The organism is Methylomonas albis (assembly GCF_014850955.1).
Lineage (GTDB): Bacteria > Pseudomonadota > Gammaproteobacteria > Methylococcales > Methylomonadaceae > Methylomonas > Methylomonas albis.
The window spans coordinates 4,376,538-4,434,208 of record NZ_JACXSS010000001.1 but is presented as its reverse complement, the minus strand read 5'-3'; the positions used below and the strand labels follow the sequence as shown (position 1 = coordinate 4,434,208).

Annotated in this window: 44 protein-coding genes and 3 tRNA genes (1 of these 47 only partly in view); 19 read left to right on the top strand and 28 right to left on the bottom strand. The window is 53.4% G+C overall.

Annotated features, from left to right (window positions below):
• The first annotated feature begins 4 nt into the window (after positions 1-4).
• Both EBA_RS19855 and hypD read left to right on the top strand, forming a co-directional pair.
• Positions 5-232 (top strand): HypC/HybG/HupF family hydrogenase formation chaperone, encoded by a 228-nt coding sequence (locus tag EBA_RS19855; protein ID WP_192376321.1) that lies wholly within the window; start codon positions 5-7, stop codon positions 230-232.
• A complete protein-coding gene (hypD, locus tag EBA_RS19850; RefSeq protein ID WP_192376320.1) occupies positions 229-1,338 on the top strand; it encodes a hydrogenase formation protein HypD in 1,110 nt (369 codons plus the stop codon). The genes EBA_RS19855 and hypD overlap by 4 nt, the downstream gene beginning before the upstream one ends.
• A 64-nt stretch (positions 1,339-1,402) precedes the next feature.
• Here hypD and EBA_RS19845 read toward each other — a convergent pair whose 3' ends face one another.
• The 5 genes from EBA_RS19845 to EBA_RS19825 all read right to left on the bottom strand — a co-directional run bounded on the left by EBA_RS19845 (position 1,403) and on the right by EBA_RS19825 (position 3,154).
• Positions 1,403-1,660: a hypothetical protein gene (locus tag EBA_RS19845; protein WP_192376319.1), complete on the bottom strand. Its 258-nt coding sequence runs from the start codon at positions 1,658-1,660 to the stop codon at positions 1,403-1,405.
• 240 nt (positions 1,661-1,900) lie between these two features.
• Entirely contained in the window at positions 1,901-2,176 is a 276-nt protein-coding gene (locus EBA_RS19840) for a type II toxin-antitoxin system RelE/ParE family toxin (protein ID WP_192376318.1), read from the bottom strand.
• On the bottom strand, positions 2,176-2,430 hold the full coding sequence (locus EBA_RS19835) for a type II toxin-antitoxin system Phd/YefM family antitoxin (protein ID WP_192376317.1): 255 nt from the start codon (positions 2,428-2,430) through the stop codon (positions 2,176-2,178). Before EBA_RS19835 ends, EBA_RS19840 begins: the two co-directional genes overlap by 1 nt.
• Before the next feature lie 78 nt (positions 2,431-2,508).
• Positions 2,509-2,934, bottom strand: a complete 426-nt coding sequence (locus tag EBA_RS19830; protein WP_192376316.1) for a PIN domain-containing protein — start codon at positions 2,932-2,934, stop codon at positions 2,509-2,511.
• The gene (locus EBA_RS19825; protein WP_192376315.1) at positions 2,921-3,154 is read right to left on the bottom strand and encodes an AbrB/MazE/SpoVT family DNA-binding domain-containing protein; all 234 of its coding nucleotides are present in this window, start codon (positions 3,152-3,154) and stop codon (positions 2,921-2,923) included. Before EBA_RS19825 ends, EBA_RS19830 begins: the two co-directional genes overlap by 14 nt.
• Positions 3,155-3,285: 131 nt before the next feature.
• On the opposite strand from EBA_RS19825, the gene EBA_RS19820 reads away from it, so the two are divergent.
• The 5 genes from EBA_RS19820 to hypF all read left to right on the top strand — a co-directional run bounded on the left by EBA_RS19820 (position 3,286) and on the right by hypF (position 8,405).
• Positions 3,286-3,579, top strand: a complete 294-nt coding sequence (locus EBA_RS19820; RefSeq protein ID WP_192376314.1) for a type II toxin-antitoxin system RelE/ParE family toxin — start codon at positions 3,286-3,288, stop codon at positions 3,577-3,579.
• Between the two features lie 3 nt (positions 3,580-3,582).
• The gene (locus EBA_RS19815; protein ID WP_192376313.1) at positions 3,583-3,867 is read left to right on the top strand and encodes an addiction module antidote protein; all 285 of its coding nucleotides are present in this window, start codon (positions 3,583-3,585) and stop codon (positions 3,865-3,867) included.
• A gap of 135 nt (positions 3,868-4,002) precedes the next feature.
• On the top strand, positions 4,003-4,854 hold the full coding sequence (locus EBA_RS19810) for a hypothetical protein (RefSeq protein ID WP_192376312.1): 852 nt from the start codon (positions 4,003-4,005) through the stop codon (positions 4,852-4,854).
• Positions 4,855-4,962: 108 nt separating this feature from the next.
• On the top strand, positions 4,963-6,000 hold the full coding sequence (gene hypE / locus EBA_RS19805) for a hydrogenase expression/formation protein HypE (protein WP_192376311.1): 1,038 nt from the start codon (positions 4,963-4,965) through the stop codon (positions 5,998-6,000).
• Positions 6,000-8,405 (top strand): carbamoyltransferase HypF, encoded by a 2,406-nt coding sequence (gene hypF, locus EBA_RS19800; RefSeq protein ID WP_192377346.1) that lies wholly within the window; start codon positions 6,000-6,002, stop codon positions 8,403-8,405. Before hypE ends, hypF begins: the two co-directional genes overlap by 1 nt.
• A gap of 32 nt (positions 8,406-8,437) precedes the next feature.
• Here the strand turns inward: hypF and EBA_RS19795 are convergent, their stop codons facing one another.
• Positions 8,438-11,536, bottom strand: coding sequence for an efflux RND transporter permease subunit (locus tag EBA_RS19795; RefSeq protein ID WP_192376310.1), 3,099 nt, complete (start codon positions 11,534-11,536; stop codon positions 8,438-8,440).
• A 219-nt stretch (positions 11,537-11,755) separates the two neighbouring features.
• On the opposite strand from EBA_RS19795, the gene EBA_RS19790 reads away from it, so the two are divergent.
• From EBA_RS19790 to EBA_RS19780, 3 genes are all read left to right on the top strand, one after another.
• Entirely contained in the window at positions 11,756-12,742 is a 987-nt protein-coding gene (locus EBA_RS19790; protein WP_192376309.1) for a phosphate/phosphite/phosphonate ABC transporter substrate-binding protein, read from the top strand.
• Positions 12,739-15,747, top strand: a complete 3,009-nt coding sequence (locus EBA_RS19785; RefSeq protein WP_192376308.1) for an EAL domain-containing protein — start codon at positions 12,739-12,741, stop codon at positions 15,745-15,747. Before EBA_RS19790 ends, EBA_RS19785 begins: the two co-directional genes overlap by 4 nt.
• A 220-nt stretch (positions 15,748-15,967) precedes the next feature.
• The gene (locus tag EBA_RS19780) at positions 15,968-17,206 is read left to right on the top strand and encodes an HD-GYP domain-containing protein (protein ID WP_192376307.1); all 1,239 of its coding nucleotides are present in this window, start codon (positions 15,968-15,970) and stop codon (positions 17,204-17,206) included.
• A gap of 160 nt (positions 17,207-17,366) precedes the next feature.
• Here the strand turns inward: EBA_RS19780 and EBA_RS19775 are convergent, their stop codons facing one another.
• The 3 genes from EBA_RS19775 to EBA_RS19765 form a co-directional block, all read right to left on the bottom strand.
• Positions 17,367-18,041: a hypothetical protein gene (locus tag EBA_RS19775; protein WP_192376306.1), complete on the bottom strand. Its 675-nt coding sequence runs from the start codon at positions 18,039-18,041 to the stop codon at positions 17,367-17,369.
• 461 nt (positions 18,042-18,502) lie between these two features.
• Positions 18,503-19,069 (bottom strand): hypothetical protein, encoded by a 567-nt coding sequence (locus EBA_RS19770; RefSeq protein WP_192376305.1) that lies wholly within the window; start codon positions 19,067-19,069, stop codon positions 18,503-18,505.
• Positions 19,070-19,091: 22 nt separating this feature from the next.
• Positions 19,092-20,213, bottom strand: coding sequence for a LamG domain-containing protein (locus EBA_RS19765; protein WP_192376304.1), 1,122 nt, complete (start codon positions 20,211-20,213; stop codon positions 19,092-19,094).
• Positions 20,214-20,557: 344 nt separating this feature from the next.
• On the opposite strand from EBA_RS19765, the gene dnaB reads away from it, so the two are divergent.
• Positions 20,558-21,952 carry a replicative DNA helicase gene (gene dnaB / locus EBA_RS19760; protein WP_192376303.1) on the top strand — a complete coding sequence of 465 codons (1,395 nt, stop codon included), beginning with the start codon at positions 20,558-20,560 and terminating at the stop codon, positions 21,950-21,952.
• The gene (gene alr / locus EBA_RS19755; protein WP_192376302.1) at positions 21,949-23,061 is read left to right on the top strand and encodes an alanine racemase; all 1,113 of its coding nucleotides are present in this window, start codon (positions 21,949-21,951) and stop codon (positions 23,059-23,061) included. Before dnaB ends, alr begins: the two co-directional genes overlap by 4 nt.
• A gap of 721 nt (positions 23,062-23,782) precedes the next feature.
• On the opposite strand, the gene EBA_RS19750 is transcribed toward alr, so the two are convergent.
• The 6 genes from EBA_RS19750 to EBA_RS19725 all read right to left on the bottom strand — a co-directional run bounded on the left by EBA_RS19750 (position 23,783) and on the right by EBA_RS19725 (position 28,249).
• A complete protein-coding gene (locus tag EBA_RS19750; protein ID WP_192376301.1) occupies positions 23,783-24,247 on the bottom strand; it encodes a hypothetical protein in 465 nt (154 codons plus the stop codon).
• On the bottom strand, positions 24,244-24,564 hold the full coding sequence (locus tag EBA_RS19745) for a hypothetical protein (RefSeq protein WP_192376300.1): 321 nt from the start codon (positions 24,562-24,564) through the stop codon (positions 24,244-24,246). Before EBA_RS19745 ends, EBA_RS19750 begins: the two co-directional genes overlap by 4 nt.
• Positions 24,565-24,580: 16 nt before the next feature.
• Complete coding sequence (locus EBA_RS19740) at positions 24,581-25,576, bottom strand: M35 family metallo-endopeptidase (RefSeq protein WP_192376299.1); 996 nt, start codon at positions 25,574-25,576, stop codon at positions 24,581-24,583.
• A gap of 118 nt (positions 25,577-25,694) precedes the next feature.
• The gene (locus EBA_RS19735) at positions 25,695-25,901 is read right to left on the bottom strand and encodes a hypothetical protein (RefSeq protein WP_192376298.1); all 207 of its coding nucleotides are present in this window, start codon (positions 25,899-25,901) and stop codon (positions 25,695-25,697) included.
• Between the two features lie 1,077 nt (positions 25,902-26,978).
• Complete coding sequence (locus EBA_RS19730; protein ID WP_192376297.1) at positions 26,979-27,278, bottom strand: hypothetical protein; 300 nt, start codon at positions 27,276-27,278, stop codon at positions 26,979-26,981.
• A gap of 155 nt (positions 27,279-27,433) precedes the next feature.
• On the bottom strand, positions 27,434-28,249 hold the full coding sequence (locus EBA_RS19725) for a DUF2797 domain-containing protein (protein ID WP_192376296.1): 816 nt from the start codon (positions 28,247-28,249) through the stop codon (positions 27,434-27,436).
• A 72-nt stretch (positions 28,250-28,321) separates the two neighbouring features.
• Here EBA_RS19725 and ppa point away from each other — a divergent pair, with 72 nt between their 5' ends.
• The gene (ppa, locus tag EBA_RS19720) at positions 28,322-28,867 is read left to right on the top strand and encodes an inorganic diphosphatase (protein ID WP_192376295.1); all 546 of its coding nucleotides are present in this window, start codon (positions 28,322-28,324) and stop codon (positions 28,865-28,867) included.
• A gap of 15 nt (positions 28,868-28,882) precedes the next feature.
• Here the strand turns inward: ppa and EBA_RS19715 are convergent, their stop codons facing one another.
• The 7 genes from EBA_RS19715 to EBA_RS19685 form a co-directional block, all read right to left on the bottom strand.
• Positions 28,883-29,626 carry a GGDEF domain-containing protein gene (locus tag EBA_RS19715; RefSeq protein WP_192376294.1) on the bottom strand — a complete coding sequence of 248 codons (744 nt, stop codon included), beginning with the start codon at positions 29,624-29,626 and terminating at the stop codon, positions 28,883-28,885.
• Between the two features lie 362 nt (positions 29,627-29,988).
• Positions 29,989-30,849 (bottom strand): lytic transglycosylase domain-containing protein, encoded by an 861-nt coding sequence (locus EBA_RS19710; protein ID WP_225616376.1) that lies wholly within the window; start codon positions 30,847-30,849, stop codon positions 29,989-29,991.
• A 462-nt stretch (positions 30,850-31,311) separates the two neighbouring features.
• Positions 31,312-32,289: an SPX domain-containing protein gene (locus tag EBA_RS19705; protein WP_192376293.1), complete on the bottom strand. Its 978-nt coding sequence runs from the start codon at positions 32,287-32,289 to the stop codon at positions 31,312-31,314.
• Positions 32,290-32,359: 70 nt separating this feature from the next.
• On the bottom strand, positions 32,360-32,575 hold the full coding sequence (locus EBA_RS19700) for a hypothetical protein (protein ID WP_192376292.1): 216 nt from the start codon (positions 32,573-32,575) through the stop codon (positions 32,360-32,362).
• Between the two features lie 140 nt (positions 32,576-32,715).
• On the bottom strand, positions 32,716-34,071 hold the full coding sequence (locus EBA_RS19695; protein WP_192376291.1) for a Dyp-type peroxidase: 1,356 nt from the start codon (positions 34,069-34,071) through the stop codon (positions 32,716-32,718).
• 13 nt (positions 34,072-34,084) lie between these two features.
• Positions 34,085-35,389, bottom strand: a complete 1,305-nt coding sequence (locus EBA_RS19690; protein ID WP_192376290.1) for a hypothetical protein — start codon at positions 35,387-35,389, stop codon at positions 34,085-34,087.
• Between the two features lie 41 nt (positions 35,390-35,430).
• Positions 35,431-37,467: a cytochrome P450 gene (locus EBA_RS19685; RefSeq protein ID WP_192376289.1), complete on the bottom strand. Its 2,037-nt coding sequence runs from the start codon at positions 37,465-37,467 to the stop codon at positions 35,431-35,433.
• A gap of 462 nt (positions 37,468-37,929) precedes the next feature.
• Here EBA_RS19685 and EBA_RS19680 point away from each other — a divergent pair, with 462 nt between their 5' ends.
• Positions 37,930-39,534 carry an alkaline phosphatase D family protein gene (locus EBA_RS19680; protein WP_192376288.1) on the top strand — a complete coding sequence of 535 codons (1,605 nt, stop codon included), beginning with the start codon at positions 37,930-37,932 and terminating at the stop codon, positions 39,532-39,534.
• A 96-nt stretch (positions 39,535-39,630) separates the two neighbouring features.
• A complete protein-coding gene (locus EBA_RS19675; protein WP_192376287.1) occupies positions 39,631-40,887 on the top strand; it encodes a glycerophosphodiester phosphodiesterase in 1,257 nt (418 codons plus the stop codon).
• A 402-nt stretch (positions 40,888-41,289) separates the two neighbouring features.
• On the opposite strand, the gene fnr is transcribed toward EBA_RS19675, so the two are convergent.
• Positions 41,290-42,039: a fumarate/nitrate reduction transcriptional regulator Fnr gene (gene fnr / locus EBA_RS19670; protein ID WP_192376286.1), complete on the bottom strand. Its 750-nt coding sequence runs from the start codon at positions 42,037-42,039 to the stop codon at positions 41,290-41,292.
• Positions 42,040-42,268: 229 nt separating this feature from the next.
• Between fnr and parC the strand changes: the two genes are divergently transcribed.
• The 4 genes from parC to EBA_RS19650 all read left to right on the top strand — a co-directional run bounded on the left by parC (position 42,269) and on the right by EBA_RS19650 (position 44,957).
• Positions 42,269-44,506 (top strand): DNA topoisomerase IV subunit A, encoded by a 2,238-nt coding sequence (gene parC, locus EBA_RS19665; RefSeq protein ID WP_192376285.1) that lies wholly within the window; start codon positions 42,269-42,271, stop codon positions 44,504-44,506.
• Between the two features lie 193 nt (positions 44,507-44,699).
• A tRNA-Pro gene (locus tag EBA_RS19660) sits at positions 44,700-44,776 on the top strand.
• A 6-nt stretch (positions 44,777-44,782) separates the two neighbouring features.
• A tRNA-Arg gene (locus EBA_RS19655) sits at positions 44,783-44,859 on the top strand.
• Positions 44,860-44,881: 22 nt separating this feature from the next.
• Positions 44,882-44,957 (top strand) — tRNA-His (locus tag EBA_RS19650).
• Between the two features lie 113 nt (positions 44,958-45,070).
• On the opposite strand, the gene EBA_RS19645 is transcribed toward EBA_RS19650, so the two are convergent.
• The 5 genes from EBA_RS19645 to EBA_RS19625 form a co-directional block, all read right to left on the bottom strand.
• Positions 45,071-45,307, bottom strand: a complete 237-nt coding sequence (locus tag EBA_RS19645; RefSeq protein ID WP_192376284.1) for a hypothetical protein — start codon at positions 45,305-45,307, stop codon at positions 45,071-45,073.
• Between the two features lie 90 nt (positions 45,308-45,397).
• Positions 45,398-45,682, bottom strand: coding sequence for a hypothetical protein (locus tag EBA_RS19640; protein WP_192376283.1), 285 nt, complete (start codon positions 45,680-45,682; stop codon positions 45,398-45,400).
• 6 nt (positions 45,683-45,688) lie between these two features.
• A complete protein-coding gene (locus tag EBA_RS19635; protein WP_192376282.1) occupies positions 45,689-45,919 on the bottom strand; it encodes a hypothetical protein in 231 nt (76 codons plus the stop codon).
• Positions 45,916-46,152, bottom strand: a complete 237-nt coding sequence (locus EBA_RS19630) for an MbtH family protein (protein WP_192376281.1) — start codon at positions 46,150-46,152, stop codon at positions 45,916-45,918. The genes EBA_RS19635 and EBA_RS19630 overlap by 4 nt, the downstream gene beginning before the upstream one ends.
• A gap of 68 nt (positions 46,153-46,220) precedes the next feature.
• On the bottom strand, positions 46,221-57,671 hold the 3' end of the coding sequence (locus EBA_RS19625; protein ID WP_192376280.1) for a non-ribosomal peptide synthase/polyketide synthase. 17,319 nt of this gene lie beyond the right edge of the window; only the last 11,451 of its 28,770 coding nucleotides appear in the window; its start codon lies beyond the right edge, outside the window — the gene reads right to left on this strand; its stop codon occupies positions 46,221-46,223.

The following is a 57,671-nucleotide window of genomic DNA, read 5'->3' as shown; positions in this document are numbered from 1 at the left end:
TTTTATGTGCCTAGCCCTACCTGCCCAAATTACCGATATTGATTTCTCCTCGCAAATGGCGACCGCCGCTGTGGACGGGGTTAAAGTCGAAGTCTCGCTGGCGCTGGTTGATGACGTGAAAGTGGGTGACTATGTGCTGGTGCACGTCGGTTATGCGCTGAACAAGATCGACGAAGAAGAGGCCTTAAAAACCTTGGCGCTGTTCGCCGAAGCGGGTCTGACGGCGTCATGAAATACATAGACGAATTTCGGCAGCACGACCTGGCCAAGCAACTGGCTAACAGCATTGCGCAAACCGTTAATCCGGACCGCCATTACCGGTTGATGGAGTTCTGCGGCGGCCATACCCACGCGATTTTCCGTTACGGCGTGCAAGATTTAATGCCGAGCAATGTCGAATTCATCCACGGCCCCGGTTGTCCGGTGTGCGTGTTGCCGACCGGGCGCATCGATAATGCGATTCAATTGGTCGAGCAGCATGAGGTGATACTTTGCACTTATGCCGACCTGATGCGGGTGCCGGCCTCGCAGCGGAACAGTTTGTTGAAAGCTAAAGCGGCTGGCGGCGATATTCGCATGGTGTATTCCACGCAAGATGCCTTGAAAATCGCCCGCGATAATCCAGACACACAGGTAGTGTTCTTCGCCATCGGTTTCGAAACCACCACGCCGCCGACGGCGGTGGCTATCAAACAAGCTCAAGCCGGAGGCTTGGGCAATTTCAGCGTGTTCTGCAACCACGTACTAACCCCAGCGGCGATGCAAGCCATTCTGGATGCGCCGGAGCCGGTGCAAATCGACGCGTTTCTCGGCCCCTCGCACGTCAGCAGCGTGATCGGCAGCAAACCCTACGAAACCTTTGCCGAACACTACGCCAAGCCCATCGTCATCGCCGGTTTCGAGCCGCTGGACGTGATGCAATCGGCCTTGATGTTGATCCGCCAACTCAATGCCGGCCAGCATACAGTGGAAAATGAATACAGCCGCGCGGTGACCCGCGACGGCAATCTTAAAGCCCAAGCTTTGGTGGCCGAGATATTCGAGTTAAGGCCGCACTTCGAGTGGCGCGGTTTGGGTTTGATTCCGCACAGTGCATTGAAGTTAAAAGCTGATTACGCCGAGTTCGACGCCGAACAGCGCTTCGATATTCCAGCCATCCAAGCCAGCGATGTCAAAGGCTGCGAGTGTCCAGCCATACTGCGCGGCGCAAAAAAGCCGCAGGATTGCAAACTGCTAGGCACCGTCTGCACCCCGGAAAACCCGATGGGCTCGTGTATGGTGTCGTCGGAAGGGGCTTGCGCGGCCTACTGGAGTTACGGGCGGCTGCGGCACAGTTAGAAAAAGCGGACGTCTTTTAACGCCCGCTTGGGTGGCCCGTGTTTAGCGGGCTAGGCGATGTGGCTTATTTATAGATTTCTGCCGCCGCCGCTTTCAGTTTCGCTTCGTCGCCTTGCATCGGTTTCATCATGGGGTTTGTCGACGCTTTGGCGCCGGCGACCAAATCGTCGGCGGTTTTGAATTTAGCTTTCAAGGCATCGACGGCCGGCGCGACCGAACCGTTATGGCAACCTTTGCAAGTAGCCGCCGCATCGGCGCTGGCCAGTGAAGGCGTGATGGCAACAGCTGCCAGTGCCAATAAAGCGAGTAGATTTGTTTTCATGAACGTTACCTCGTGTTAATTATTATTTTTAGACTACGGCCCGGACAAGCGCCCAAACCGCTGGTGCGGATGATTTTAGGCATCAGCATGGGTTTTCTACCATAGCCGGAAATTCCAGGCAATCGCTTAAGGGTTTGGGCGAGGCGATAACCGGTGTCGCGGGGTATGGCGAGTATGGTCATGCCGTATATTGACGGGTATTGAATAACTGTTTTAGGAGGTGACGGGCTGCGCTTGGGTTCAGTAAACCGCGTCGTGATCGCCAATATTGATGGGAATAATCCGGCCGTCCTCGATCAATAATTCCAGGGTAATGCGGTAAGACAAATTGATGGAAACCGAATGCAGCCCAGCCCACTTGCCTTGTAACGGATGCAAACGGAGCGACGGGTGAAACGGATTGGCTTCCAGTAACTGCAAGGTCTTTAAATACGGTTGCCGTAGTGCCGGATGGCGTTTGATAAAGCGTGCGGCTTTTTTGTTGTATTGCTCGGTAAAAACCAAGGCATACGCCATTACAGGGTATCCAGTCGCGCCAAATGTGCTTCCGGCGACTCCTGCGTGAAGCGGCCGGCCGCCAAATCCGTGCGGGTTTGCGCCAACGCTGCATCCAGTTCGCATTCGCGCAAATAGTGGTAATGGGCGATGTCCATCACCACAAAACGCTCCTTGCCGCGCACCGACACCACCGCTTCCGGTGCCTCGGCCAGCGCCGCCTCGATAGCAGCGACACCTTTGGTTTTTAAATCGTTGGCGCTAATTTGCGACATGGTTATTCCCGGCAGTTAATTTAGGATGTCAATGGTGTGCTTAATAGTGTGATTAAGCAAGCGGTGTTTCGTATCCAACTATGGAGCCCAAACGGCGAGATCGATAAACGGATTGACGATGCGCAATTGATTGTCGACGACTTGGCCGCGCTGCAGGTCTTCCGAATACAAACAGTCGCATTCGGCGGCCAGCGCCGCACCGACGATCAGGCTGTCGTACCAGGAAAAACCGTAACGTTCGGCGATATCCAGACCCCGTTCGTGAATATCGACGCTAAGCGGGTGGATTTGGCAGACCGATTTGACGATTTGTAGGGCTTCCCTCACTTCGGGATAAGACATTTTGAACGTGCGGGTGGCTACCGAAGTAAATTCGTTCAGCACTTGCACGCTGATCGCGCCGCAGCCGGCAAGCAAGGTTTCGGCTTGGTCTGCCTTGGCATTGTCGGCAGACAGCAAATACAACAGCACGTTGCTGTCGAAAAATGCTTTAGCGGTCTTCATTCGCTTCCAAGCGATCAAACTTGAAATCCGCCGGCATGCGGCCACGGAATTTGCGTAACCGGCCCAGCAGTTCCAGATTACTGGCTTTTTTGTCGATTTCGAACAGCCGTTCGCCGGCAATCTGAATCTCCACGTCGTCGCCTTCCTTCAGTTGCAAGGCTTCGACTACGGCGGCTGGCAAACGAACCGCTAAACTATTACCCCATTTGGCTACTTGCATGGTGTAGCCCTCAATGAAAATATACGGCTTTGAATTGTATATCATCGAACATAGGCGGACCATTTTTGATGTACGCCAAATAAGCTTGAATGACGGTTGAGGGTTAGTATCTAAACGGATACAATTGGCCCGTGAATTATTTTGTGCAGCAAACGGAATCGTTTGCAAAATGGCTGGCGTCATTAAAAGACCTGCGCGCCAAAACTGCAATCTACCGCCGCATTGACCGGGCGCAGGCCGGCAATCTTGGCGACACCAAAGCGGTGGGCGAAGGTGTTTGCGAGATGCGCATCGATCTCGGTGCGGGTTACCGCGTTTATTACACAATACGTAACGGCATGATGATTATTTTGTTGGCCGGCGACGATAAGTCCACCCAACAGTCTGATATTCAACGCGCAATTAAACTGGCTAAAGAGGTTTGAAACATGAGTGAACAACTACTGCTCTTCGACATGACCACGCTGTTGGATAGCGACGAAGCCGTCAGCGAATACCTTAACCAAGTGTTGGAAGACGGCGATAGCGACGAACTGATTAGAGCACTAGGATATATCGCCAAGGCCAAGGGCATGGCCATGATCGCCAAGGAATCCGGCCTGGGCCGCGAAAGTTTGTACAAAGCGTTGGCGCCCGGTGCCAAACCGCGCTTTGACACGGTGTTGAAAGTCATCCGGGCATTGGGGGTTAAATTACATGCCGAACCGGTTTGATGCTGTCTGTCCGCGAACTTGGCAGGCAAAGGCTTGATGCAAGGGTTAGCCAAATTGTAGGATTTGCCGAACAACGTGAGGCGCATCGTTCGCGATTGATTCGCTTGCGCTCAGCGCGTCTATGGCCCTATTTAAATGACTGACAGCACAAAAGACAAACGTAACCCTTATATAAACTCAGCGGGTCAACGTGAGCTACGTAAATCAATAATAGCCTTCATTGATGTCCTTGGATTTAAAGAACTTGTTCGGAAGGCAAAAGATGAAGACAAATCGCAAGAAGTATTTTTAAATTTCCATCAAGCACTATCTTCTTGGCATAAACGCGAAGAAGAATATTACGAAACAAAATTTAAGATGCCTTTTATTGGGGGCAAAAAGGACAGATATAAAATTCGCATTTTTACAGACTGCATTCTGATCGGTTGCCCAATTAGCAAGAGTGGGCGAAGCTACAATTTTATAGAAGGATGCGATGAGTTCTTTGACATATTGTCAACGATTTATCTTCTTCAAGCGGAAATGGTAAATCAAGGTTATTTTGTTCGAGGTGCTATTGCGGTTGACGAACTCTATATGGATGAAGTGATTATTTATGGAAATGGGGCCATAGAAGCTTACGAAGCAGAAGCAAGTAAAGCCAAATATCCGCGCATAATTCTGACAAAATCTGCATCATCTGTTCTCGCAGAAATCTGCAAAGGATTTGAAGATCAGCAGCTTGAAAACTATATTAATAAATTCTTTTTCAAGGACAGTGATGGACAGCTTTTTATCAGTTACCTTGAATCCATTAAGATTGGAGAGGACGATTTTCAATTTGTATCTGAACTGGAAAAACACAAAAATATAATAGAGTTGAAACTCGCCGAATATAAAGATAAACCACGTTATTTAGAAAAATATCTATGGACGGCGAATTACCACAATAATTTCTGTAATCAACCTCCCTACTACGATGACTATAAAATCGATTTAACCAAGTAGGGTATGCATCGCATACCTTTTTTTGCGCTTCAATTGTCGTGGCCTCCTAGGTACGCGGTGCGTACCCTACATCCAATCTATTCGCCCGAACTTCAATAACTTAAACTCATGCCCTACTCCCACTCCCTCAACCTAAAATCCGGCCAAGTCGATCTCACCCACGGCGGTGGTGGCCGGGCGATGGCGCAATTGATTGCAGAACTGTTCGTCAAGCATTTCGACAACGACTTGCTGCGCCGGCAGAACGATCAGGCCTTGTTCGATGTGCCGGCCGGGCGCTTGGCGATCAGCACCGACGGCCATGTGATTTCGCCGCTGTTTTTTCCGGGCGGCGACATCGGCTCGCTGGCGGTGCATGGCACGGTCAACGACGTGGCAATGTCCGGCGCCAAACCGCTTTACCTGAGCGCCGGCTTCATATTGGAAGAGGGCTTGCCGCTGGCCGACCTGGAACGCATCGTCATCAGCATGGCCGCCGCCGCCAAGGTCGCCGGCACGCCGATTGTCACCGGCGATACCAAGGTGGTGGAGCGCGGCAAGGGCGACGGGGTGTTCATCACCACCACCGGCGTCGGCATCGTGCCGGACGGGGTGAATATTTCCAGCGACCGCGCAGAACCCGGTTGCGCGATTTTGCTCAGCGGCAGCATCGGCGACCACGGCGTGGCGATTATGGCCAGCCGCGAGAATCTGCAATTTGAAACCAGCATCATCTCCGATTCGGCGGCGCTGCACGGTTTGGTGGCCGACATGGTGGCCGCGGCGCCGGCAGCGATCCGCTGTTTGCGCGATCCAACCCGCGGCGGCTTGGCGACGGCCTTGAACGAACTGGCTGGTCAGTCCGGTGTAGGCATGGTCATCGACGAGGCGGCGATTCCGGTCAAAGCTCAGGTCAAGGCGGCTTGCGAAATCCTCGGTCTCGATCCTCTGTATGTCGCCAACGAAGGCAAGCTGGTGTGTATCTGCGACGCCGCTGCCGCCGAGACCTTGTTGGCGGCGATGCGCAAGCATCCTTTGGGTCGCGACGCGGCCATCATCGGCCAAGTCATCGCCGACCCGCATCATTTCGTGCAAATGACCACGGCTTTCGGCGGCCGGCGTATCGTCGATTGGCCGGTCGGCGAACAACTACCGCGCATCTGCTGATGCCCGGCAAGGCCATCCGCGCGCGCGGCGTGGTGCAGGGCGTCGGTTTTCGGCCGGCGATCTGGCATCTGGCGCGCGAGTTTGGTTTGACGGGATCGGTGTGGAACGACGCCGAAGGCGTGATGATTCATGTGCATGGCGACGCTGCCGCTCTGGAAGGCTTCGCCGCTGCCATTCCCAAACAGCTACCGCCGTTGGCGCGTTTGGATGCCTTGGAAATCAGTGATTTAGTGGAGGAGGCGGCGGACAGCGAATTTCGTATTCTCGCTAGCCAATCCGGCCGCGCCGAAACGGCAATCGCCGCCGACGCCGCCACCTGCCCGGATTGTTTGGCGGACATAGCCGATCCCGGCAACCGCCGCTACCGTTACCCGTTCACCAACTGCACCCACTGCGGGCCGCGTTTGTCCATCGTTAAGCGTGTGCCTTACGACCGCTGCCATACCAGCATGGCGGCATTTGCGATGTGTCCTGCATGCCAACGCGAATACGACGACCCGGCCGATAGACGCTTTCATGCCCAGGCCAACTGCTGTCCGGTGTGCGGGCCGAAGCTGTGGTTGGAGGCTGCTAGCATTCACACGCTGGGCGAGGGAATGCAGCTGGAGCCGCTAGGCGGTTCGGGACGCTGGAGCGTCCAAGACGGGGTTCCCACGCAGAGCGTGGGAACCATGAGCGGCATGAACGAATTCATCCGCCAAACCGCCGACCTGATCCGTCAAGGCTACATTGTCGCCATCAAAGGTTTGGGCGGTTTTCATCTGGCTTGTGACGCCGGTAACGCCATTGCAGTGGACGAACTACGCCGCCGCAAGCGCCGTTACGCTAAGCCGTTTGCCTTGATGGCGCGGGACGTCGACACCATACGCCGCTATGCGGCAATCAACGACCTCGAGCTGATCGCGCTGCAGTCGACAGCCGCGCCGATTGTGTTGCTGCCAGCGACCGGGGAACAATTGGCGGAAGCTATCGCGCCGGGCGACGATAAACTCGGTTTTATGCTGCCGTACACGCCGCTGCACGCGTTATTGTTGGCCGAATTGCACGCCCCTATCGTGCTGACCTCCGGCAATGTCTCAGACGAACCGCAGTGCATCAGTAACGACGAAGCCCGGGAAAAACTGGTCGGCATCGCCGATTTTTTGTTGCTGCACGACCGCGCTATCGTCAACCGTCTGGACGATTCGGTGGCGCGGTTGATGGCCGGCGAGATCCGCCTATTACGCCGGGCGCGCGGCTACGCGCCGGAAGCGCTGACATTGCCCAAGGGCTTCGAATCCAGCATGCCGGTTCTGGCAATGGGTGCGGAATTGAAGAACAGCTTTTGCTTGCTGAAAAACGGCCAAGCCATTGTCAGCCAACACATCGGCGATTTGGAAAACGCCGCCGTGCAACAAGATTATCGCCATGCCATTGCGCTTTATCGGCAACTGCACGCTTTTACGCCTACTTGCCTTGCCATCGACAGTCATGACGGTTATCTATCAAACCAGTACGGCCGGCAACTGGCCGCCGAAACCGGTTTGCAAGTCGTCAGCGTCCAACATCATCATGCCCATTTGGCCGCTAGTCTGGCGGAACACGGGGTTGAACTGGACGCACCGCCGGTATTGGCGGCGATCTTCGATGGCTTGGGTTTAGGCGAACACGGTGAGTTATGGGGCGGCGAATTTTTGCTGGGCGATTACCGTCACTATACCCGGCTTGGCCATTTTCAACCGATTGCCTTACCCGGCGGCTCGCAGGCCATGCGTGAACCCTGGCGCAACGCCTATGCGCAATTGCGGCATTATTTCGACTGGCAAACCTTACAAAGTAAGTATGCGGATTTGGAGATCATGCGCTTGTTAGCCGGCAAGCCGTTGGCGACGCTGGATACGATGATCGATAAGACACTCAACTCGCCGCTCAGCAGTTCTTGTGGGCGCTGGTTCGACGCCTTCGCCGCCGCCTTGGGCTTGCATCCGGAGCAAGTCCATTTCGAAGGCCAAGCCGCGATTGCGATGGAAGTTTTGGCGACGCCGGTATTTAGTTACGAACAGGCTTACCCGGCGACCTGGTCTATGGACCGGAGCGGCGACTTTTTAGTATTGAGTTGGCAAGGTCTCTGGCAAGCGGTATTGGACGATTTGGCATGCGGCACCGACAAGGCTCGCATCGCCGCCCGTATCCATCACACCCTGGCTGCCGCGACGGTCGGAGTGCTGAATCGATTGAGTGGTCAAACCGGCGCGGATAGCATTGTCTTAAGCGGCGGCGTGTTTCAAAACCGCTTGTTGCTGGAAGCGGTCAGCGAGCAACTGCGGCAACAGGGTAAAACCCTGCTATCGCCGCAACGCTATCCGATGAACGATGGTGGGCTGGCTTTGGGACAGGCGATGATTGCAGCGGCGAGGCATCATTAAATACTTAGATTGCCCATAAGTTATGGTGGACGCTAAATCTGCTTCTCAAACGCCACCTCAAACCGGCCATAACGCTGCAAAATCGCCGGTAACAGCAGCAAGTTCAGCATGGTCGACGAGGCTAAGCCGCCGATAATGATGGCCGCCATCGGCCCCATGATTTCTCTACCAGGATTATCACTGCCTATCGCAATCGGCAGCATGGCCAGGGCTGTGACCAACGCAGTCATCAGAATGGCCGGCAGGCGTTCCTGGGCGCCGCGGATCAAGGTCTCTGTCGACCAAATCTGACCTTCCAGTTCAACCAGATGCCGGTAATGCGAAATCAGCATGATGCAGTTGCGCACGGTGATGCCGAACAAGGTGATAAAGCCAACGAAGGAGCCCACCGACAGCGTGGCATCGGTGATCACGACCGCCGCCACCCCGCCCAATAAGGCAAACGGCAGGTTTAGCAAAGTCAGCAGCATGTGCCGCAGGCTACCCAAGGCGATGAACACGAAAATCAGCACGCCGGCGCCGGCCAGCAGGGCGTGGATGATCAGCGTCTCGCGGGCTTTGGCTTGTTCCAGCGCCGCGCCGATGAACTCAGGGTAACTGCCGTCGCGCCAACTAAGCTCGTTTTGTACCCGCTGTTTCAGCTCGGCCATGAAGGCATCCATATCGCGGTCTGTCACCTTGCAGGTTACGGTCTGGATGCGCTGTGCGCCTTGATGCAGGATGTTATAGCGGCCTTCGCCGTGGCGGATTTCGGCGACCTCGCCGAGCAGCACGCGCTGGCCTTCAGTGTTTTTCAAGGGTAGTTGAGCAAGGTAATCCGGCTGACTGCGCCATTCTGGGGCTAAGGCCACCGCGACATTGAAAATCCGGTTGCCTTGCAGATTTTTGCCGACGATGCGGCCCTCGTAAGCGGTTTGCAGGGCGGTCATCACTTGCGCCGGGCTGATGCCGCGAAACTTTAATTGCTCCAGATTCAGTTCCACTTGCAGCAGGGCAGTGGCCGGCGGCGAGCGCAGTTGCACGTCTGCCGCGCCGGGAATCGTATTGATCAGCGCGGCCAGTTGTTGGGCCTTGCGGTCCAATTCGGCCAAATCGTTACCGTAGATATTCACCACCACCGGTGCGGTGTAGCCGGAAATGGTTTCGTCGACCCGTTCGGTTAAAAAGGTGTTGGCTTCGAAATTGATGCCGGGGAATTGCGCCAATATCTCGCGCAAACTGTCCAACACTTGCTGCTGATCCTGGCCGGACAAGGGCTTTAGCCGTACTTCGTATTCGCTGTAATGGCTGCCGTAGGTGTCGGCACCGCGTTCGGCGCGGCCGGCCCATTGCGATACCGATTCCACACCGTCGATTGCCATGATTTGCTCGGTGAGTAAACTGCCGACGCGAATCGATTCCTGTAACGAAGTACCCGGTACGCTGGCGGTGTGGACGATGAAATGGCCCTCGCGCAGTTCGGGCAGAAATTTATGGTCCAGTTGCAGAAAGGCGGCTATGCCGATTAGGCAGGCTATCGCGCCTATCACCACCACGGTTTTGAAGTGCTTTATAGCCCAGAGTAATTGCTTGGCATACAGCGGTTTAAGCCGGCGTAATACGGGCGGATCGCTGTCGTCCGGTAGTTTGTTACGAAACAGCAAATGGCATAGCGCCGGGGTGAGTGTTAGCGCCACCAGCAAGGACATCAAAATCGCCAGAATATAAGACACGCCCAACGGGGCGAACAGCCGACCACTGACGCCATCCAGGGTCAGCAGCGGCACAAACACCAATGCGACGATGAAGCTGGCGTAAACCACCGAACTGCGCACTTCCAGCGAGGCGTGGTAAATCACTGTTTCGGCGCTGTCAGGGAAGATTTTTAAGCGGTTTTCGCGCAGGCGTCTAAAGATGTTTTCGGTGTCGATGATGGCGTCGTCCACCACTTCGCCCAGCGCAATCGCCAGTCCGCCCAACACCATGATATTCAGATTGACGCCGGATTCCAGCAGCACCAGGGCGGCGGTCAACAGCGACAACGGTATTGCGGTAGCGGCGATAAAGGCACTGCGCAGATTGAATAAAAACACATACAGCACCGCCAGCACGAACAGGCCGCCAGCCAGTAAATGCCCGGACAGATTATGTACGGAGGTTTCGATGTAATCGGCCGGTCGGAATAAATGTGAGTAGAAATCCACGGCCTGCTGCTTGAAGATGGGTTGAAACTCTTCCAACACTGCCTCCACTTGCCGCGACACCGACAAGGTGTTGGCACCGTACTGACCGATAACCATCATCACGATGCCGGGTTTGCCCATGATTTGCGCGGCACCGATGGGTGGCTCGGCACCATAGCTGATCTGCGCTACATCGCCCAAAGTCACGTTCATGCCATCCTGGCGTTTGACGATCAGTTGCTTGAATTGCTCGGGATTGGCCGGCTGGCCGCTAATTTGTAAGGTAAAGCGCTGATTGGCGTTTTCGATGAAGCCGGCGCCGTTCATTTCCGCTGCGCCGGCCGCTGCGTTGACGATGTCGTCTATCGACAGATTGAAGCGCTGTAAGGCTGCCGGTTGTAACTGTACTTGTAGTTGCTGAATATCGCCGCCGAAGACATTGACGTCGGCTACGCCCGGCACGGCTAAAAGACGCGGCACCAGCGTCCAGTCCACCAAGCTGCGCAATTCCATCAAAGTTTTACTATCCGAACTGACACCTATCGTCAGTACCGTGGCCGATGACGACGACAGTGGGACGGCGACCGGGGTGCCTACACTGGTCGGCAAGCGCTGGCCCAGGCTGTTCATGCGTTCGCTGACCAATTGCCGGTTGCGGTACACATCGCTGTTTTCGTTAAAGGTAGCGGTAACGATGGACAAGCCCTGGATAGATTGGGAACGCAAGGTCTGCAAACCGATCAAGCCGCTGATGGTATTTTCGATTTGCTGGGTGACTAACACTTCCACTTGTTCGGCGGCCAGGCCGGGCGCTTCTGTTTGGATGATGACCTGCTTGGGGGCGAATTCCGGAAAAATATCCAAACCGGCGTTAGCCAGGCGGTAGATCCCGTAAACGAATAGCAGCATGGCCAAGGCCACGACGATGCCGGAATAACGGATGGAAAAACGGACCAGAAGTGCGAGCATGAGTGACAGGGCGGTTTATTTAGCCGGGTATTGTGCCTGTTTGCCGGACATTGGTCTATTGTGGGCCTCTCGCCACTCAGGCAGTATTTAGCACCTGGAAAAATCTAAGGCGTGTTTCCAGTGTGCTGGATTATCCGCACGTTACGGTGTTTATCGACTATTGTTTTAAACGATTAATGGCTTGCAGTAGTTCTCGGGGCTTTGGCTAAGAGGTAGATCATGTCGATCTCGAATGTGTGTAAATATTTTTTGTTGTTGTGGGTATTGGTTTGCCAGCCAGCGGGAGCGGAGGACGTGGGCGCGGAACATAGCGCGACTCTTGTGGATTGGTTGAGTTGGCAATGGCAACGATTTAGCAAGCTCACCACCAGCGACAGCTATAGCCCCAGTGTTAGCGATCGGAGCCAGCAGGCGCGCAAAGAATATATCGTTGGAGTTCATCCTTTGCATAACCCCAAGCGGCTGTTTGCCGTATACGGGCCTATCGTCGACCGTATAAACAGTGATTTACCGGATGTGACAGTAAGGTTGGAAGCATCGCGTAATTACGAAGAATTCGATAAAAAGCTCTATAGCGGCCACTTTGACTTTGCGATGCCCAATCCCTACCAAACCGTGCGCTCGCTGGCCCATGGTTACCGTGTATTCGGCAAGATGGCCGATGACGAGGATTTTCGCGGCATCATACTGGTACGCAAGGACAGTGGTATACAGCAGGTTAGCGATCTAAAGGGCAAAGCGGTCGCCTATCCCGCCGCCACGGCTCTGGCTGCGACAATGATTCCGCAACAATATCTGCATAGCCACGGTATCGACATTAATACCGACATTGAAAACCGTTATGTGGGGTCTCAGGAATCCTCGATCATGAATGTGCTGCTTGGTGACGTTGCCGCCGCCGCCACTTGGCCGGTGCCTTGGAAAATCTTTATGGCCGAGCATCCGGAGCAGGCGGCGCAGCTGGATGTCAAATGGCAGACCGAAGCGATGGTCAATAATGGTTGGGTGGCTCGCGCCGATGTGCCGGCCGAATTGGTTGAGCGCTTTGCCCGGCAGCTATTCAGTCTGCAAGACGACGAAGCCGGCCGCAAGTTGCTGCAAGCGGTGCCTGTTTCGCGATTCGAGCCGGCCACCGAGCAAACCTATCAGCCGGTGCGGATATTTTTGGAAAATTTTAACCGTACGATTCGGCCGATCGAACAATGATTAAATGTCCGCAATCAGGCTTTAGACTTTGGATAAGAGCGTCGTTAAAACGACAACTGGCTATTGCGTTTGGCAGCGTGGCTTTGGTTGCGATGTTGGCACTGGCCGGACTGTTGCTGAGGCAACAATGGCACTTTCTTGACGAGGCCAACATGCGTCGGGCCATGGCCCTGGCAAACGGTTTGGCCCGCAGTAGCGAATCCTGGGTGTTGGCCAACGATCTGGTCGGGCTGGATGAAATTGTGCAAGGCTATATTGATACACCCAGCTTGGAGCACATTTTTATATTGGACCCGGGCGGCAAAGTGTTGGCATCAACCCAGTCGGGCGAAGTGGGACGATACCTGAACGATAGCGTCAGCCTGGCGTTGTTAAAACAAACGCCCGAGTCGCGGATATTGATCGTCAGCAAAAATCTGATCGATGTCGCGGCGCCTGTCATGGTTGAGCAGCGGCACGTGGGTTGGGCAAGAGTGGAATTGAATCAGGACGACACTAAAGCCAGTTTACGCGCGCTGGCTGTCAACCATTTTGAGTTTATCGCCATTACCTCCTTGGTGCTGATTGCCGCTTCCATCTGGCTGGGGCAGCGTATGAGCGATCGCTTGCGACAATTGGGCAGCGTTGCTCAGCGCATCGCCGACGGTGACCGCTCGGTGCGGGCGGTTAGCGGTGCGGGCGACGAAATCAGCAATTTGGCCGTCAATGTTAATCACATGCTGGATACCATCACGCGTTCCGAGCAAGATCTTGGCAAATTGAATCGGGTTTATGCTGCTTGGACGGAATGCGTCAATACCATTGCCCGTGAACCCAGGGAGTCTGTATTACTCGATCGGTTGTGCCAAATTTTGGCGGAAACCATCGGTTTACGCTTGGTATTCATCGGTTTTACCGATGCCATGGCGGACTGGGTGGACATTGCCGCGGCCAGCGATTGGGAGTTGTCATTTCTGAAAGCCTTAAAGTTGTCTGCGCGCGCGGATAGGCCGGAAGGTCAAGGGGCTTGGGGGCGAGCACTGCGCAGCCAACACCCGGAAATTGTGAATGACTTTCAATCTTCGCCTACTACCGGACTTTGGCACGCAATAGCCGCCGCCGAGTCGATACGCTCGGTCGCCACGTTTCCGTTATCGCGCGGCGGCAAAATCGTGGGCGGGATTGCGGTCTATTCGATTGAACTCGATTTTTTCAATGCCGATTTGATCGCCTTGCTGAACGGTTTGAGTATAGATATTTCTTTTGCCTTGGATAATATTGACCGCGAAACTCAACGCCGACAAAGTGAAACCGAGCTACGCCTAGCGGCATCGGTGTTCGACAACAGTCAGGAAGGCATCATTATTACTGACGCCCAGGAAGTGATTATCCGCGTCAATTCTACTTTTTCTAAATTGAGCGGATACTCTCCGAACGAAGTGCTAGGGCAAACGCCTAGAATTATGGCATCGGGCAGTCACGACCGACTGTTTTACCAGGCTATGTGGGAGCGCATTGGCACGCAGGGTTATTGGCAAGGGGAAGTTATTAATCGGCGTAAAAGCGGCGAACTGTTTCCGGAATGGTTATGCATTACCCGCGTACTGGATGCGGACGGCTGCGTTACGCACTATGTCGGCACATTTGTCGATATTACCGACCGAAAACTCGATGAAGAACGTATTCATAAACTGGCGTTTTACGACCCGCTGACTCAGTTACCCAATCGTCGCCTGTTAATCGAGCGCCTGCGTCAGGCCTTGGTCGAAAGCCAGCGCAGCCAGTTGTATGGGGCGCTGATGTTCATGGACCTGGATCGGTTTAAGATACTCAACGATACCCAGGGGCACGATATGGGTGATCAGTTATTGATCGAGGCCGGTAAACGCATCAGTGAATGCGTACGGGAACAGGATACGGTTGCCCGACTCGGCGGTGATGAGTTTGTGGTTATGCTCGAAGCCCTGGCTGACGATCAGAGCAGCGCGATTGTGATTGCGCAACGCATTGGTGACAAATTACTCACCAGTCTAAGGCAGCCCTATCAATTGTCTCGACTCGACAGGGAAGGATTGCCGGCGTCGGTGATGCATCATTCCAGCGCCAGTATCGGCATGACGCTGTTTCAGGGAGCGGCGATTCATGGCGAGGATTTACTTAAGCAAGCCGATGTGGCGATGTATCAGGCCAAACAAGCCGGTCGCAATAAATTATGCGCCTACAATATTCAGATGCAGGCGCATATCAATGCCCGTGCAGTGCTTGAAACTGAGCTGCGTCAGGCTCTGCAAGACAAGCAATTTACGCTTTATTACCAGGTTCAGGTGGATGTCAGCGGCAACGTCTTGGGTGCCGAGGTTTTATTGCGTTGGCTGCATCCGTTGCGCGGTTGGGTGGCGCCGGCTGACTTTATTCCGCTTGCCGAGGAGACCGGACTGATCAATGAATTGGGCGAATGGATTTTGGCCGAGAGTTGCAAAACGCTGGCGGTTTGGGCACAAAGTCCTGTAAGCAGCGATTTGACGCTGGCTATTAATGTCAGCGCCAAACAATTCAATCAACATCATTTTGTGGAGCAATTGGCGGTGTTGATTGGCCACTATGGCTGTAATCCGCAGCAGTTGAAGCTGGAAATTACCGAAAGTCTGGTGCTGGGTGACATTGAGGAAGCCATTGCAAAGATTGGCAAACTGCAGGGTTTGGGGGTGAGGGTTTCGATGGACGATTTCGGCACCGGCTATTCTTCTTTGGCTTATTTGCAACGATTGCCGTTGTCGCAATTAAAGATTGATCGTTCATTTGTCGGCAATGTACTCACAAACAGTCACGATGCTGCCATCATTCGTACTATTTTGCTATTGGGTGACAGTCTTGGCATAGACGTCATTGCCGAAGGCGTGGAAACCGAACAACAGCGCCTCTATTTACTGGCCAACGGTTGCCGATATTTTCAAGGTTTTCTGTTTGGTCAGCCCGAGCCGCTGCCTGATTTCGAACGGCGGATCGACGCAATAGCGTTATCATAGAAGAATGCCCTTGGATTGGCGTTGTCTGTCAAAGCCATTAATCTAAGCTGGTATGGGTTCTCGAAATGCTCTAGCGGGTGCCGGTATTCGGGGACGAAGGCCAACAGAAGCCAGGGCCACACTGTGAGTGTCAGGCTTCGCGTTACAGGGTCCGTCCTTTACCGGGCGGCTAAAAGTGCGTTAGCATCGCGATTCACACCTCATCATGGAGTCCAGCCCAATGGATAGTCAGCATATCGATTTGCACCGCTCAATTATTTCTTTGAGTTGCGCGTTGGATTTGGTCGGTATCGACGAAGTGAAACATGGCAAGCGAGTGGCGATGATGGCTTGGCATATTGCCGGCAAACTCGAGTGGCCGGCGGTTGACCGCTTGAGCATTCTGTATGCTGGTATGCTGCATGATTGTGGGGTGGCCAAAATTCGTGAGCATCGGCAATTGACCGAGTCACTGGAATGGGATGGTGCGGAAGCGCATTGTATCCGCGGTGCCGAGTATTTAGACGTCTGCCCACCCCTGGCTTATTTGGCCGAGGAGATTCGCTACCATCACACCCGCTGGGAGCATTTACTCGAGTTGCCGTTGTCACCCAGGGTGCGCTTACGAGCCAATTTGCTGTTTCTGGCGGATCGTATCGATGTGTTGCAAGCACCCTATCTAGCTAGCGAGCAAATCCTGGTGGCTGCGCCAAACATTGTTGAGCGATTGCTGAGCTATTCCGGATCGTTGTTTGCGCCGGAATTGTTGGCAGCTTTTGCCGAACTGGCCAAAAGTCAGGCGTTTTGGCTGGCGATGGACCCGGATTATCTGGACGAGGATTTACGCGAACTAGGACGGGATTTACCGGCTGTGGATTTAGCTTATCCGTCATTGCGAGAAATGGCGCGTTTGTTCTCGCGGGTGGTGGATGCGAAAAGCCCCTATACCGAGCAGCATTCGGAGCGGGTTGCGCAAATCGCTCGGCACTTGGCGATGGAATTGGGGGTTACCGGCTGCGAACTGGAGCAAGTAGAGATTGCGGGGCTGCTACACGACATCGGTAAGCTAAGAGTGTCCGAGGATATTATTGATAAGCCCAGCAGCCTGACCGTCGAGGAAAGAGCCTGTATGCAGCGGCATAGTTACGATACTTATCGGATTTTGCAGCGGGTATTTACCGAGTCCAAGATTCCGCAATGGGCCGGTTTGCACCATGAAAACCTGCGCGGCGAAGGTTATCCATTCAAGACTGTAGGCAAATCCCTGGAGCTGGAATGCCGGATTATCAGCGTCGCCGATATCTTTCAGGCTTTGGCGCAGTCGCGACCGTATCGTGAGGGTATGCAACTGGCCGACATTATCGAGCATTTACAGCATCGCGTCGCTGAAGGCGTATTGGACAGCGTTGTGGTCGCCAAGTTGGTCGAAAATGCGGATGCGTATTATGAATTGGCGCAGGGCTATTGCCCGATGGATTAACCCAATAGCCGGAGTCTTTGCTCATTGCCGATGCTGCATCGGTTGTCCTGAGATTTATATGAAATAGCCTTGGGTAGTGTTTGTCACCTGCACTTAATATAAAGCCGTAGACCTTGAATAAGGTCTACGGCTTTTTAGTGACCCGATACTGCGTTGTAGATTATGCGTTGCGTGGCTTTCTGGAATTAAATCCCATCATGCCTAGCAGGCCGGAACCCATCAACCAGGCAGCCGCAGGAACAGGCACAGCGGCAACCGGATCGGTCCCACCCGTGCTGGGATTCAAACAATATTTAATATACAGTTCTGCTGCTTTGAAATAATAGTCTTTACTGCCGCTGTCTTTTACATCCAGCAGTGCAGTTAATGTCGAGAATCCGGATGTGGACAAGAAACTGCTGACATCTAAATTGATATATTGCTTATAGCCGTCGACTTCAGTCCAATCGGCAGCTATAGCCGAACCGTCAATGGATGTGATGCTGGCATATTCATTTTTATCCTTTACAGAGCCATTGGATGTTGCGTCGTCCGCCGACGTTGAATCGTCACGCAACCATACTTTTAGGAAGGCGCTGCTAATAAAATTGGCATTCAGCTGGTAGTCGAAATTAAGGGTGTAGTTATTGTTAGTGCTATCGTTATCGGCTTTGGAAATTAGCGTGCCATTGCCGGCGGATGATAGCGTCAGGCTCAGCTCTTGTAAGTTGCAAGCGGTTTGGTTGCCGCAATTACTTTGTTTAGTCTCGTGCTCGTCCTCAAAAGCATTCGAGGCAAATGTTGGCGATGTAAACGCCGCAGATAAGATAATTGAAGCAGCATATAGAGTTTTCATGGCAAGCACCCGGAAGAAGTCAATGTAAATATATTGATGATGATTGGAAGTAGCGGCAAGTGCGTACCAAGCATCATCTGGGGTTCAGTGTATCCGGGCTGGCGGTGCTAGATAATTGTCCGTTCGTCTCATGTCAAATTTGGCATGACTGTCATAGAGGGTTTGGGACTGAGGTATAAATTCCAAAGACAGCTGGAAGCTACTGGCTTGGCGATGTGGTTCACCCGGCATGGCTAGGTGTTTGGCATGCGGGCAAAGGGGCTGGTTTGCGAAACGGAGAGTCTAAAAATTCTAGAAGCTGTTGAGTTTTTTCACCATCAGACCGTGAAATATGCTGCTTAAAACTCATAGGGCCGGATCAATAATACGGCCAGTTTCCTTATCTCCTCAGGGCCACACGTTTCTCCGCTAAAAGTCCGCCCCGTGTATTGGGGCGGATCTTGCCTAGCAGTAAATAATTGTCAGACGCGGCATCGTTGCCCATTCCACCCCAATCCGGCTATTGCGACCGCGAACAGCCAGAACGCTGTAGGTAGCGGTACGGCGTTGATCTTGATCGAGGCATTTGCCGTTAATAAATTGCCGTTGGACAGCGTGTCGGTGTCCGGATCGAACAAGGAATTAAACGGGCTGCGGGTGAATAGATCGTAAGTCAGTACGATTTGGCCGAAGACAGTGCCCTGCGCAGCGTTGTCGGCAATTCTAAAACTACCGACGCCGGTTTGGCTGGCGACATCGAACGTTTGTCCCCAGGCGGTGCTGGCGCCAAAGCCCGGTCCTACGACGAAGAAGTTGTCGGGTGCGCTGATAAAGTCCGTGAATATACCGGAGGGGGTCGAGGACTGAAATTCCGCACCGGTCACGACGAGGTAGTTTTGGGAATTGGTGAGCAGGAAGCCCCAGCCCACGGTATCGCCAGCATCGCCTTCGATTAAGCCGTTTGTCGGCTCTAATTGTAATGAGGGCGCGGCTTGGGAAGTGGGAAGAATAAGCAACAAACTGGCTAACAGGATAAGGTGTTTCATCATGAGAATATCTCCTTAGAAAGGGCTAGCGAAATTGATTGGTTAGGGTTTTCGATCCGGTTACTTCGCCGCTGTTGCTACTAAACGTAACGGTCGCTTTAAATCTGGCGGTGTTGGGGCAGCCGTTAAAATTGATGGTCGCTGTGCCGCTTACCTTAGTTCCCGCCGCTATATTGCCCACACCCAAGGGGAAACTGGCCGGACTGGTGGTCGTTGGTGTGCATGTGCTGCCGCTTAGCTGCGTCAAACGCAAATCGTCGATCTGGGTATTTTCCGCCGGACACCGGCTGTTGTTGGTTAGCGTGATGGTCCAGATGCGGCCGCTCTGGGTCCCGGTTTTACTACTGATACCTGCTGATAGTTCCGGTAGTCCACCCACTTCGCAATCCACCGGATTTTCGATGAATCTGTCGGAAAAGTCGGTTTTGGCGTAGTCGTAAGCCACGACGTTGTCAACGATGTATTTGTCATAGGAGTTACCGTCAGATTCCGCTTCCGATCCCAACACAAAGCCCGAGGCGGGAATAGTGGCTGGATTCCATTGTGCGGAACTCGCGCTTATCAATTGTCCGTCTCGATAAACTCTTAATGTATCGCTACCACCGTCTATGCCGTTCACGTTCCAGGCGATGGCGGCATGGAATGCTACACCAATTTGTGCGACAAATTGCCGAGGTTCCAATGGCGTCATGATATTGGTAGAAGAGATGCCGCCGAAGAAGCCCTGGCCAGTTACCCCATCGCCCCAGGCTAGGAAAAAGCTATCTTGTTGCCCTGAATACGGGTGGCCGACCAAGCCGAAAATACCGTAATTGTAGGGCTGAGGTTGCGTTACTTTGGGGACCACCCACATTGATATAGTCCCTTTTTGCGCCAAGCTCGTCATAATTTGGCCGGGAAACTCAACCCAATTCCAAAGGGCCTTTCGGACGTAGCCGTTGCCGAATTTGGCCGGCTCGTATGCATAGTTGTTGCCCTGAATGCTGCCACTGGGGCCGACTTCGCTATTGACGACTTCGATGTTGCTGCCCAATTTGTTCCATAACACCACATTACCGGTTTCAGCTTGGGCTGTAGACTTGAACAAGCCGACCAAAGCCAGCAGGCATGCGGCGGTAGATAGGGTTTTGCGTTTAATTCCGTTCATAGAAACCTCCTTTAGGGAGTCAAGAAATACAATTTGCCGCAACCCGTTTACGTTGTCGGTTAGCCGGGTAGGGCAGGCGAATAGTTAGAATTGTTGTAGGAAATGAGGATGGAGCGAAGCGCCATGGTCGGCAACAAGCCGATAAAAGCCAAGATAGACGCCAAAATTTATGGTACGAAATATAAGGTAATTAGGCAATCGATAACTAGTGAGTTAATTCTGTGGCTTGATGACATTTAGGGTTGATCTGTTTAATTTCTCGGCATTCGGCAAGAAGCTCGGCGCTGCTGCTATGGGCATAGCCGGGTATAATCCGCTGCTATTGTTGACAACCCTTCTCCGCCATGTCCGAAGACTACTATTTCACCCCCGATCAAGCTGTCGAATCCTTAAAAGTGCCGCCGCATTCCATTCAGGCCGAGCAATCGGTGCTGGGTGGTTTGATGCTGGACAACCAGACCTGGGATTCAGTGGCCGACAAAGTTATCGAGACTGACTTTTACCGTCGCGACCATCGCTTGATTTTTCGTTCTATCGCGCAGTTGGCGGAGAAGCAAGACCCGTTTGATGTGGTGACGCTTTCTGAAGTTTTAGAAACCACCGGTGAATTGCAGGATGTCGGCGGCTTGGCTTACTTAAGTATGCTGGCGCGGGATACGCCCAGCGCCGCGAACATCGTCGCCTATGCCAACATCGTTCGGGATCGTTCGGTATTGCGGCAACTTATCCATGTTGGTACTGAAATTTCCGATTCCGCATTTACCACGGAAGGCCGGGAGACCGCGGATTTATTGGAAAATGCCGAGCGCCGGGTATTCGAAATTGCCGAACAACGCCAGCGCGGCCAAGGCGGTTTCCATTCCATCAAGTCCTTGTTGGCCAAAGCGGTCGACAAAATCGAGACGCTTTACGAGCTGGATGGCGACATCACCGGCGCCAGCACTGGCTTCACCGATCTGGATGAGAAAACCTCGGGTCTGCAGCCTGCCGATTTAATTATCGTCGCCGGGCGGCCGTCGATGGGCAAAACCACGATTGCGATGAATATGGCCGAAAACGTGGCGTTAAAAACGGGCATGCCGGTGGCAGTGTTCAGTATGGAGATGCCAGGCGAATCCTTGGCGATGCGGATGATGTCTTCGCTGGGCCGCATCGATCAGCATAAAGTGCGTACCGGCAAACTGGATGACGACGATTGGCCGCGTTTGACCTCGGCAATTAATTTGCTCGCCGAGACCAAACTGTTCATAGATGACACGCCAGCGCTGACCCCGACTGAGGTCCGCTCGCGCGCCCGCCGTTTGACCCGCGAACACGGCCAATTGGGTTTGATCGTACTGGACTATTTGCAGTTAATGCAATCGCCGGCCAGCGGGGATAACCGGGTGCAGCAGATTTCCGATATTTCCAGGGGCCTGAAGGCGCTCGCCAAAGAACTGAATGTCCCAGTCATCGCCTTATCGCAGTTAAATCGAAACTTGGAGCAACGCCCCAACAAGCGCCCGGTGATGTCCGACTTGCGTGAGTCCGGCGCGATCGAGCAGGACGCCGATTTGATCATCTTTGTTTACCGCGACGAGGTCTATCACGAAGATAGCCCGGACAAAGGTATCGCCGAGGTGATTATCGGCAAGCAGCGGAATGGTCCTTTGGGGACGGTGCGCCTGACCTTTCTGGGTCAATACACCCGCTTCGAGAATTTCGCCGGTGTCTATAACGGCCCCGAGGATTACGAATGACCCCTGCGGCTTGTGTGCGTCTGGATTTGGACGCCGTGCGCCACAACTTGGCGCAAGTGAAGCGTTACGCGCCAGACAACAAAATCATGGCGGTGATCAAGGCCAACGGCTACGGCCATGGCATGGCGCGAGTAGCCACCGCGTTGGATTTAGCCGACGGTTTTGCGGTGGCGCGAGTAGACGAGGGCGTCAGGCTCCGGCAAGCCGGCTTTAAACAAGCCATCACCGTGTTGCAGGGCTTTGTTTGCGTCGATGAATTGTTGCAGCTATTGAAGTATCAATTGGCAGCGGTGATCCACACCCCGCAGCAAATCGCTATTTTGCAACAGCAAGCCGACGCCGACGGCAAACTTGCCGTTTGGTTGAAAATGGACACAGGCATGAACCGTTTGGGTTTTAAGGGTGCCGATTTCAACGCCGCTTACCAGCAATTGCTGGGCTGCGCGCGGGTCGAGCAACCGATCAATCTAATCACCCATTTTGCCAACGCAGACGACTTGCTGGACGACAAAACCCGTCGGCAAATCGATTTGTTCAACGATGCGGTAAAAGACTACCCCGGCCAGCGCAGCATCGCCAACTCGGCCGGGATTATCGGCTGGCCGAATGTTCGCTTCGGTTCCGCTCAAGATCGCGCTAGCGATTGGGTTAGGCCGGGGCTGATGCTCTATGGTTGTTCGCCGTTTGCCGGCAAGACCGGCGCGGACTTTGGTTTGCAGCCGGTGATGAGTTTGCATTCACGGCTGATCGCGGTTAAGGATGTCGCCGCCGGCGAAACTGTCGGCTACAGCGGCACCTGGCAATGCAAAACCGCGACTCGGCTGGGCGTGATTTCCATCGGCTACGGCGACGGCTACCACCGCCACACCAAGAGCGGCGCGCCGGTGTTGGTAAACGGCCAACGGGAGCCCTTAATCGGTCGGGTATCCATGGACATGATCACCGTCGATCTCAACCAACAACCGGATGCGCAACCCGGCGACCCCGTGACCTTGTGGGGCGAAGGCTTGCCGGTGGAAGAAATTGCCCGTTACGCGGAAACCATTCCCTACACCTTGCTGTGCGGGATTACGCAGCGGGTACAGGTCATTGAGCAGGGGCTGGACTAGGCAGTAAGGCCAGTAAAGTTGCGACTATTCGGCCGATGGCTGAATTTTGCCTGTTTTTATGCCCAGGTAAATCTTAGAAAGCAGGCGCTTTTGGGGGGCGAATTTTGTGCTATCGAGTCCAAGCAGCCGAATGTGGCTTAATTTACAAACACAACAAATGGGCGAATAAGCTGTCACTACAAAATGTAGGTGTGATTGGCGTGCGTAATCGCACGTTTCGAAGTCAACATCCCTCCGGTTACGCTATCGCGAATCGGAGCTACGCGGGCGCCAACTATATGAAATGAATACTTTCGGCTGCATTATGTTCCCTCTACCGAGTCAATAGATGAATATAGAGTTTTGCTTATCATCCCTGATTGCCATTCTTCAGGCAATATGCTCTTAACTCTCGGGACGGTTTTGTTCCGTATGCCGCGCCGAGCACCGGAGCTTTTGAACGGAACAGCCCGCAGGGGCGATGCAGGGACGCATCGCGTTGCCGAAGGGGCTGGAAGCCTTTCGGCAACTCCGGTCAAAAGCGAGGCGCGGAGGATCAACGCGGCGTCCGGGTCGCCTTTTCTTTGCCTTCTTTCTTTTGGCGACGCAAAAGAAAGAAGGCCGCCCGCCGGTGCGGGAACCGGCATTAAAATCCGTCGCGATAGCGACACATTGTTAGAAGTCGCAAAGCCTGGATGAACGATTTTTTCGCGTGGACACAAAAAAAGCCGTGCCTACCGAACTATTGCGACGAATTCCGTTCCGGCTCAATCGCTACGGCGCGGGTCTGCAGGTTGACGCGGTAGTGTCGGCCACGCTCGGTTTCGACCAGCAGGCTTTGGCCGTCGGGTGCTGCCGTTAATCGTGCGATGAAGATTTCCTGTTTGTCGGCCTCTATTGACGAGTCAGGCTTTATTTCATAGATCTTGAGCAGCCATAGTTCGGCTCCGCTGGCTTGGTCTATGGCTACGATGACGCCGCCGTCTTGGCTCAGACCGCGTGCCTTGCCCGAGGGCAAAGCCTCGTAACGCACGGTTCCGATGACGACGGGTTCTACGGGTTCGGGTTCAACGCGCTTTTTGGATAAGTTTTTTGCTGGCGCTTTGGATGTTTCCACACCAATAGCGGAGGTGGCAGGTGGCACCGCGCAGGCGCCAAGGCAGGCGATGGTCAGCAGCAGGCTGCCGCAGCGAGGGACGGCAGTCACAGGGTGGTGACCTGACGCGAGAAGAGGTCCAGCGCAAACTGGCGGCCACGCTCGTCTTCTGCCAACAACCGGCTGCCAGCCGCGTCAACCGTCAAGGAGGTGAGGAAGATGTCTTGCTTGTCTTCTTCCATGTTGGGGTCATAGCGTATTTCATACAGGCAGACAACCCACAACTCTTGGCCCGTCGATTGGTCGATCGCGACGATATGGCCGCCGTTTTGCCCCAGACCACGGTTCTTACCCCACAATGGAGCTTCGTAGCGGGTGTTGCCAAGGCAAACGGGTTCGACTTCTTCAGGTGCTGAACGTTTTTTCATGTGCTTATTTCCTGTTTTAGGCAACCTTGAGTGTTTTGGTGCGATCGCTATCCGAGAGCATGCCGACCAGATCGACACAGAAATATCCCCAAGTGTCTGCATTTTGTAAGGCCTTATCAAATGTCAGGCCCGTCTTGGAGGGTTTGAGTCCCTTGTAGTCGTACTGGTGATCGGTTGTACCTAGCACTCGATGCGACACTTCGTGGATGATGGTTTCTACACAAATCCACAGTCGGCCCGTGCTGCCAGCGGCCTTGAGAAAAGCCCCCTGGATGTACACTACATTCATCTTTTCGGTGGGCCTTACAAACGCCCAATCTTTCCAGCCTCCCGCATTTCGGTCAAGCGGTTCGTCCGAGAACACCAGGGTCGTTGAGTTGAGCACATCGGAAAGTTTTTTGTAGCCTTCAAGCAGCGTTTTAATTGCTTGCTTAATTTGATCGTCGGTGGTGTTCTCTTCGGCAAACCAGCTTTTAACGGTGGCAGTGGTTGTCGCGTCAGGTGCCGATAGTTTGACGCAGGCTTTTTGCGTGGCAGCCAACGCGTGGCCTAAGGCATCGCACATAACCTCGCGTTCGGCCTCTGAATAAACTTCCGTGGTCTTTTCGAGCTTATCTTTGTAGCTGGCTTCGGCGCCCGCGATTTCGGCGTAAATCCAAGTCGCGAAGTCCTTTGGAGGCGAATAAATCCACACATCCTGTCCGCCGCGTTTGCTGCTGCGATAGAGATGCCATAAGAGCTTGAGGGTGGAGGCGCGTTCGTCGCTAGAACCCGTTGCGGGACTGGTTTTGCACGCGGCTAGGATTGCTTCCCCGCGCTTGCCTTCCGCTTCCTTGAGAATTTTTGCGCGCAGTTTATCTAGGCCGGAAGCGAAAAGCGGGTCAGGACCATCGGCAGCGAGTAGGCTGTTTAATTTGACCTCAGTGCTCAAAAACTTGGTCCATTCAGCTTCAAATTTCTGACTTTGGACGACTGATCTGGCTTTGCCGTAGGCTTCGGTAAATGAATCCATGTCGATTGCCTCGCTTATTCAAAGATTTTGACGATACTAACATCAAGTGTTGAAGTCAACTTAAGCGCTGGAATTTCCTTGAAATCATAATGGATAGGTGGCTTGAGTGTTCGCCGCCCTAGTTTGAAATCTCCGTTTCCCACGGCAGCCTCTCCCCAGCTCCCTGCCGCCAAAAACCAAAAATATCCTCCCTATACCGCATGAACGCCCCTATCAGATCCTGCTGCTGTTGCAGAAAATGCTGGCGGATGGTCGGCGGCATGTCGGCGGCGAAAAATAACGCCAACGCCGCAAGCAACACCGTCGAGTTTTGAATATCGCCCATCCGGGTCTAATAAGTCTGGAGGCGTTTCAGATGATTATCGGGCAAGCCGGTAATCATGACATGCACCGAAGCCAGCATGTAGCGCAGTTTTTTGACGGAGATACGCAGATGGTGAATCTGGCTAATTGTGTGGGGTCGACGACCCGATCACGGTCCAGCGCGGCGGCGTAAACGTCGTCTATAGCGGCCAGGATGGCATCATATTGGGCTAGCTGCCGCTTGCATCGGCCACGAGCTTTCTTGAGTTTTGGTTTGAGCTTGCCCAAGGCCGTAAGGTGTAGTCGGTAGGGCGACAATTGGCGAAGCCGTATTGCGCCGTATGGAATCGGTTTACATTCGGCGCAATGCCCGTTGGTTATTGCGCCTTAAGGCCTTGGCGAGCAATGGGCTCAAAAAAGCCGAACGTTCGTGCTTTCAATCGCTGGCTTGAGAAAATTATCCGGGAAGGCGGCACCTTTAAGCTTGTCTCTCTGCTAGCGCGAGTTGAACGGAGCGTGCTATCGATCCCAAACAGCCGAATGTGGCTTAATTTACAAATCCCCGGCACAAGAAATGGGCGAATAAGCTGTCACTACAAAATGTAGGTGCGATTAGCATGCGTAATCGCACTTTTCGAAGTCAACATTCCTCCGATTACACTATCGCTAATCGGAGCCACGTGGGCTGCAAATAGCGCATAAAAATGGCTTAATTGAGTTACCGGTAATTTTTTCTTAGTGCAAGAAAACCGGCTATGCCGGAAATAAAGAAAAACAGTGTTGATGGAATCGGAACAGGCGATGCTAATAAAAGACCCTGGCCATTTCCTAGTCTTCCCCAGAACACATCCTTTGCAGTCAAGTAAATTGGAATTAAATCCTGGGCCGATACTGTGTCGGGCAAATTCCGCAAAGCTATTTGCATAAACGACGGACGCACGGATTGTGCGTAGGCATATTGCACTCCAAAAATAATGCTGCCTGCACTCCAAGGGTTGATGTTATATGCAACACCAGAATATGGCGTAACGCCAAGATACCAAGTTGACGAGGGATCTTCAGAAGTGAAATAACTTACTCTAGATAAGAAAAAATTAGCCTATGTTGGGTTTGAAAAATCTTGTCTTTTTATATAAGCAATTTCAGGCAAAAACTCGAAATTCAACTGCTCAAACATTCCAGTTGGGTCCGGCAGATAGATATCTATATTAATAGAGTTATTAGATACGTCGGTTATTGATACTTCAGCAAATGGTGGATTTAAGTTTTCTATATCATTGTTTGTCGCGTAGATAGATGGTGCGTTTTTGAAAAAAGAATAAGAAAAAGTACTTCCTGAACAAATGCTACTAAAACTAAATAAAGAAATAAGAAATACAAAAATTGATAATTTCCTCATGATGTTTTTTCCCTGTAGGCAAAGTTGTGTATTGATAAAAACGTTATGGCCGAAAACTTCAAATCGGGTTATCTGGCCTTACGTTGGCGAAACACATGTTAGGTGCTGACTACCACAAATTATTGAAAGCCCAAAACAAGCACAGTTTAGCCCAGTCAAACCACCACTTCCACTTCGTACCCCGAGTATTTGCGGATATTGATTACGCCGTTGTCGAAGATCAAATACTGGCCTTTGATGCCTACTAAGATGCCGGACACTAAGGGTTCTTTATCGAAATTAAACGATTTCACTTTGCAGGGGTATTGCAATACCGGATAGTCCAGGGTTAGCGGTTGGGCATCGCTGAGCAGCTGCGGGGGGCTGTCTGGAAATTGCGCGTTGATGGTTTGCAATTGCTCGGCGCATTCGGTGAGCAAGTCGTCGCGGATAGCCGGCAAATCCAAGGGCACGGTGTTGTTTTTCAGCATTTGCTGCCAGCTGGTTTTATCGCTGACGTGCTTGGCCAAGGTGACTTCGATCAAACCCGACAGATGGCGGGAAGCGACTTTAAAAATGGGTAAGGCCTGCACCGCGCCTTGATCGATCCAGCGGGTTGGGGTTTGCGATTGGCGGGTGATGCCCACTTTGATGCCGGAAGAATTGGCCAGGTAAAGGATATGCGGTTGAAAGCAAAATTCCTCACCCCAACTCGGTTCGCGGCAAGTGCCGGCGGCGTAGTGGCAGGTTTCCGGCTTCATGATGCACATATCGCATTGCGCTAGTTTGATGAAGCAGGGGTAGCAGTAGCCTTGATTAAAGCTTTTGTTAGTTTTTTTAGCGCAATGCAGGCAAAAGATTTGGCCGCTGTAGCGCAGCGTGAGTTTTTTGCCCAAGAGAGGGTTTAGTTCGATTTCCTGTGCGCCGACCGGCAAACGGTATTGCACTGGCGCGGCCAACGCGCTGGTCATTTTCTGCAGACTGCCTAACACTTGATTTAACCCCGATAGCTCAATAACGGCGGCTATAATGACAGCGTTTCCCGCTTACTCAAAGAGGATTTGATGTCATTCATGCAAGTCGCCGCCGGCGAAAATATTCCGTTCGAAATAAATGTGGTAGTTGAGATTCCCGCGTTCAGCGATCCGGTCAAGTACGAGGTGGATAAACACACCGGGGCTTTGACGGTAGATAGATTTATGGGGACTGCGATGCAATATCCCTGCAATTACGGTTACATCCCGCAAACCTTGTCCGAAGACGGCGATCCGGTGGATGTGATGATCATCACTCCCGCCCCTTTGCTAAGCGGGTGCGTGATCAATTGCCGACCGGTAGGCGTGTTAAAGATGATAGACGAGGCTGGCCCTGACCCTAAATTATTGGCAGTGCCGGTTGCTAGATTGACGCCGTTTTACAACCACGTCACCGATTACAAAAACTTGCAGCCGGACAAGCTGGCCAAGATCACCCATTTTTTCCAACATTACAAAGATCTGGAAGAAGGCAAATGGGTCAGTGTGGAGGGTTGGGGCGGCGTTGAAGATGCTCGGCAAGAAATTTTGGATAGTGTCGGCCGTTACAAAAGCTCGCATAGCAGCCGCCGCTAATCCGGTTTTCGGTATTTAGCTGATAGCTTGGGAGAGTTTCAGTTTTTTTGCCCGGTACATGGCACTATCCGCTCGCTTGAGTAAGTCGATGCCCGTTTGACCGTCTTGGTGATAGATGGCCGCGCCAATACTGGCGGTGATCGAAACCGATTGGCCATTGAGCAAGCACGCTTCAGCCAAGTGGGATTGGATCTTTTCTATCACTGCTGCGACGCTACGATCAGCATCGACTTCGCCCAGCAACACTAAAAATTCGTCGCCGCCGTAACGACATGCGGTGTCACCATAGCGAAGACATGTCGATAAGCGTCCCGCTACTTCTTGCAGCAATTGGTCGCCGGCTGCGTGTCCAAGTTCGTCGTTGATGTTTTTGAATTCATCCAGATCGACAAACAATAGCGCGACCGGTCGTTGCTGGCGATCCGCTTGAGCCATGGCCTGTTGCAGTCTATCCAGCAATAAAATTCGATTGGGGAGGCCGGTCAGTTCGTCGTGATGAGCGCAGTGCAGTGCGTGTCTGTAGTTTTCGTTACTCTCCAGTAGCTGTTGTTCCAGGGCTTTGCGCGCATGGGTTAGCGACTCGATTTGCCGGTGAGCGTCGGCCAATTGCTGTTGGCTAATTGCCAGGGCGCGTTCCAATGCGGCAATATCCGCGCGGGTTTGGTTCAATTGGCAGCATTCTCTGGCGTTATCGCATTCCGGAGTTTGACTGAGCCAGCGTTGGACGACGACGGATGAGATAAGGCTTTGCTTATGCATCACAGTGCCTCCATCAGAACGGCTAGCGCAACGGCGGCGGAACCGATGGTGGTTAACATGGCAATGGATAAGATCGAATTATCAACTTTCATGGCAAAAACCTGTATGAATTGAGTGGCCGGAACTCTCGTTAAGCGAGGATTGTTGGCTTACTAGGGTCAATTCTTATGCCAGGTATGCTGGCCTAGAGGAAATTGCTAGATAACTGATTGTTGTGTAAAAGATTTGCGGTCTAAGGCAGGGCTGGAGTGGAGCGGGGTAATGCGAGATGCTGGGACTAAGTGCAGACGGTATTTCGTCAATATTACGAAATACCGTATTCCTAAGCCTGGGTAGCTTAGGAGTAGAGCGATGGCGACAAACTAAGTTTTTTGTTCGATAACCAGATTTTTTTGCAGTTCTTGCGGCGGTACCGGGTGGGTCGGTTTTTGATAGGCAGCCAGTATTTGCTTCACATAGTTGCGGGTTTCCTGATAGGGCGGGATGCCTTGATAACGCTCTACCGCACCTTCGCCGGCGTTATAGGCGGCCAGCACCAAATCGACTTTACCTTCGAAATGTCGTAGTAGCCAATGCAAATAAGCGGTGCCGCCTTTGATGTTTTGAATCGGATTCCAGCTGTCTTTAACCCCAAAGCGTTCGGCGGTTTCCGGGATCAACTGCATCAGGCCTTGGGCATTTTTGCCGGATAGCGCGCTGGGGTTGAAAGCCGATTCGGCTTGAATCACCGCCATGATCAGTTGCGGATCGATGCTGTAAATCGGCGCAATCTCTTTTACCCAGGCTTCGACCAGCTGGCGGTTAGGGTTGGGATCAGCAACTAGTTTAACCTCGGGTTCTGCTGCCGGCGGTTGGCAGGCAGCGTCATCACTAGGGGCTACATCGCCAAAACGGGTCAACATTTGCTGCGCATGCTTATCGCCATGCTCTGCTGCCTGTTTAAACCAATGGCTGGCTAGCGGAATGCTGCGGGCTACACCGCGGCCGTTGAAATACATGAAGCCCATGCTGTAAGCGGATTCTGCATCGCCTTGTAATGCGGCCTTGCAGTACATATCGAAGGCTTGGCGATAATCTTGTTTGACGGTACGGCCATGTTCGAAATCGGAAGCGGTCTTGCGCATTTGCTCGAGATTAACCGGCAAGGACACATCCTGGGCGTTGCCGCTTGGGGCGGCGATGCCTAAACACACGGCAAGTAGTGCTTGGAGTTTTAAGTTCATAAAGTTCTCGATCTTTATTGCTGAGACTAGGCTCTTCTAAACCCGGTCGGAAAAGGATTAAACCGCCAATCCTCCAAGCTTCCAGCTACCGTATACATTGCAAGTGCTTGATCGCCCATATGGCCGAGTTTCCATGCATTTGCGCTTGACTGCATCCCGCGGGATGTTGGTAAACCTTGAAATAGTTCCGGGGCGGCTGAGGGTGTTAGCTTTATCGGAACTGCTTCAAGGTTTCCTGCACTATACCCTGTGTTTTGCTGAGACTATATTGCCCATAGGGGCAGGTGAATGTGTTGGGAATATATCACAGGGCTTTGTTTAGAGCGATTCAAAGTATTGTTTTTGTATGGGTTATGGCAATGGTGCTGTTGCAGAGGCTGGTTTTGACGTTGGTTCCATGAAACATATACCTACTCAGGCTATCTGGCCTATCCGCACACCCAAAAACAAACGGCGTATGCATCAGGCGGGCAAAAAAATTCCCTTCAACTCCTCAGGTACCAGTGCGTAATTTCGCCAAATGCGCTCGACATCGTCCTGATGATGTGGGCCAAAACGGTTTGGAAATTTCTTTAACAAGGTCACACCATCCGTCATTTGTGCGCGATGTAAAGCGGCAACCGCCTGAGTTACCAGCAGCAAATTATCGTCGGCGATGGGAGCTTCCCGCTCCAGATAATCATTGATCATGGCGGCCAGCTCGATCGACGGCATTTGTACCGGCAAAAAAAGCATCCACTTTTCAATATCATGATCAGAGGTGGTGCGCATCACTTCGCCCAAAGTTTTATAGATAGGTTTTTCGCAACGTGAGTACGCCCAGAGATAATTTAACACCCAAGCTCGGTCTTCTTCCGTAAGGTTACCCATCTGCAACACGGGTTCCGCCTGACGTCGCAACTCATCGGCCACGTCCGTCAGCTGATACTTGCCGACAAAATCGCTAGCCAGATACTTTAGATTGGCATGGCTTTTCGGTTCCACCCAGGTATGAAGAATTTTGATGATCTCTTTAGGCCGCATATTTACCAACGTATCGAAAAAATCCATACTTTCGGTAAAGGTGTACTCGTTGCTTTCCGGTCTGGCCGGATACATTAGCGTTGGCGTCTGATTGATCTGGCAGGCTATCTCCTTCAATAACCGGAACACTTCGACAGGCGTCAGAACGCTGTAAGCTTTGAGCGCCTGGTAAACCTGCTCCTGGCTCTCATGCAGCAAATTCTTCAAAATCTCTTCGCGAAACAAGTGCGAGGTATATTCATAGGTCAAGCCGATGACTACTGCCACAATCATTGCAATTGACAAATGCTCAGCCCAGTTCTGCAGCACCGTTGGCAGCATGGGTTCAAAATACTTCAAGAAAAACGCTGACAGCAAAATAATGCCAAAGATTAAAAATGGAACGACGGAATAAGACGTGTGTTTAGTTGATCGCATGACTTTTCCTGAAAGAAATCCGTATTTAGGGGAATGGCGTTCCGTAAGCCAGTTGGCATTGCTTAGTGGTTTATCCTGCCGGGAAAATGGTGATTCCAGTTTTCTCAGGCTTAAGCAAAGTTTTGAGCGTATCAGCTTTAAGTGAGGGGAATACGGTGTTGGTGATTAAATTTTCGTTAATTTTGGCGCGGGCTTTGGGTAGGGCGCAGTTGGTAAGGCGGAGTTTTTGTAAATGAGGTATTGCTGGTGCGACGGTTGGGTTAAAAGTTGGGTTTACGAAAAACATCCTTGTTTTTCGCCGTGATAGGTCAATGCAAATCGGCTATCCAGCCGATTTGTCGAGCCGACGTTAAAACATTTGCCACGATAGAAATGTCAATTCCGACAACCTTATCTCGCTGGAAGTGCCTAGTTTGCAATATCCAGTCAAGTGCTTCCCAATAACCCCAGCGCACTCAAGCTGGGCAAAAAGAAATAACTCCCGCCTTTCGTGGTGACGAACTGCTGAAACCCGCAAACCCGGCGCCGCAAGGGTTCATCCTGAATGGTGAAATTGCGGTTCTCGGGCACACCGCTGCCAATCAATGGATCGTTTTCGTCGTAAAGACCGGCGAATTTGACGCCGTTGATCCAGGTATGTTGCACAAACTCGAATTGGCGTTCGATATTGGCGTTTAAGCAGATAAACAACAAACCGCGCTCCTGCCCGTCGTCTTTTGCCGGGTTTTCCAGGAAGTTGCCGTAGCTGCGGCCGCGGCGCAGGATGCGGTGGCGGTTGGCGACTTTTAGCGCTTCCTCTTCGGTAGCGCCCAAGCCTACTGCCCGTGGGTTGGCGCGACGGATGTGCGAGCCCATGGGGCAGCCTTGGCCGTGCGGGTCTTTGCTAAAGTTGAAGCTGTTATCGACCTTGTTCGGATCGCTGTCTTGGTTGGGCTCCACCACCGCACCGCTTTTCCAGCGGCCGACGAATTTGGCGGCTAAATAGTCGGCGGTGATACCTTGCCGCGCGGCTTCTTCTTCCATGAATGCCCAGAATTTACCCACGTCTTGCTTCAATTGCCGCAACACCAGATAAGTGCCGTTTTTACCAAAGGCTGTGCCGGCAGAACCCAATTGCGGTATTTTGGTGAGTTTGCCGTCGTATTGATTCGGATAGCCCAGCAAAAACTCGCCGGTAGCGATTTCGCCGGTGCCGCTGGTCGTCGGGAATCCGTCAACTATCGGATCGGAAATGCCGTCCGCAAAACCGAAATGCTCCAAAGTAAAGCCATTGGCGTCTTGTTTCTTCTCGCCGGCGTCCAGGTGTTGCACGATGCTCAAGCCTGCGCCTTTAAAGGCTTTTTCATGGTATTTCTGGCTGGCCTTGTGAATGGTTTCGTTTTTGGAAAACAGAATAAACAGCATATCTATGCAGTTAGCACCGCTGCCCCAGTCCCATGTGCTGGGATCGTTGCTGCCGCGGTCGCCCAGCAGCGCGGAACGATGCTCGGAGTGCATGCCTTCCCGAAACGACAGCTCGAAGCTGTACAGGCTGTCCTTATCCAAGTTCAGGTTTTCGAGGCCGGAATAACTGATCGCCAGGTTGATACGGTTTTCAGTTTCATCGGTCGGTTTATCCGCACCGTGGCTGATTTGATTTTGTTCGACCAGGTTTTTCAGCCAGGGCTTGGTTTTGGCTGCGTCGTCGATTTTTAACAAATAATAACTGCAGCAGGCCATGTATTTGTTATAGCCGCTAAACACGATGCCTTGTACGTCGTCTAATTTATCGATGGTGGTCATTGTTGGAGTCCTTTTATAAGCATCTCAGCCAAGCAGCCAGATTGGTCGTGGAAAACAAGCCTTCGTGTATTGCCCGGTTATTGGCGACATTTTTCACAGACAAATCAATGTAGGCGCTGTACCAAACCAGCTCGGCAAGCTGGCTGTTTCTGGCGAAATTTTTGAAGCGTTGTTCGTCGCGGGAGCCGCCGCGCAAGGCAAGCCATTGGGTATCCGGAAAGCCCCGGTCCTTGCCCAATTGGGTGTTGCTCCACACGGCGGTCAAGCCGACGCTGGCGTGGTCGATAAATTCGCCCAGGTAGTTTTCCCAACTACCATCGTAATTGCTCATGAATAATAAGCGCTTGTTGCCAGGCAGAATTACCCAGCGGGCAAAATGGATGGTGACGATGCCGCTCAGATCGCCTTTGGTGGCGACCAGTTTGGCGACCAGATTGATGCCGGCCAACACGACGCGCAAGGTGGTCAATCTAAACCAGCCGGGTTTGATGTCGATGACACTGGTCAGATGGTTTTGCAATTGCCGGTCTTCGACGCGCTGGATGTCCTCCATCTGCTTGGAAACCACCCAGGCTTTGTCGTCCTGTTTGTCGCGCATCTCGTTCCAGCGTAACACCACCGCAAACGCGATGCCAACTATCAGCATCAATACCGCCAAAAATTCCACCAACGGTCCGAACATGCCGAAAAAGCCGCCCACCAGCAAAATCCCCAATACGGCTAATAAGCCATTGAAGATCATTTGCCCCATGCTGTTCAAAAACGGCTGCGGCGTGGGTTTGTTAACGGCGCCCAAATGTTTGACGATGTCGGCATGAATCTCGGCAGGTTGTTTGGCGGCCAATGCCGGGCGATTGGCGTCGATATAGTCTTCGATGCGCTGGCGGATTTGCTGTTGCTCGTAAATCGTATTGCGCGTTTGGCCGGGATGAGCGACGTAAAAGGCGTTGGCGCCATGGTCGTTCTTTAATAAATACTCAGCCAGTTGGCTAGCGTTATTGCCCGGATAATCCTTGCAGCAGCTGTAAACGGCATTCACAAAGTCCGGATTGCCAGCAAGCAAATCGTTGATAAATTGCTTCACCTCACCGTCGATATTGGCCTCAAACGCCAACAGGGCTGGCTCACCGGTATCGACCTCGGACGGATGTTTGCCGGGGATGACGAAAAAGGTGCAATAGTGCAGCTGTTGATAATTGGAAAATTTAATCACCGGATTGTTTTTGATATCCGTGCCTATCGGCGTCAGATACGCTTCCAGCTTTTGTAGCTGGTCCGGCAATATTTCCGTGATAACGGTCATGGGGGTTTGTTGCATACACACGTCCTCTTGAAATTATTATCGTGCTGGTGAAGAAGTTAGCGATCAAAACTCAGGACAAATTGATCGGGAAACGGTCCGTCGTACAAGATGCCGCTGGCTGCTTTTAAATTGTTCAAGCGCAGCAAGCCGCCAACTAAAGTGGGAATTTGGATGCGATTGATGTATTCGCCAAAGCAGCGGTGCATGCCGTCGCCAAAGTGCATATAGCGATCCAGCACGCGATCGTCGAGGACGCTGAACGGCTCCGGCCAAGCGCTGTTGTCGAACATCGCCGAGGCGGTAAATGCGAAGACTTCCGTGCCGGGCGCAATCTTCACGCCGGCAATCTCCGCACCATTCTTGCAATGTCGGCGCATGGCCGCCGCCATGGTGTTGAAACGGAATACGTCGAAGCACAGATGCAGTAGCTTGTCTTCGTCATCGACCGCCTGTTTGGCGCGTTGCAATACATCGGGTTTGCTCAGCAATTGCTCGACAATCAAGGTAGTAGCCATCGAAGTGGTATCCAGCGCGCCGACAATCAAGCCGGAGATATTACGGCGGATGCCGTCATCGTCCAGATCATGCTCGCCGTCCATGCCCATTTTGATAAGCCGCGACAGGAAGTCCTCGAACTGCTCGCCTTGCTGGATGCGCTGCCGGCGCTCGGCGATCAGGTTCAACAAATACGGTCCCATTTCCCGGAACGATTGTTCGGCGGTGATTTGAATGCTACGGTCGTTGCTTAGATTTAAAAACAGGTCGTGAAACAGTGATCGCATCCAGCGCATCATCGTCACTTCGTCCGGTCCCGGCACCCCCAGGTAATTGCGGATAAAACGCCGCGCTACCGGTCGGGTTAATTGCGACACCATGTCGATTCGGCCCACCGGCAACGCAGCCTCGATCATCTCGTCGCAATGCTGACGGACGATACGGCGAATCAATTGGTCTTCGCCGGGCTTGATTACGCGGCGCAGCGCGCCTTGTTCTTTGCTGTAGGCTTCCGAGCGGTCCATGCCTAAGAAAAACGGTCCGTTTAGACGCTGCATATTGGGCGCGTTTATTTCGGCGATGGTGAACTCGGTATCGCGGGCCAGCGTTTCTCTCACGTCGCGGTCACGGGTCACTAAGGCGCGTTTGCCCAGCACCAAAACCGGTTTATGTTTACGTAACAATCCGAATAGCCAACGTTGCACCATGGCACCGGTCAGCATCGCGACGCCGCGCGCCAGGTAATAACTGACGATATTTTGCGGGGTAGTGGAGGTGGGGTGATGATCTAGGACAGGTGCCGGCGCGGGTCGATGCTCGCGGTACATTTTCAAGGCCAGAGTGCCGGTGGGACTTACCCGCAACTGATCGACAAAATCCTGATAGGAAGCGGGCAATTGCTCCTTGGTCGGCTGTACGCCGCCAAATTGTTCCGGCAATAGTACCGGCGCGGATAAAGCCGCCAGACAATAATCGGCGATGCTGGGTTGGTTGCCCAGTAAATAGGCTCTACCGTCGTTCAACAAAGCATCCAGTTCGGCGAAGACTGCTTCGATTTGTTGTTTGCATGGCTGTATTTGTCCGGGATCGGCAGGTAGGGATTTTTCCATGGCTTTAGCCAATATCGGATAAGCCCGTTCGGCTAACCATTTTTGCCAGGCTGGCACCCGCTGTTGCCAGAAAGACAGCACGGTTTCCTTGTGTGTCAGCAACATCGCATAGCCGTAATTGCGGGTTGCCAGGCCTAATTTATCCACCAGCAACACCAGTAAACGTTCTGTTTCCGCCAGTCCTGCGGTATCGCTAGGGTACAGGCGTAGTTCAGCGGGCAAACGGGCGTCGATGTATTGCAGTGATTCGCGCATCGTACATAAGGTCGCTTCGCTGGTGATCAGTACCGGCATGGCTTTGGCGCTAGCGCCGGCCAGTGCAAACGGCAGCAAATGCAGCATCGGCACATTGCCTTCTTCTCGATACGGCACCCCGCCGTAGTCGAGCATCCAGCGCACTAATTCGCTGATATGGGATACCGGAATCGTCAATAAACGATTCAGTTGTTTGGATTTGGCTCCGCGCCGCGTGCTTCCGGGTTTGATCATGATTCCTGCCTCTCGCTTGCTATTGTTATAATTTTTAATGCTATAGCTGGCATACACCGTACACGGTTAGTCGTATCGGCTTGAGCGGCATTTTGATATGCGCGCTGGCTAAAGCCACTTGCCGGTCTGCATAAGAACGCCGTTAATGGCGGGTAAGCAATTGTTAATCCACAAGTGAGCCAAATGCCAAGCTTTAGCGGAGTATCAATAATAGACCAATCGTAACTAATTGAAATAAAAAGCGAAAGACAAAATGTTGCTTAGCAACAACCGTGCCTAAATGCGAGGCGCGTCACAAAACGCGGCAAGCCACACGCAGCTGGTATCTAGCAAGTGGAAAGCTTCCATAGTGATGGCATTGGGTTCAATTCGTTACTGTTTTTTCTCTGCAGACCTTAATCAGTTTGTCATTTACCGCTGCCTATAATCCGGGCCTCTTCACAACGCCTAGGAGTAGTCGCCATGCAAGCACGAGTAAAACCCAACGGTCGCACGATAAAGCCAAGCAAATTGGCATTGGCCATCGTCGGATTATTAACACTAAATGCGCCAGTATTTGCGGAAATCGGAGACGTACCGCAAATGGAGCAAGGCATCCAGATCGGCGATTTGGCGCCCGGACGCGCTATGGTTTGGAGCCGCGCCGACCGTCCATCGCGCATGATGGTGGAGTATGCCTATAACCCGGAATTCACCGACGCCTTTACCATTCGGGGACCTTATGCGATGTCGGAAACCGATTTTACCGCTCGCCAGGACTTAACCGGTCTTCCTGAAGGCAGGGACGTTTATCTGAAAGTCTGGTTCGAAGATCTGACGAATGCCCGCCATAAAAGCGAACCGGTCGCCGGCCATTTTCATACTATCGGTAAACGCGACGATATCCGTTTCGTTTGGGGCGGCGATATTGCTGGCCAGGGCTGGGGTATCAACGAAAGCTTCGGCGGCATGAAAATCTACGAAGCCATGCGCCAAGTGCAACCCCAATTCTTCCTGGAAAGCGGCGATAGCGTCTATTCGGACGGTCCGATTTCGGCCAGCGTTACTGCCGAGAACGGCCAAATCTGGACCAATCTGGTGACGCCTGAAGTCAGCAAGGTCGCCGAAACGCTGGCCGAATTTCGCGGCCGCTACAAATACAATCTGCTGGATGAAAACGTCCGCCGCTTCAATGCCGAAGTACCGCAAGTTTGGCAATGGGACGATCATGAAGTTGCTAACAACTGGTCGGACTCGAAAGATTTGAGCAAAGACAACCGCTACACGGTCAAGGATGTGCCATTGCTAGTAGCGCGCGCCACTCAGGCCTTTCATGAATACGCACCGTTACGCCCACACAATGCCGAGGAACCCGAGCGTATCTACCGGAAAATCTCCTACGGCAAATTGTTGGACGTGTTTGTGCTGGATATGCGCAGCTATCGTGGCCCTAACACCGCTAATCAGCAAGCCCAGCAAAGCAGCGAAACCGCCTTCCTGGGTGCGGAACAAGTTGCCTGGCTGAAGGATGAATTAAAAAATTCCGACGCGACCTGGAAAGTCATTTCCGCCGATATGCCGATTGGTCTCAATATAGGTGATGGCGTCGATGCGCAAGGCAATGCGCGCTGGGAAGCAGTGGCCAACGGCAACAACGGCCCGGCAGCCGGCCGCGAACTGGAAATGGCCGACTTACTGAAATATATCAAGCACCAACACGTGCAAAACATCGTCTGGTTGACCGCCGACGTCCACTATGCTGCCGCGCATTTCTACGATCCTAGCCAAGCCAAGACCAAGGACTTTTCACCGTTTTGGGAGTTTGTCGCCGGCCCGCTGAACGCCGGCACCTTCGGCCCTAACAGTGCTGACGGTACCTTTGGTCCGCAAGTCGTATTCACTAAAACTCCGCCAGCCGGTAAGGCTAATTTGTCACCTTATGCCGGCCTGCAATTCTTCGGCGAAGTGAATATCGACAAGCGCAGCCGGGCGATGACTGTTGATTTAAAAGACATCGACGGCGCCGTTGTATTCAGCAAAACCCTGCCTGCGGAAGCTGAGCAGGATCATCACGACCGGGATAGATAGTCCGATTACCGGACCGAGGCTGCTGTCTATTGGGACGGCAGCCTTGGTCGGCAACTCTCGTGCCACGGCCTTAACCTTACGATCCAGGAAATACTCATGTTCAAGCCTTTTTACAAACCCAGCTTACTTGCTGCAGCGACGCTGGCTATACTCAGTGCGCAAAGCCACGCTAACGCACAGTCACACAGAGAGCATAGTCATCAGATGCATCACAGTCCCATCCTCATTGGCCATCGTGGCGCGGCCGGCTATCGGCCCGAGCACACCATCGAAGGCTATACGCTGGCTATCGAAATGGGTGCGGACTTTATCGAGCCCGATCTGGTATTGACCAAGGACGGCCATATAATCGCCCGCCACGAACCGATGATAGGCGGCACCACGGATGTCGCCAGCCATCCGGAGTTTGCCGATCGCAAAACCAAGCGTATGGTTGATGGCGTCGAATACAATGACTGGTTTGCCACCGACTTTACCTTGGCGGAAATTAAAACGCTGCACGCTATTCAGGCCCGCCCCGATCGTGACCCGCAATACAATGGCTTGTTCGAAATTCCAACATTAGATGAAGTGATTGCGCTGGCCAAGCACAAAAGCAAGGCAAGCGGCCGCGCTGTCGGGATTTATCCGGAAATAAAACACTCCACTTATCATGCTACTGTGAAGGGCGCCAACGACAAGCCTTTGTTTGGTTTGAATGTCTTTGAAAACAAGCTGCTGAAAAAACTACACAAAGAATACGGCAACAGCGCTTGCGCCCCTGTGTTTATCCAATCTTTTGAAGTCAGCAATTTGCAATACCTGAGTCACAAGACCGACATCAAATTGGTACAGTTAATCGACGCCGACGACGTGAATGCCGATGGCTCTATTTCCCTGGTGGCGCCTTACAAACAGCCGTATGACTTGGTCGTGAAAGGCGATCAACGTACTTTTGCCGACTTGTTGAGCAACGAAGGTCTGGATTTCGTTAAGTCCTATGCCGATGCTGTTGGTCCGTGGAAGCCGTATCTGGTGAAAACCGTGGCAGACGGTGTGGATCGCAATGGCGATGGTGCCATTACTATTAACGACCGCCGGGTCGATGGCAGCACGGGTGTAATAGAGCTGGCGCATGATAAAGGTCTGCTAGTTCACACCTGGACCTTCCGCAACGATGCTAGCGGCTATGGTTTCGCTGACCCTAAACAAGAAATGACGTACTACTTCGACTTGGGAGTTGATGGCTTGTTTACAGACTTTGCCGACACCGGCGTTGCTGCGCGGGATGCATCAATTAACGCGGATAGCGTCAATGCCCTGGGGCGTTGCGAATCTCGCGCTGAAGATAAGCATGAAGGTCGTGATCGCTGATCTATCAGTAGTGCTTTGTTTATTGTGTAAATAGGGTGTCAGTGTGAAGCAAACGGCTGTCTAAATTTATTCCGGGCTTTTTATAGCCATTTGACATCGATCAAATGGCTTTGCCTTATCAGTGTCATGATGCTGTCCAAGCCTTAAGGCTTGGACAGCATCTCCTTTGCTAAAGCGCTGTTGCGTGGCAAGGGCGAACAATAAAAACATCGTCACAACAGGAAAATCCATGAAATTAATCAGTCGCGTATTATTGTTAGTTATCGCTGTAAGCACTTTAGCCGCCTGCGGTGAGCAAGGTGTTGGCCCCAGCAAGCCAAAAGCTGAATCCTCTAAAGAAGCTAAATAAGTCGTTTTAGTCGGGAATGTGATATTGCCGCGTCTCTTTTGCGGGCGGCAATATCAATCCACGTCGTTTGTCTCTATGGCGCAATGCACGTGGCAAGAATTAACCACGGTTTTCAGCGCACTTAATTTGTGGATTTGTATCCCGCGTTGTTTAACGGTAATGATGCCTTGTTGACTCAAATAAGCCAATTGCCGACTGACCGTCTCAATCGTCAGACCTAGAAAATTGGCGATATGCAAACGGCTCATGGTTAAATTGAATGTCGTGCTGGAAAAGCCCAGTGCTGCATAGCGTTGCGAGAGCATCAATAAAAAAGTGGCCATTCGTTCCTTGGCCGAGCGGTGCCCAAGCAAGATGATCTTGTCATGATCCGAGGCAATTTCTTTACCCAAAATTCGCATCAGCTGGCTATGTAAGCTAGGTATCTTGCCGCATAATTCATTGAGATTGCTTAACGGCAATTCGCAAACCGAAGCGGTTTCCAGCGCAACAGTCGAACAGGTAAAGCGGCCGTGTTGCAGCGAATCCAGCCCCATTAATTCACCTGGCAAATAAAACCCCATGGTTTGTTCTTCGCCTTCCGCGTTGGTAATAAAGCTCCTGAACGAGCCGGATTTGATGGCATATAAGCTGCGGCAGGTGTCGCCTTGCCGATAAAGCAAATCGTCTATCTGCAGTGGTCGTCGTTCGCGAACTATCGTTGCCAGGTCTTCGACTTCGGACTGTTGTAAGCCAAAAGGCAAGCATAATTCGGACAACTTGCAGGTTTGGCAGGTGGCCTTGGTCGAGTTGGTTTCAGTCACGTCTGCCCTTGGTTAATGTCGCGGTATATTGCATATTAACAGAGCTTGCTTAAATGCATGACTTGCCTTGTGTAAGCGCGTACTTTTCCCTTATCTTTCTGCTTCCGGCCCGGCGTGCCGGCGGCGCAATCCTTTTCCGATACGCTTTCCGCCGGCGTCTGTGGTATTTTAGCCGCCCTCTACTTTGTCGCGGTTCGGCGGCTTTCAACACAGGATTATTCGCAAAACAATGGGCGTACAGGAAAATTTCGAACAACTCCCGCTAAAAGAATTCACCGAAAAAGCCTACCTGGATTATTCCATGTATGTGATTTTGGACCGGGCCTTGCCGCACATCGGCGACGGCCTTAAGCCGGTGCAGCGTCGTATCGTTTATGCGATGTCGGAGCTGGGCTTGTCTTCGCTGGCCAAGTACAAAAAATCGGCGCGTACCGTCGGTGACGTGCTGGGTAAATATCATCCGCACGGCGACTCGGCGTGTTACGAAGCCATGGTGTTGATGGCACAGGATTTTTCTTATCGTTATCCATTAATCGATGGTCAGGGTAACTGGGGTTCGCCGGACGACCCGAAATCCTTTGCCGCGATGCGGTACACCGAATCGCGGCTGACGGCTTACGCGCAAACCTTGCTCAGTGAGTTGGGGCAGGGCACGGTAGATTGGACCGACAATTTCGACGGTACCTTGAAAGAACCCAGTTTGATGCCGGCGCGCTTGCCGAATGTGCTGTTGAACGGCACCATGGGTATTGCCGTGGGGATGGCAACTGATATTCCACCGCACAATCTGCGCGAAGTTGCCAACGCTTGTCTGCAATTGCTAGACGAGCCGGAAACACCGCTGGAAGGTCTGCTGGTCCACATTCAAGGGCCGGATTATCCGACGGATGCTGAAATCGTTACGGCTAGCGCCGACATTCAAAAAATGTATGCGACCGGCAACGGCTCGGTGAAAATGCGCGCCAAATACGAGCTGGAAGATGGCAATATCGTCATCACCGCTTTGCCGCATCAAGTCTCCGGCGCCAAGTTGTTGGAACAAATTGCTGCGCAAATGCTGGCAAAAAAGCTGCCGATGATCGAGGATTTACGCGACGAATCCGATCACGAAAATCCCACGCGCTTGTTAGTGATTCCCAAAACCAAGCGCATCGATGTCGATGCGGTGATGTCGCATTTGTTCGCGACCACTGACCTGGAGAAAAATTATCGGGTCAATATGAATATGATCGGCTTGAACGGCAAGCCGCAGGTCAAGAATCTACGGATGATCTTGACCGAATGGATCAGCTTCAGAACCGAAACCGTGCGCCGTCGTTTGCAATACCGTTTGGATAAGGTGCTGGCGCGCTTGCATATTCTGGAAGGTTTGCTGATCGCTTATCTGAATATCGACGAAGTGATCGCCATCATTCGTAGAGAAGATCATCCCAAGCCGGTTTTGATGGAGCGGTTTGGCTTAAGTGATTTACAGGCGGAAGCGATTCTGGAACTGAAGCTGCGCCACTTGGCCAAGTTGGAGGAAATGAAGATTCGCGGTGAACAAGACGAGTTGGAGCAGGAGCGTCAGGCTTTGGAAAAAACCTTGGGTTCCGAGCGTTTGCTGAATCGTTTGATCCGCAAAGAAATCGAGCGTGATGCAGAGAAATACGGTGACAGCCGCCGTTCGCCCATCGTTGCACGTGACGCCGCGCAGGCGCTGGATACCACCGAGCTAATCGCTAACGAACCGGTCACCATCATTCTGTCGCAAAAGGGCTGGATACGGGCGGCCAAGGGCTACGATATTGAAGTAGAAAGCCTCAGCTATCGCGCTGGCGATGCGTATTTATCCTCGGCGAAAGGCCGGACTACGCAACCGGCGTATGTGTTGGATTCCACGGGCCGGGTCTATACCGTCACCACGCACGACCTGCCTTCCGCACGGAGTCAGGGCGAGCCCATGACGGGTCGGCTAAATCCGCCGCCCGGTAGCTTGTTTACCGATGTATTCACCGGACAGTCTGACGATTGGCTGTTGATTGCCAGTAATGCCGGTTACGGTTTTCGGGTTCAGGTCAAAGAGCTGCAAAGTAAAAACAAGGCTGGTAAGGCTTTGCTGAGTTTGCCGACCGGCGCAAAAGTGTTGACGCCCGCGCCGATTCCGCGCGGTCACGACTTGCTGGCGGTTGCAACCATGCAGGGCAGATTGTTGATATTTCCAGCGTTGGATCTGCCTGAGCTGGCCAAAGGCAAGGGGAATAAGTTGATTCAGATTCCCGGTGGTGATTTGGTTTCCGGCAAGGATGCGGTGGTCGCCGTAACGGCGTTGTCGGCTAGCAGCGAATTGAAAATTATCTCCGGCAAGCGTCATGTCACGCTGAAAGCCATGGATATAGCCCAATATACTGGTAGCCGCGCCAATCGCGGCACAGCGCTGCCGCGCGGATTTCAAAAAGTGGATGGACTGGAGTGTGTCGTTGCGTAAGTTTCAACTACGTGGGATATGTATTCCAGTAAGCTTTTCAAGGCTTTTCTGACGTTTTTGCATTGTCCACCAGCGAGCTAACAACAGTTTATTAGTTCAATATAAAAAATCTATTGACGTATACAATCAATGTCTTTATCATAGTCATCTTTCTGGAGTGCTTCTGTTCTTCGGGATAATAAGAAGGTCAATTCGGGGTATAGCGCAGTCTGGTAGCGCGTCTGCTTTGGGAGCAGAATGTCGGGAGTTCGAATCTCTCTACCCCGACCAAGATTTGCGCTTGTAGCTCAGCTGGATAGAGCATCGGCCTTCTAAGCCGAGGGTCGCAGGTTCGAGTCCTGCCAAGCGTGCCATCGCAAAAAATTCATCATTATGGTGAGCGTAGCTCAGTTGGTAGAGTCCCGGATTGTGATTCCGGTTGTCGTGGGTTCGAGCCCCATCGTTCACCCCATTAAAATCAATAATTTGATGCTGTTTGTAGGATGCAAGATCGGCATCTACTGACAAATGGTCATTCGTTAGACGGTTTCACCGTTTTCAATTTTTACATCGTAAACATTCATCTTAGTAGGCCTTCCGGCAATTCATTTGCATCGGTGAGATCCAGCACTTCCGACAAACGCATACGGCAAAGATGGCAATTTCCACGGCCGGCCAGAGATACCAATAATTAGACTCTTGAGCGATCTTGAGCATAAATTCGTAATCACGATCTTCGGCGTAGTGTTGGCGAGGTTTGATTGATAGCTTTTTCACGCCTACCGTCGGATTGAATTTAATTTTTTCAATTCGTATGCCCATGAGAAATCTCGTTTTATGTATGCAAGCTCTTTATTTGCCCTGCTTTCCGACAATTCACCGTTGATGACAATCTAGATAATCTTTTTGCGTTTATGTAGCCAATTTGCGCCAGATAGGTGTTAGCTGGAAGTCGAGACTAATAGATGCGAAGGTAGCCGCCATGGGAACACTCAGACTTTCGTATGCTTGCCAAATTTCTGCCAAAGATGACTTTGGACTGATCAGTCGCTTTGATCGCCATTTCCCAAGGTCTGGATCTTTGTATTTGAACATCCATTTACCACTACCTGACTTATCCCACCAGACACCAGTCGCCAGTTTTCTGGCTTCAATATCGGTCGGTATAACAGCTGTTCGCGCAGGTCCTTTAGTCATGGGCGTTTAATCGATAAAATCGATTACCTCTTGATTGGCGTCAGGGATGTCGAATTTTAATCCCATAGGTGCATTGATTGCATCTATCGTAGTAAAAATTTTACCCCCTTGTCCGTATAAGTAACGAACGCTACTTTTTCTTAGGCATCGTTCAATATCACCGGGCCTATCGTAACCAGTAGCTATTTTCAGTCGCTCAATAGAGACAAAAGCTGTCATTGAATAGTATTGAGTCATTCCGTCTGAAAGTTTGCATTGGTCACGGTGTTCATCGCGTCAATTAAGCTTTTCGGACGCATATCGGTCCAATGGGTTTCGATCCAATCCAGGCAAATCTGGCGTTGCCCTTGCGGGCCGATGGTTTTCCAGCCTTTGGGGATTTCGCGAAAGGCCGGCCAGAGTGAATGCTGTCCTTCATCATTGATTAACACTAGGTAGTCGGCTTCGTTGTCTTCAAAGGGATTGGTCATGGGTTTTTTCCTTTTTAATAAAACTATAAGATTTACGTTCGGTTTCAAATCCGCGTCAATATCCTTCTTTAGACCTTGTCAGTCGCCAGACTGAATGGTTGTATCTTATGTGGCGACGGAAAATGTCCTTCAGCGATCAAATACTCGAAATACGCGCGCAATTCAGTATGACTGATTTCAGGGCAGGCGATTCCGCTGCCGCCAAGGCCCACAACGGTATTATCATTGTAGATGCAAGGCGTCACGCTCAGCGCAGGGTTTTGTTCGGAATTATCAGCAGTATATAGCGGAAGCAAAGGAAGTAGACCTAGATCCGGCATCGCTTTGGATGCTTCGCTTAATTGCGCCAACCACGGAGCAAAAGGAAGAGAAATGACGGGATAACCCAATTCGTTTAAAACCTTTTGATAAACAGACCTTGGCGTAGGGTGGGGATTAGACAAATGGAATACTTTGCCTAACGAGGCCCGTTGCAGGGAAAGATAAACCAGCGCCTGACTGACAAAATAAACCGGGACATGATTATCCTCGTTATTCCCATTGACGGTGGTGATACCCAGTTGGATATCGTTGAGACGATGACGATACCAGGCATCATCAATATGGGTATAGCCGGTCGTAGTCAAACCAAGAATGTGGGTTGGACGATAGATCGTGACCGGCAAACCACGCTCAGCGGCGTATCTGACCAATTGCTCGGCTACCCATTTGGATTCGACATAACCCATGCCGGTTTGCATTGGATATTCCAAGGGATCGGTTTCCCTGATGTGTTCGACTCGTGGCGAGACGACTGACAGAGTGGAGACCAGATGCAACGGTTTGGTATGGATCAGGCAGGCCAGACGCAGAAGTTCGTGAGTGCCATCGACGTTGGCAGCTTTCAGCATAGCGTAGGGATAAAGAAGATTATCGTGCGCACCGCAGTGATAGATCGCGTCTATCTGTTCTGCCAAATAGCGGTATTCCTCATTGCAAAGCCCCAAACGCATTTGTTCCAAGTCGCCAACCACGGGATGAAGGCGTAACGCCAGTTCGTCCCGCCACAGGCCGTGCCGTTCAAGGTTGCTCCGCAAGCGTTGGGCACCGTGTTCCGCGTTATCGGCGCGTACCAGGCAATACAGCTCCGCCGAGGTTTGCCGAGCGAGTTCGTCTAGCAGATAAGCACCCAGAAAGCCGGATGCCCCGGTAATCAATACCGCTCGCAATTCTTCCGCGGTAAGCGCAAAGTCGGCAGTGGCAGGCCAAATCGCCGGATCGAGCTGGCTTTCGGCAACAAAGTCCACGCTAGGCATGGCTAAAGCCTGTTGACCTCGGGTTTGCAGGCAGGTGTCGAGATGCGCGGCCTGAGCGCTGAGCGCTGGAAAGCTGAACAGGTCGCGCATGGTGGGTAATATGCCCAGCGCGGTTTCGATGCGGTAAATCAATTGGGTTAGCAATAAGGAATGTCCGCCCAGATCGAAGAAATTGTCTTGTCTGCCAACCCGCTCCACGTTCAGGACTTGCCGCCACACCTCAGCTAAGGCCGACTCGGTGAGTGTTTGCGGTGCGAGGTAGTCGTTATCGCTGGACTGTATTTCCGGGTCAGGCAAAGCTTGTCGATTGAGTTTGCCGTTGGGGGTCAATGGCCAGGCTTTAATCGTTACCAAGGCCGTGGGCACCATATAATCGGGCAGTTTTTCCAGCAACCAGTCGCGTAACACAGCGGTTGTCAATGTTTGGTCATTAACCAGTAGATAGGCGACCAGCCGTGGTTTTCCGAATTGATCCGCGCGCGCCAATACCACGGCTTCTCGCACCGCCGGGTGCTGCACCAGGACCGATTCGATTTCACCCGGCTCGATACGAAAACCACGGATTTTCAGCTGCTGGTCGATGCGTCCCAGATACTCGATATTGCCGTCGGGCAGCCAGCGGCTCAAATCGCCGGTTTTGTACAAACGTCCAGCGCCGAACGGATTGGGGATGAATTTTTCCTCGGTCAATTCCGGGCGGTTCAAATAGCCGCGCGCCACGCCGACGCCGCCGATATACAGTTCCCCGGCCACGCTGATAGGCACCGGTTGTTGCAAGGCATCGAGGATATAGACCTGGACATTGGCAAGCGGACGCCCAATGGGCGGGGCCTGGGGGGTAATCGTCTGGCAGAGCCAAGCGGTAGCGCAAATGCTGGCTTCGGTCGGGCCGTACAGATTGAAGAAACGGCGATTTTTCGCCCACAGTCCGAACAGTTCGGCGGAGCAGGCTTCCCCGGCCACGCCCAAGGTGCGCAAGGCCGGTAGCGAATCATGCGGTAATGCGGCCAGCGTCGAGGGCGTTACTGTCGCCACCGTAATGGCATTGTCGCTGAGAAAACGCCGCAAGGGTTCGCCCGGTGCCAGGTTTTCGCGTGTACCTAGATATAAAGCCGCACCGCTGCCCAGCGCTAACATGATCTCGGATGCGGCGGCGTCGAAACTTAACGAGGCGAATTGCAAAATCCGGTCATCCGTGCCGATTTCCAACAACGCGATTTGTGCCTGTATGATGCTGCACACGCCGAGATGCTCTACTAACACGCCCTTGGGTTTGCCGGTGGAGCCGGAGGTGTAGATGACATAGGCCAAGTTGTCGGTAGTCACAGCACTGCTAGGCTGGGTATTCGGCAATGCTTCGATAAGCGGCCAGTCGCTATCCAAATAAACCGGTTTGGCGTTATGAGCCGGTAAGCGGTCCAACAGTGCGGACTGGGTCAACAGCACCGGCGCCGCCGCGTCTTCCAGCATGTGCGCCAGCCGTTCTTGCGGATAAGCCGGATCCAGCGGCAGGTAAGCTCCGCCGGCTTTAAGTATCGCCAAAATGCCCACTACCATGTCCGCCGAGCGTTCCAGGCAGATACCGACCAGAGTGTCCGGTATGACGCCCAAAGTTCGTAAATGGTGCGCCAGCTGATTGGCGCGTTGGTCGAGTTGACGGTAGCTCAAACGTTGTTCGCCATAGACTACCGCCACTTGATCCGGCGTGCGCGAGGCTTGTTGTTCGAACAATTGGTGGAGGCAAAGATCCTTGGGAAGGTCGGCAAAGGTGTTGTTCCAATCGACCAGCATTTGCCGGGATTCGTTTTCATCCAGCAAGGGTAAGGCCGGAATGGGCTGGTCCGGGTCGGCGAGAATGCCATTCAGCAGGTTGGAAAAGTGTGCCATCAGACGTCTGATGGTGGTTTCATCGAACAGGTCGGCGGCATAACAACAACTGCCGACAATGCCATCCGCCTGTTCCCGCAAATGTAATTCCAAATCCATGCGCACGCTAGGTTCGGCGAACTCGCATGCACTGATTTCCAGGTCCGGAAGCTCGAAGCCGTCCTTTTTGGCGGCTTGCAAGGTAAAAACGATTTGTACAATAGGGTTATAGCTCAGGTTCCTCTCGATCTGCAGTTCTTCGACTAAACGTTCGAACGGCAGGTCTTGGTGATCCTGTGCCAGCAGCAGGGTTTGTTTAAGCTGCGCCAGTAGGTGACGGAAACCGGGGTTACCGGAAAGGTCTGCCCGTAGCGCCAGGGTGTTGGCAAAAAAGCCGATCAGCGGTTCGGTTTCCAGACGATTGCGGTTGGCAATCGGCGAGCCGACGACGATATCCTCTTGGCCGCTGTAACGAGCCAGCAACACTTGAAACGCCGCCAGCAAGGTGGTGAACAAGGTGGTGTCTGTGTCGCGACTAAGCTTTTTAAGCCCTGAAGTCAGCTTGGCATCCAAGCTTAGCGGATAAGCGCCGCCCTGGAAACTTTCGACTGGCGGACGCGGCCTGTCGGTTGGCAGCACCAATAACGCGGGCGCGTCTTGCAATTGCTTTTTCCAGAATGCGATTTGCTGCTCCAGTGCCTCGCCTTGCAGCCATTGCCGTTGCCAGACCGCAAAGTCCGCGTATTGCACCGGTAGCTCAGCCAGAGTCGAGGGTCTGTCGGCTGCGAATGCGGCATACAGTTCGGTCAGTTCATGTACCAAAATGTCGAGAGACCAGCCATCGGCGGCGATATGGTGCAGGCTGAGCAACAATACATGCTGGTCTTCGTCCTGCCGGAGCAGCTTTGCCCGCAACATCAAGTCGCGGCTTAAATCGAAGACCTGCAACGAATCTTGCCGGGCTTCACGGCAAATTTCTGTTTGGCGTAAAGCGTCAGGCAGGTGGCTCAAATCGGTTACCAGCAATTCCAGCGGTTGAGGTGCGCGGATGCGTTGGTAAGGTTGCTCGGCACTATTGTCGAACGTGGTACGCAAGCTTTCATGACGGCGTACGATTTCGCTCAGGGACTGTTCTAATGCCGAGAGGTCAAGTTGTCCGCATAAACGCAAGGCCAATGACATGTTGTAAGCCGCACCGCTGCCGAGCCGGTCCAGGAACCACAAACGCTGCTGGGCGAAGGATAACGGCAAGGGCTGATCGCGGGAAGCCGCCGAGATGGGCGGTGGGCTATGCTCGCCTCGGGTCCGGCATTGGGCGAGATATTCAGCCAGCGCGCACAGCGTTGGATTTTCGAACAGCGTACGGAAAGGCATGACGATGCCAAGGTCTCGCTGAATCCGCGAAACCATTTGGGTCGCCAGCAGCGAATGTCCGCCCAACGCGAAGAAATTATCCCGCCGGTCTATGTGTTGCAAGTGCAGTACTTCGCACCAGATTTCGGCCAAGGTCGATTCGGTCGGCGTCGGCGACTGGGTGAAAGCGTTTTTTGGTTCGGCCGCTTCGATGGGCATGAAGCCGCGAACTTTTACAGGGGCATCGACACGACCGATAAATTCCAGATTACCGTCTTTACGCCGGCGCACCCAGTCGCCGGTACGGTACATTCGTGAACCGGGAATGGCGGAGAAAGGATCGGCGACAAAGCGTTCGGCGCAGAAAACCGGATTGTTGAGATAAGCGCGGGCAAAACCGATGTCGCCGGTATATAACTCGCCGATTACACCGACCGGTACCGGTTGCAATGCATTGTCCAGAACATAAGTTTGATTGTTAAGCAGCATGCAGCGTTCTTGTGCCGGCAAAATATCGCATTGATGCAGCGGCGCATCCGCTTGCATCACGGCCTGCTCGATCAGGCTTAACCAGCGGCGGCTAAAGCGCTCGACGGTGTCGGCATCGAACAAGTCGCTACTGAATTCCCATACGCCGGTTAAACCCAAGGCTTCGCCGTTGGGTCCGTATTGTTCCGCCAAATTGATCGACAGGTCGAACTTGGCGCTGGAGCCTACCAGAGGTTCCAGGGCTACGCTGATTCCCGGCAAATCCGGGCGCGCATTGACGGTGTTTTGTAGCACCAACATCACCTGGAATAGCGGATGGCGGGCCATCGAGCGGGCAGGTTGCAAGGCATCGACCAACAGTTCGAACGGCAAATCCTGATGCTCATAAGCTTCCAGGTCGAATGCTCGCACCCGTTGCAATACGGTACGCAGAGAAGGCCGTCCCGACAGGTCGGTGCGCAATACCAGCGTATTGACGAAAAAGCCGATCAAACCTTCAATGGCCTGATCGGTTCGGCCGGCGATTGGCGCACCGATAGGAATGTCATCGCCGGCGCCCAGGCGCGACAACAGCGCCGCCAACGTGGCCTGCAACAGCATGAACAGCGAAGCCTGCTCGGCCTGGGCCAGGGTCAGCAAGGCCCGATGCAGTTCGGCGGACAGCCGAATCGGCACCGTGCCGCCGCGATAGGAACTGACTGCCGGCCTGGGCCTGTCGGTCGGCAGAGGCAACTCATCGGCAATCCCGGCCAAGGCCATTTTCCAGAATGCCAACTGTTTGGCCATCGGACTGTTTGGATCATTCACCGCACCCAAGGCTCGACGTTGCCAGAGCGCATAATCGGCATACTGAATCGGCAAATCCGCCCATGTCGGTGCCTGATTTAGACAGCGGGCCTTATAAGCCAAGCTCAAGTCGTCGGCTAACACCGCCATCGACGAACCATCGGCGGCGATGTGGTGGACCAGTATCAGCAATACTTGCTCTTCCTGGCCTAAAGAGTCGGTGCCAAGCGGATCGACACTTGTGCTGAGCGGAGCCGAAGCAAACAACCAAGCCCGAAACGGCAGCTCCACGCTAATATCCAACGCGGTATCGGCGGCCTGTTGCAAGCGAGCGGGTAATTCCAGCTCGGTAACCTGACAGCGGCTCAGCAGCGAACCAATGTCGGCGACCGGCACAATCGCCTGCTCGGCCACGCCCTCGAATTCGGGGAAGCGTGTACGCAAGGCTTCATGACGCGCTACTAGATCGAACAAAGCCCGCTCAAGCGCGTCGGCATCCAGATGCCCGTTTAAACGCAGAGCGATAGGTATGTTATAGGTTGCACTAGGGCCTTCCAGACGGTGAATAAACCACAAGCGTTGCTGCGCATAAGACAGCGGCAAGCGTTCGGGACGCGGCAATGCGACCAGGGGCGATCTGGCGCTACGCAAATCGTGCAGATGCATGGCTAATTGCGCCACGGTGGGCGCCTCAAATATCGCCCGGATCGGCATTTCCACGGCAAACGTTTCACGTATCCTGCTGACCAAGCGGGTTGCCAGCAGCGAATGTCCCCCCAGCACAAAAAAGGAGTCGGTAATACTGACGCGATCCAGACCCAGTAACTCGCCAAATAGTGCCGCCAAGGACAGTTCTTCGGGCGAAGCGGGCGGCACAAATGCATATTTGCCGCGTTCCGGTTCAGGCAAGGCGCGACGGTTCAACTTGCCGTTGGCGGTCAGCGGTAAAGCTTCCAGCGCCACAAAGGCCGAAGGCAGCATGTAGTCCGGTAACTGCTCGGCTAATAGCCGACGCAACGTTTCGTTGGTTAAATCCGCGCCAAGGGATGGCACCCAATACGCCACCAACTGCAAACCGAGCCCGTCGTCGCGGGCTACCACCGCGGCTTGCATGACCTCTGCCACGGCCAGTAATGCCGTTTCAATTTCGCCGGGTTCGATACGGAAACCGCGAATTTTCACTTGGCCGTCGGCCCGCCCCAAAAACTCCAGATTGCCGTCTTCGCGCCAGCGCGCCAAATCGCCGCTACGATACATCCTGGCTCCGGGAATTGACGAAAACGGATCGGCGACAAAGCGTTCGGCGCTAAGGGCCGGGCGGTTTAGATAGCCCCGGGCAAGGCCGAAGCCGCTGGTATATAACTCGCCGGTCACGCCCACCGGCACCGGTAGCAGGGCGTTGTCCAGAACATACGCGCGAGTGTTGGCGATCGGTTTGCCGATGGGCACCGATGAGCAGATGGCATCGGCGGACGCTACCGGATAGCAGCTGGTAAAGGTGGTGTTTTCGGTCGGCCCATAGCCGTTGATAATCCGGTTGTCTCCCAACACTGCTCTGGCCTTCTGTACGTGGGGTACGGACAAGGCTTCTCCACCGGCAAACAGGCGTCGCACACCGCTTAAATCTGCCAGTCGTTCATCCACCATCAAATGGAACAGCCCCGCCGTCAGCCACAAGGTGGTCACCTCATAGTTACGAATGTGACGGCCAATGTCTTCCAGACTGGATTGACCCGGCGGCATTAGCACCAAGCGACCGCCGTTCAACAGCGCCGCCCAGATTTCCAGCGTAGAAGCATCGAAGGCCAGCGGAGCCAGTTGCAAAAATACTTCGTGGCTATCGAAACTCAAGCAGCCGTTCGAGCGCACCAAACGCACTACATTTCGGTGGCTGACGGCGACGCCTTTGGGTTGACCGGTGGAGCCGGAGGTATAGATCAGATAAGCAAGATCGTCGGCTTGCGCCTTACAGGGCGGCATGCCGCGGTTGCCGGCGGAAAATAGCGCTAGATCGCGATCCAGGCACACTACGCGTAGCTCTTTGGTCGGTAACGCGGCCAGCAGTCGTTCCTGGGTCAATAGCACCGATACCGCTGCGTCATCCAGCATAAAGCGCAAACGATCCCGAGGGTAATCGGGCGCCAGCGGCAGATAAGCGCCACCGGCTTTGAGTATGGCCAGCACGCCCACCAGCATGTCCAGCGAACGTTCCACGCAAATGCTGACCAAGGTATTCGGTCCGACGCCCAGGGTTTGCAGATAGTGCGCCAGCCGGTTGGCGCGATCATTAAGTTCGGCATAGCTGAGTGTCAGATCGCCGAAGACCAAGGCAATGGCGGCCGGATCACGCGCCACTTGGGCTTCGAACAGTTCCGGCAAGGTGGCTTCGGGAACAGGCTGCGGGGCGGGGTTGAATTTTTCCAGCAGCGTATGGTGTTCTTCCGGGGTCAGAATATCGCACTGATACAAGGGCGCATCCGGTTGGGCCACGGCCTGTTCGATCAGCCTTAACCAACGGCTGCTTAAGCGTTCGACGGATTCGGCATCGAACAGATCGCGGCTGAATTCCAGCTCGCCGCTCAAGCCCAAGGGTTCGCCCTGCTCATCGTAATGCTCGGCCAAACTCACCAACAAATCGAACTTGGCGCTGTGGTGCGCCAAGGGTTCCAGTGCCAGCGTCAGCCCCGGCAAAGCCATGCGCGGACGGGCGGTATTCTGCAAGGCCAGCATCACCTGAAACAGCGGATGGCGAGCCATCGAACGCGCCGGTTGCAAGGCATCGACCAACAACTCGAACGGCAAATCCTGATGCGCGTAAGCCTCCAGATCGAAGGCCCGCACGCGTTGCAGTAGCGTGCGTAACGAAGGCCGTCCCGACACATCGCAGCGCAACACCAGCGCATTCACGAAAAAGCCGATCAAACCCTCGATCGCCCGGTCGGTGCGGCCGGCAATCGGCGTGCCAATCGCAATATCCTCGCCGGCCCCCAAGCGCGACAACAGCGCCGCCAACGTGGCCTGCAACAGCATGAACAGCGACGCCTGCTCGGCCTGGGCCAAAGTCAGCAAGGCCCGATGCAGTTCGGCGGACAACCGAAGCGGCACCGTGCCGCCGCGATAGGAAGCGACCGCCGGCCTGGGTCTATCGGTCGGCAGAAGCAACTCATCGGCAATCCCGGCCAAAGCCGACGTCCAGAACGCCAACTGCCGGGCCATCGGACTGCCGGGATCGTCCACCGCCCCCAAGGCCTGGCGCTGCCAGAGCGCATAATCGGCATACTGAATCGGCAAATCCGCCCAAGCCGGCGCCTGGTTCAGACAACGGGCGCTATAGGCCAAAGTCAAATCGTCCGCCAACACCGCCATCGACGCACCATCGGCGGCGATGTGATGCACCAGTAGCAGCAATACTTGCTCTTCCTGGCCTAAAGAGTCGGTGCTGAGCGGATCGACACGTGTGCTGAGCGGATCGACACTTGTGCTGAGCGGAGTCGAAGCAAACAACCAAGCCCGAAACGGCAACTCCACGCTAATATCCAGCGCGGTATCGGCGGCGGTTTGTAACTGCTCAGCCAGCTCCGCTTCCGTGACCCGGCAGCGGTTCAAAAAAGAACCAATAGCCGCAACCGGCACAATCGCCTGCGCAGCCACACCGTCGAACTCCGGGAAGCGGGTGCGCAAGGCTTCATGACGAGACAGCAGATCGAGCAACGCCTGTTCGAGCGCCTCGACATTCAACTGACCGCTTAAACGCAGGGCGATAGGAATGTTATAGGTTGCACTGGGGCCTTCCAGACGGTGAATAAACCACAAGCGTTGCTGGGCATACGACAACGGCAAGCGCACAGGGCGCGGCAAGGCCAGCAGCGGCGCTCTTGCACCGAGCATATCACGCAGACGTAAAGCCAATTGCGCCACCGTCGGCGCCTCAAATAAAGCCCGGATCGGCAGCTCCAGCGCAAATGCCTCGCGCACCCGACTGACCAAACGGGTCGCCAGCAAGGAATGCCCGCCCAGTGCAAAGAACGAATCCGCCACACTGACGTGCTCCAGCCCCAACACCTCGCCGAACAACGCCGCCAAACGCGCTTCTTCCGAAGAAATCGGCGCCACAAACCGGGCCCCGCCGCGTTGCGGTGTCGGCAAGGCGCGCCGATCCAGCTTGCCATTCGGCGTCAACGGCAAGGCCTCTAACTTCACAAAGGCAGACGGCCGCAGATAGTCCGGCAACTGCGCCGCCAAGGCCGCGCGCAACGACGCGTCGGATTGATAGGTAGACAGCTCGGCGCCGACGGCCGGCACCCAATAGGCCACCAACTGCAAACCGAGGCCGTCGTCGCGGGCCACCACAGCCGCCTGCGCCACACCAGGCAAGGCCAACAACAAAGCCTCCACCTCGCCGGGCTCGATGCGGAAACCGCGAATCTTGACCTGACTGTCGGCCCGTCCCAAAAACTCCAGCGTGCCGTCCTCGCGCCAGCGCGCCAAATCGCCGGAACGGTACATCCGGGCACCGGGCGAGAACGGATCGGCGACGAAGCGCTCGGCGGTCAAGGCCGGACGGTTTAAATAGCCACGGGCCAACGCCGCACCGGCGATGTACAACTCAGCCGCGACACCGACCGGCACCGGTTCCAGGGTGGGGTCTAGTAGGTAAATGCGGGTATTGCGGATGGGTGTGCCGATGGGCGGCATTTCCTGCCAATGCGCACTATCTTGAGCAAGGGTGTAAGCAGTGACGACATGGCTTTCACTAGGGCCGTAGTGGTTGTGCAATAGGCTGTTGCCGGTCTGGGTAAAAAATCTCCGCAGGGCCGGAGTGACTTTTAATTGTTCGCCGGCGCAAATGACTTCCCGCAACGGCAGCGAGGATAGGTCGAGATTGGCGCTTAGCTCGGCGATATTATTCAGCGCGGCTATCGGGATAAACAGCCGTTCAATCGCATGATTGCTCAATACATCGAGCAATTGTTGCGGTTCGCGGCGAACTTCATCCGGCACCAAAACTAAGGCACTGCCGGTTTTCCAGGCGCCAAAAATTTCCTGGAACGACACGTCGAAATTGGCCGAGGTCAATTGCAGGGTGCGCAGTTTGCTGTCTAAAACGCCGTGTTGCGTTTGCCATTCGAGCAGATTGACCAGGGCTTGCTGGCTCATCATCACGCCCTTCGGCTTACCGGTCGAGCCGGAAGTAAAGATCACATAAGCCGGATGCAGCGGGCTTAGTGGCGTTAAACGGTCCACGTTCGAGGGATTACTTTGCGGTTTTAGCGCTAAGCCGGTGAGTGTAGACGGATCGTTTAGCAGCAAGCGCGCACAAGTGTCCGGCAACGTCACCGCCATTGCCGATGTGCTAATCACCAGTAAAGGCGAGGCATCCTGCAACATGACTTGCAGACGGGCTTTGGGATATTCAGGATCCAGCGGCAAGTAGGCCGCTCCGCTTTTTAGTACCGCCAGCAGCGCAATAATTAGCTCGAACGAGCGTTCCAGACACAGGCCGATCAAGGCTTCCGGGCCAGCGCCTTGCGCAATCAGCGCATGTGCCAGCCGGTTGGCACGGGCGTTGAGTTCGCCGTAGCTCAGCACCTGATCGGCAAAGATCAGTGCGGTAGCGGTCGGATCGGAATTAGCCCTAGTCTCGAACAGTTCCGGCAAGGTGATGTTGGAGATAGGCTGGGCCGTGGCGTTAAATTCTTCCAGTAAGGTATGGCGCTCATCGGCTGTCAG

Bases quoted from the DNA above. Each gene is read 5' to 3' on its own strand.
- EBA_RS19855 (WP_192376321.1), top strand. From the start codon at position 5: ATGTGCCTAGCCCTACCTGCCCAAATTACCGATATTGATTTCTCCTCG.
- hypD (WP_192376320.1), top strand. From the start codon at position 229: ATGAAATACATAGACGAATTTCGGCAGCACGACCTGGCCAAGCAACTG.
- EBA_RS19845 (WP_192376319.1), bottom strand. From the start codon at position 1,660: ATGAAAACAAATCTACTCGCTTTATTGGCACTGGCAGCTGTTGCCATC.
- EBA_RS19840 (WP_192376318.1), bottom strand. From the start codon at position 2,176: ATGGCGTATGCCTTGGTTTTTACCGAGCAATACAACAAAAAAGCCGCA.
- EBA_RS19835 (WP_192376317.1), bottom strand. From the start codon at position 2,430: ATGTCGCAAATTAGCGCCAACGATTTAAAAACCAAAGGTGTCGCTGCT.
- EBA_RS19830 (WP_192376316.1), bottom strand. From the start codon at position 2,934: ATGAAGACCGCTAAAGCATTTTTCGACAGCAACGTGCTGTTGTATTTG.
- EBA_RS19825 (WP_192376315.1), bottom strand. From the start codon at position 3,154: ATGCAAGTAGCCAAATGGGGTAATAGTTTAGCGGTTCGTTTGCCAGCC.
- EBA_RS19815 (WP_192376313.1), top strand. From the start codon at position 3,583: ATGAGTGAACAACTACTGCTCTTCGACATGACCACGCTGTTGGATAGC.
- EBA_RS19810 (WP_192376312.1), top strand. From the start codon at position 4,003: ATGACTGACAGCACAAAAGACAAACGTAACCCTTATATAAACTCAGCG.
- hypE (WP_192376311.1), top strand. From the start codon at position 4,963: ATGCCCTACTCCCACTCCCTCAACCTAAAATCCGGCCAAGTCGATCTC.
- hypF (WP_192377346.1), top strand. From the start codon at position 6,000: ATGCCCGGCAAGGCCATCCGCGCGCGCGGCGTGGTGCAGGGCGTCGGT.
- EBA_RS19795 (WP_192376310.1), bottom strand. From the start codon at position 11,536: ATGCTCGCACTTCTGGTCCGTTTTTCCATCCGTTATTCCGGCATCGTC.
- EBA_RS19790 (WP_192376309.1), top strand. From the start codon at position 11,756: ATGTCGATCTCGAATGTGTGTAAATATTTTTTGTTGTTGTGGGTATTG.
- EBA_RS19785 (WP_192376308.1), top strand. From the start codon at position 12,739: ATGATTAAATGTCCGCAATCAGGCTTTAGACTTTGGATAAGAGCGTCG.
- EBA_RS19780 (WP_192376307.1), top strand. From the start codon at position 15,968: ATGGATAGTCAGCATATCGATTTGCACCGCTCAATTATTTCTTTGAGT.
- EBA_RS19775 (WP_192376306.1), bottom strand. From the start codon at position 18,041: ATGAAAACTCTATATGCTGCTTCAATTATCTTATCTGCGGCGTTTACA.
- EBA_RS19770 (WP_192376305.1), bottom strand. From the start codon at position 19,069: ATGATGAAACACCTTATCCTGTTAGCCAGTTTGTTGCTTATTCTTCCC.
- EBA_RS19765 (WP_192376304.1), bottom strand. From the start codon at position 20,213: ATGAACGGAATTAAACGCAAAACCCTATCTACCGCCGCATGCCTGCTG.
- dnaB (WP_192376303.1), top strand. From the start codon at position 20,558: ATGTCCGAAGACTACTATTTCACCCCCGATCAAGCTGTCGAATCCTTA.
- alr (WP_192376302.1), top strand. From the start codon at position 21,949: ATGACCCCTGCGGCTTGTGTGCGTCTGGATTTGGACGCCGTGCGCCAC.
- EBA_RS19745 (WP_192376300.1), bottom strand. From the start codon at position 24,564: ATGAAAAAACGTTCAGCACCTGAAGAAGTCGAACCCGTTTGCCTTGGC.
- EBA_RS19740 (WP_192376299.1), bottom strand. From the start codon at position 25,576: ATGGATTCATTTACCGAAGCCTACGGCAAAGCCAGATCAGTCGTCCAA.
- EBA_RS19735 (WP_192376298.1), bottom strand. From the start codon at position 25,901: ATGGGCGATATTCAAAACTCGACGGTGTTGCTTGCGGCGTTGGCGTTA.
- EBA_RS19730 (WP_192376297.1), bottom strand. From the start codon at position 27,278: ATGAGGAAATTATCAATTTTTGTATTTCTTATTTCTTTATTTAGTTTT.
- ppa (WP_192376295.1), top strand. From the start codon at position 28,322: ATGTCATTCATGCAAGTCGCCGCCGGCGAAAATATTCCGTTCGAAATA.
- EBA_RS19715 (WP_192376294.1), bottom strand. From the start codon at position 29,626: ATGCATAAGCAAAGCCTTATCTCATCCGTCGTCGTCCAACGCTGGCTC.
- EBA_RS19710 (WP_225616376.1), bottom strand. From the start codon at position 30,849: ATGAACTTAAAACTCCAAGCACTACTTGCCGTGTGTTTAGGCATCGCC.
- EBA_RS19705 (WP_192376293.1), bottom strand. From the start codon at position 32,289: ATGCGATCAACTAAACACACGTCTTATTCCGTCGTTCCATTTTTAATC.
- EBA_RS19700 (WP_192376292.1), bottom strand. From the start codon at position 32,575: ATGTTTTTCGTAAACCCAACTTTTAACCCAACCGTCGCACCAGCAATA.
- EBA_RS19695 (WP_192376291.1), bottom strand. From the start codon at position 34,071: ATGACCACCATCGATAAATTAGACGACGTACAAGGCATCGTGTTTAGC.
- EBA_RS19690 (WP_192376290.1), bottom strand. From the start codon at position 35,389: ATGCAACAAACCCCCATGACCGTTATCACGGAAATATTGCCGGACCAG.
- EBA_RS19685 (WP_192376289.1), bottom strand. From the start codon at position 37,467: ATGATCAAACCCGGAAGCACGCGGCGCGGAGCCAAATCCAAACAACTG.
- EBA_RS19680 (WP_192376288.1), top strand. From the start codon at position 37,930: ATGCAAGCACGAGTAAAACCCAACGGTCGCACGATAAAGCCAAGCAAA.
- EBA_RS19675 (WP_192376287.1), top strand. From the start codon at position 39,631: ATGTTCAAGCCTTTTTACAAACCCAGCTTACTTGCTGCAGCGACGCTG.
- parC (WP_192376285.1), top strand. From the start codon at position 42,269: ATGGGCGTACAGGAAAATTTCGAACAACTCCCGCTAAAAGAATTCACC.
- EBA_RS19645 (WP_192376284.1), bottom strand. From the start codon at position 45,307: ATGGGCATACGAATTGAAAAAATTAAATTCAATCCGACGGTAGGCGTG.
- EBA_RS19640 (WP_192376283.1), bottom strand. From the start codon at position 45,682: ATGACTAAAGGACCTGCGCGAACAGCTGTTATACCGACCGATATTGAA.
- EBA_RS19635 (WP_192376282.1), bottom strand. From the start codon at position 45,919: ATGACTCAATACTATTCAATGACAGCTTTTGTCTCTATTGAGCGACTG.
- EBA_RS19630 (WP_192376281.1), bottom strand. From the start codon at position 46,152: ATGACCAATCCCTTTGAAGACAACGAAGCCGACTACCTAGTGTTAATC.